This is a genomic window from Adhaeribacter sp., assembly GCF_057359045.1.
On sequence record NZ_JBMQUD010000044.1, the window covers coordinates 1 to 57671 of the forward strand.

Genomic DNA, 57671 nt, shown 5'->3' on the forward strand with positions numbered 1-57671 from the left:
AGTTTTCCTGTTTTTCCTTCCCCAAAAAATTGGCCTACAGTTACGGTACAACTTCCCTTGTACAACGAAATTCATGTGGCAGAAAGGTTAATCGATACCATCATGGCGCTGGATTACCCAGCCGGGAAATGGCAGGTTCAGGTTCTGGACGATTCGACCGACGAAACCACCCAACTGGTAGCTGACAAAATTGCTACTTACCAGGCCCAGGGCAAAAACGTAACCCACGTACGCCGCTCTAACCGCCACGGGTACAAAGCAGGCGCTTTACAATATGGTTTAGCTTCCGCCACCGGCGAATTTATTTGTATTTTCGATGCTGATTTTTTACCGAATCCCGACTTCTTAAAAAAGACCATACCGGCTTTTACAAGTTCTAACATTGGGGTAGTACAAACCCGCTGGGGCCACCTGAATCAAAATTATTCTTTACTTACCCAGCTCCAGGCCTTTGGCTTAAATGCGCATTTTACCGTAGAGCAAACCGGTCGGGCAACCGGAGAACATTTTATAAATTTTAACGGCACCGCGGGTATTTGGCGCAAAACCTGCATTCTGGATGCCGGAGGTTGGCAACCCGATACTTTAACCGAAGATTTAGATTTAAGTTACCGCGCCCAGCTCCGGCATTGGCAGTTCCGGTACTTAGAAAACGTAATTGCCCCGGCCGAATTACCAGCTACCATGCCGGCCATAAAATCGCAACAGTTTCGCTGGACCAAAGGTGCCGCCGAAACTGCCCGTAAAAACCTCGGCCAGGTTTTATTCTCTAACCAAAACTTTGGCACCAAAATAAACGGCTTTTTTCATTTGTTAAATAGTTCGGTTTTTGTTTGCGTATTTTTGGCAGCTTTGCTCAGTATTCCAATTTTAACTCTCCGGAGCACCGTAAGTTTACCGGGGTGGTTTACCTCCGGCGGATTATTTGTATGTAGTATTTTAATCCTTTTGCTTTTTTACCTGATCTCTTTCCGGCAGGCCGAGCCCGATACGCCTGGTTGGCAATTTCTGCCCAAGTTGTTTTTGTTTTTATCTTTTTCAATGGGATTATCGTTGCACAACAGCATTGCTGTACTAGAGGGCTACTTGGGCAAAAGCAGTCCGTTTATTCGCACCCCCAAGTTTAACCTCCGCTCGGGCAAAGATCAATGGCAAAAAAGTTTGTACCGGGTGCGTAAAGTACCGCCCCTTACCTGGTTCGAAGGGTTGCTGTGTTTATATTTTTTAGGGGGGATTTACCTGGGATTCCGGCTGCAAAGTTATGGCATGCTGCCTTTCCACAGTATGCTGGTGTTGGGCTTCGGCGGTATCTTTTACTACACGGTTAAACACAGCCGTTAATTTGCCATGCGTATAAAATCAAGACCGCTTTTTATTTTTTCTATTCTGGGTTCTGCGGTAGCTTACTTTTTTCTGGCTTACTTTTCCCCCCGCACGCACTTTGGCATGGTACTGGGACTTTACAGCGCGACTTTTGCCGCCTATTTGTACCTGGCAAAATATCCTTTAACCCTGCGAGCAGGTTTTACTATCGGCTTTTTTTTCCGGTTAATATTTCTGGTAGCCACGCCGGCCCTTTCCGACGATTATTTCCGTTTTATTTGGGACGGTACGCTCCTCACCCACGGCCAGAATCCTTACCAACACCTGCCCGTTTACTACCAACAAACCGACATTACGCATCTCTATCCGGCCCTAACGCCCGTTTTATTTGCGGGCTTAAATTCGCCGGAATATTTCTCATTGTACCCACCCATTTGTCAGGCTTGGTTTGGCCTAGCTAATTTATTTGGCGGAACCAATATATTGGCTAATCTGGTGCTTATGCGGCTTGTTCTTTTGTTGGCAGAAATTGGCTCCTTTATTATGTTAGTCCGGCTAGTAAAAATTTTGCAACTACCTACAAACAGAATCTGGTGGTACTTTTTAAACCCCTTAATTATTCTGGAAATTACCGGCAACTTACACCCCGAGGGTTTATTAATATTTTTTCTCTTAGCCAGTATATACTTTCTCCTGAAAAATAAAACAGTATTATCCGCCATTTTATTGGGTTTAGCCATTGGGGTTAAGCTCTGGCCGCTCATGTTTATGCCGGTACTACTCAAAAAATTAGGTTTTAAAAAATTTATCCTCTACGGGCCCTGCGTGCTGCTGGTCGTAACACTGCTCTTTATTCCTTTTTTATCGCCGGCTTTGGTTTTAAATATTCTGAATAGCTTAGATCTATATTTCCGGCAGTTCGAGTTTAATGCAAGTATTTATTACGTGGCCCGGTGGCTGGGCTACCTGAGCTGGAATTATAATCTGATAGATGTAATTGGCCCGCTGCTTTCTTTTGTTACCCTGGCCGGAATTCTTTACCTCGCTTTCCGGCCCATAAGCCTAAATCAGGAGCAATTTATTACCATTTTATTATTTTCTTTTTCGGTTTACCTGTTTCTGGCTACGGTAGTGCATCCCTGGTATTTATGCACCCTGGTGGCATTAACCACGCTTACGAACTGGCGGTACCCGATTGCCTGGAGTGCGACGATATACCTATCTTATGCAGCTTATGCCACCAAAACTTATTCCGAAAATTTACTCTTTGTTTTCCTGGAATATACCGTGGTTTTTGGGTTTCTGGCTTACGAATGGTACTGGCACCAACAACAAAAGAATATTTCCCCTTCTCTGCAATCTACCGGATTACCAGCTACTGGTGCGACTTAATCCATTACTGTTAATCTTTTATGTTGTTCAGGCTTAATAATAGCCGGCACTATTTACAAGTAATTATTCGGAGGCAGAGGTGCTGATTTCGAGTAAAGGCCGCATTAAAAATTCTTTAAAAGGTTTGGCCAGTTCCATGGCTTTTAAAACTTCTGGCAAGAGATTCTCCGATGTAATTACAGCGTCGGGCAAAGGGTAAGAAACCATCCAGCTTTTATGCCGCAGGTAAGGCATTGCCGGGTTTTCTTTTTCATAACCTTTGGGGTTGGTTTTTAAGGTCTCGCCGCCTATATCAGCAAAATATTTCTTAAAATCAGGTTCGTTTACCAGTTCCTGCAGTTCGGGGAGGTTATAGTCTATTTCCTGACGAACGGCTTTCAGAAACTCGGCGGGCGGCATCCACAAACCGCAGGCAATAAACGACTGGTTTTGCGGGCACAAATGCAAATAATAGCCGGGGTAAATAGATTTGCGTCCTCCTTCGGCCAGATATGCGCCAAAATGGTCTTTGTAGGGATTTTTATTTTTAGAAAACCGCACATCGCGGTAAATCCGGAAAATTAGATCTTTACCATTTTGTTTCTGTGCCAGCGGTTCAAAAGCTGCTGCTCCGGCCAGCAAAGCGTCCAGGAAGTTAATAAAATCGGTGCGGGCGGCATCATACCTTTCTTTGTTTTGGGCAAACCACTCCCGGTCGTTGTTTTGCTGTAATTCTCTGATAAACGTGAGGGTACTCTTATCTATATTTTGCTTCATGGGTTTAAATATTAAATACCAGACCAAAAAATTGGGCCGGCCATTCTTCTTTAAATAAATAATGCTGGAGAATATTGTATTGTAAACATTACAAGCCAAAGGCACTTAATGCTGCCAGTAAGCATTTCTTTTTACTTCCTGTAACTGCAGGGTTCGTCCGTCCCAGGTTTGCTGCGTTACCAGCGTATGCGGATAGTCTTTTGTAAACGTATACACGTTGGTTTTTTCAGGCGTTAATTGTACCCTTACCTGCCACAACTGGCCGGAGATGTTATTTTTAGCAGTTGTAACCATAAAATTAGCCTGATAAATAGCGGGGGTATCTGCTTTATTTGTTTGCAGCAATTCGGCAACCGGTAAAGTAAACGTGGTATTTTCTTTAAAACGCAAGCTTCTTAAGGTGTACGGCAGTTGATCTTCAAATAATATATTGCCCGCTAAGGTTGTTTTTCCTTCGCCCTGGTTATCCCAGTAAGAATTGTAAGCGTATTGAAAATTATGGCCGTTATGGGTTATGGTTTTAAATGTATTGCCACACCACTCTTGGGAGGAACTGGTAATTTTATGAACTTGCACCGGGTTTTCGCGCCGGAAAAACAAGGACGTAAGGTAATGGTACGGATAATTATCGGTGGGTATGCGGCAGAAGGCATTTACTTTCATTACCGGAAATAAATCCTTGCGGTTATAATCGTCGGTTTTTACGTTAAACTGTTTGTTAAAATCTTCTTTAACGGTAATTAAAGTGTACGCAAAAGATCGCTTTTTACCATATACTACCCTTTCGGCTTGATAAGTAGCCACCTCGGCCAAACCATCGTCCCAGAATTTATTTTCTGCCCAGTTTAAATTAAAATTTTCTTTTATTACCCGCGTAGCAGAACCGGCATCGGGCTGACTGGCACAACCGGCCACAACCGCAATGGCCACCACAACCGCCAACGATACATGCAATAAGTATTTCATAAGCTTACATCCCGAAATGTACGGAGCAACCGGAAAGCAAATTTAAAAATATTTTACAGCGATTTTTAATTATTAAGTCACTCCAGCACTTAAGCAAATAAACTGGGTAGTTAAATTTTACCCATTACCACCATTGCCTCCAGGGTAGGATTTACGCTGCCGCCCTGGGGTTCAAGGGTAATTGCAAAAGCCTGGGCATCTGCCACATTTTTCATTGGAACCAAGGGCTGGCCGCTTTGCGCAGAATCTATTAGGCCGGCATCCTGGGGTTTACCGTTCTCGATAGCCCATAACTGGTATTGCTTGCCCGCTGGGGCTGCCGGCAAATTATTAACGCTTATTAATAATTTCTGAGAGGGTTTATTCCAGTACACAGTGGCTTTGGCTTCCGGCGATTGGGCAACTCCAGCCAGCACTACCCGCAAAGTAGCACTTTCGGTTAGCAAATCGAGGGTTTGCTGGTTATGCATAAGCTGCTGCTTAACCTGTTGTATATTTTGCGCATATTGCTGTTGCGATGCCAAAGCTTGTGTGTATTGTTCTTCAGCGTTTTTCCAGTTGCGGTAAAAATAAAAGCTTAAAACATTGCTTAAAATTAACAAGGTTACGGCCGCCGCTACTAACAGGTTAAATCCTTCCTTCTTAACGGCTTGGTCGGGCGCTTTACTGATAGGAATAACCCGTCCGGCGGTGGTGTTATCGGTTAGTAAGTTATTATCGGTAACGAGCTTTGGTCCGGGTTTAACGTTGGCTTGGCTTACAGCATTTAAAACTTTTTCCCGCAAATGCGCTGGGGGCGTAACGGCATGTAATTGGGCATATCTATCAAGGGCGGCCAAAATAAGATCCAGTTCGGCTTGAACGGCCGGATACTGGCGCGCAGTCCTTTCTACTTCGGCCTTTTCTTCAGGCAAAAGCACTCCGGTAGCATACAGTTCCAAAACGCCCGACGATATGTATTCTTCTATATTCAATTAAACTTAACTTAACAATTTTACCAGCATTTTCATGGCGGCCCGGGTACGGGTTTTTACTGTACCCAAAGGCAAAGCCAATTCTTCGGCTACTTCACTTTGGGTATAGCCGTCAAAATACATCATATCAATTATTTTTTTCTGATCCGGCGTTAATTTTTCTACTATTTCCCGGACCCCAATATTATCCGGCTTTGTTTCGTAATTAGAAGTTAGTTGCTTAACCGGACTATTATCGATGGTATCTATTTTTGAACTTACGCGATATTCCTTCGACCGGATTTTATCGATAGCGGCATTGCGGGTAATATTTACCATCCAGGTAAATAAGCGGCCTCTTTCCGGATCGTATTGATGGAATGACGTCCAGATTTTAACAAAAGACTCCTGCAATACGTCTTCGGCCAGCACTTCTGATTTTATAATCCGCAATATAATACCGTAAAGCGCGGCCGAATACCGGTCGTATAAAATGGTCATGGCAGCTTCGTCGCGCTGTTGCAGGCGCTGCACCAATTCTTCTTCGGTAATGGATATGTTACTTGGTGGCGACAAATAAATATTAATTAACAGAAATAATTAAAACATTTAGGAGGCAGTTGGAACCTTTACCTGCTTAAACCCGAAAAAAAGTTTTTTGTTTATCTTAATAGCCGGTAACTGGATAGTTTTTTTTATAACCGGCTTTTGCAAATTATAAATATTAAAATACATGGCAATTCAATCGATAAACCCAGCCGATAATACAGTTCTAAAAACTTTTAATTATCATTCGCCGACGGAGCTTCAAAATATTTTACACCAGGCAGATACCGCTTTTACCAACTGGCGGCATACCAGCTTTGCCGAAAGGGCTCAACTGATGCAGAAATGTGCCGACGTGCTGGAGAAAAAGCAGCACCATTATGCCGAGCTGGTAACATTAGAAATGGGCAAACCTTTACAACAGGCGCTGGGGGAAGTAAAAAAATGCGCCAGCGTTTGCCGATATTATGCGCAACACGCAGAAAACTTTTTGCAAGACGAAATAATTAATTCTCCGGCCCAAAAAAGTTTTGTTTCTTATGAACCTCTGGGCGCCATTCTGGCGATTATGCCTTGGAATTTTCCGTATTGGCAAGTTTTCCGGTTTGCCGCCCCGGCCCTGATGGCCGGTAACGTGGGGATTTTAAAACATGCCTCTAATGTGCCCCAATGTGCTTTAGCCATAGAAGAAATATTCCGGGAAGCGGGTTTCCCGGTGGGGGTATTTACCACTGTGCTCATGCCAACCGACCAAACCGAAAATTTAATAAAAGACGACCGTATTAAAGCGGTAACCCTAACCGGTAGCGAAGGGGCCGGCTCTTCGGTAGCGCAGATTGCCGGCCGTGAAATTAAAAAAACGGTACTGGAACTGGGCGGCAGCGATCCTTTCCTGATTTTAGAAGATGCGGATATCCAAAAGGCTGTAGAAACCGCGGTAAATTCCCGACTGATTAATACCGGCCAAAGCTGTATTGCCGCCAAGCGGTTTATTGTAGCCAAACCCATTGCCGAAGACTTTATGCAACGCATGAAAGCCAGCCTGGAAAGTAAAAAGACCGGCAATCCGCTCACCGACGATTGTGATTACGGCCCCCTGGCCCGGCGCGATTTAGCCGAGAGTATTCAGAAACAAGTAGATGAATCGGTGGCAAAAGGCGCGCAAATTTATTTAGAAGGCGGCTGGCAGGATCAGAACTCGGCGTACTTCCACCCCATGATGCTGACGAACATAAAACCCGGCATGCCCGCTTACGAAGAAGAATTATTTGGCCCGGTAGCTTTAATATTTGTGGTTGAAGATGCCCAGGAAGCCGTTAGAATTGCCAATGACCACCGGTATGGTTTAGGGGCTACTATTTTTACCCGCGATATTAAAAAAGGCGAGCAATTGGCCCGGCAAATAGAATCAGGTAATGTTTTTATCAATGCGATGGTGCAATCATCTCCGGAAATCCCTTTTGGCGGTATTAAGAAATCGGGCTACGGCCGGGAATTATCTACGGTAGGCATCCGGGAATTTGTAAACCAAAAAAGCCTCTGGATTGGTTAAATTATTTGAAGGTCTAAATATTATCTAAAAAATTAAAAAAATGCCTTCTGTAAACGACATGTCCTGCTTACTTGCTTTGTAACCGTATAATTAAGCAGCCCAGATTTAAAATCGGGCTGCTTAATTTTTCTGGTTACGCATGCATCTCCAAAATATTTCCCAAACTGAAGTAAAATATCAGCTGATTGTTTTTAAGACTTCTCAATTATGGAAGCAGTTTATGTAATCTCATCATCAGTGGCTTCCGGTAACAAGATTTGAAGCGCAGGTATAATCTTTATTCCTGTTAGTTCCAAGGCTAATTCTTTGCGGCCAATACTTTATCGGGTGTTTCAACCTTAATTTATAATAATCAAGCTCCAATTGTAGCCCCAATTTCGTAAAATATACGGGTTGATGGCCTCCTTAAAAATTTGGCTTAATGGCTTGTACAGCGTATATTTAGAAATCCGGCGTACAGGTTCACTCCTTAGAAAACAACCTATTTAGCGCTTCTTAAAAAACACCATTATGCGGAGGGGCAGCAAATTTTTTCTTTCCCAAAGAAGGCTAGCCCCTACTATACGCTGTTTGGCCCAGTTTACCTTTATCTTGTGCTTTTGTTTTATCGGTTTAAAAGGGCAGGCGCAGCAATATTTTAATTTTAACCAAGACCGGGAAAAGCTGACGTTTAAATTTACGATGCACCGGAATCTTATTATTATTCCGGTTTACCTGAATGAGCAGGGGCCATATAATTTTGTATTAGATACGGGGGTTGGTAATGCAATATTAACGGATCCGGAGCTTTTAAATACCCTCCAACTAAAAAAAGAACGCGAAATTAAAGTTATGGGAGCGGGCAGCGACCAACTTGATTTAAAGGCTTATACCGTTTCTAATGTAAAGGTAGAGGTAAATGCCGTTACCGCGCCTAACCTTAGCCTAACCATTTTGTCGGAAGATGTTTTTAATTTATCGGCTTACGTGGGAATGCCTATTTATGGCATTTTGGGATACCAGTTTTTTAACAGTTTTGTGGTAAAAATAAATTTTACAGAACTAACCTTAACCCTGTACAAGCCCGAAAATTTTGTTTACCGCAAGCGCAACGGCGTCCGGATTCCGTTCGAGCTCGACGACCAGAAGCCGTACCTGTACGCCTTAACCACACTAAACGACTCAATTACCGTTAAAACCCGCTTAATTTTAGATACCGGTGCTGGTCATGCTATTTCGCTCGAACAAGGTTCACACCCGAATATTAAAGTACCGTCCCCCGCTTTACGTACGCAATTGGGTACTGGGCTTAGTGGCACCATCAGGGGATACCTGGGCCGGGTATCGGGTTTTCAGTTAAGCAAATACAAATTCAACAACGTTTTAACTTCTTTTCCGGACCACGATGATGTAGCTGCCAAAGTAACCAAAACCATAAGCCGCAACGGCAACTTAGGCAACGAAATTCTCAAGCGGTTTCATGTTACCGTCGATTATTCCCGGAGTAGCTTAAGTTTAAAACCCAACAATAGTTTTCGGGAACCCTTCGAGCACGATATGTGCGGCATAGAAATAATGGCCGTGGGCCAGGATTATAACCGGTATATAATAAGTAAAGTAGAACCTGGCTCGCCGGCGGCTGAGGCGGGCTTGCAGGTAGAAGACGAAATATTATTTATTAATACCGCCGCTGCGCACGCCCTTACTATCTCGCAGATAGATAAAATATTGCATTATAAAGATGGTTACCGGGTTATTATAATTATCCGGCGCAATAACGAACTGATGTACCGCTTTGTAACCTTAAAACGCCGGATTTAATTTATTTTACAACGACCGACAAAGCAAAGTAAAAGATTATTTAGGCAGCAGGTTTTTAATTTTATAGTAAACATCGGGCAAGGCGTAAATCTTAACCAGTTCTTCCCAGGTCCGGCCCTGCCCTTCGTGGGCATCAATGGTAACTTCGCTTTCCCGGATGTAAATCAGCATTTCTTCTAAAATGCCCCGGTTTACCAATATTTGTTCCTCATCGTTTAATTCAGGATCTTGCATGTGCGTTTACTAAAATGAGGTTTAAATTTTACCCTCTAATATTAAATTTTTCCTTTAAAATTTTACCGTAAACCGTTTTGGTTAGCTAAAATATTTGAATGATTATCTAACATAAAATATTGCTGCTCTTAGCCCCAAAAACTTAAGCTTCTTTGTATATTAATTATTGGCATCCGGCTCGGGTAATTCTTTTACCGGCATTATTACCAATTCATGAATGCGCCAATCTTTTTTAACTACTTCTTCGGTAGCATTGGCTATTAATTGGGCTAAATTATTTTCTTGGGTGGGAATTACAAACGCCTCGCCCATGTAAATATGGCCTTCTTCCCGAAACCGGACCTGTACCGCCTGTACCCAACTTTTTTGCGCCAAAAAATCTTTAATATCGGCTAATACCGGATCGGTTTCCTGATCATTTACCGTTTTAGGAATTTGGTTCATTAGGTCGAATACGGCTTGCCGCAAATTTTTATAACCATCGTGAATAATATCCAGCGAAATTAAGGCCGCAGCAACAGCATCGGCCCACCAAAATCCCATACCAATACCAATTATACCCAGAATGGCAGCCAAGGCTGTCATCCAATCGGCTTTGTTCATTTGGGCATCGGTATACAAATTTTTTTCGTGCAATTTTTCGGCTAAGGGTAATTTTAAGCGGCCCAAAATAACCGCCGGCAGCGAGCTGTACAGCAAGGCGGCAATCATGAGATAACCCAGCCAAAAGCTGTGGCCAAATAGTTCTATCATGCCAATCGTGGGCCTATCCTGCTTAATTAAAGTAAGGCTGGAGTCGATGATTAAAAATAAACCCACGCTAAACAAAGCCAAAGCACTACATAAATAAGCAATGCTCACCACCCGGTGGTATCCGTACGGAAATTCTTTATTCGGCTGTTTTAAGAACAAACGGGTTGTTATTAAAAACGAAACAGAGGGTGTCAGGCTTAATAAATCTTCGAACCAAGCTGTTTTCATGGCTTGCGAATTGCCCATAGTTAAATACATAACCACTACCGTAGACATTAAATAGGCGATGGTAATCCACTCCAGGCGTTTTGCTTTTTTAAAATCGGGCATTAATTCGGCCGGATATTCAAAATTGCTGATTGGTTTCATAAAGTTTTACCGCCGTTAAGTTTATGTTTTTGTTCGTTTAAGAACTTTTCCAGGCTCAATACAAACGCGTTTTCGCCTTTAATTACAGCTACTACGTGTTTGTCTTTACCGGTCTGCAGGTAAGGCCGTGTAAAAGAAATATGCTTACTCCAGGCGTTTTTACTTTTAAAACCGCCAATAACCAGGTGCAGTTCTCTTTTTTCCAGCTTTTCGAAAAGATCCTGTTCCGAATCGTTATTCCAAATAATTAGCGCATTTTGGGTTTGGGCATAAGCTTTTACTAAATTGACTTCCAGCCCGCTGGGTTCGGTAGCCCCTTTTATTACCCATGGCGGATTTTCAGTATAGCCTACCATTAATTTACCGTGATTTAATTGGGATAATGTTTTTTCCGGATCTTTCGGAAAATTGGAGCAGCTAAATAATAAACAGCAACTCGCAAGAATCCACCATTTTTTCATATATATACCAGGTTGTGAGGGTTAAGCCATAAGCCAATGCGCGTATACGAAAAATATTACTTCTTGAATATTATTTACCCACTTTTGTTCATTTAACCCATATTATGTAGCCGGCTTTGGCTTGCCTTTTAATTTTAAAGGAAGTAAAACCAGAAAATTGGTTAAGTTTTTGGTAAAATATACGCAGGCAATTGGGGTAATTCAATTTATTTAAGCTTCCGGTTTTTTTATGCGTATAACTTAAATAATTAAAAAATACTATGTATATTAAACTGCAGGAAAAAAGAAATAAACAAATACCAAAACAGTCTGTTGCCAGTTATATAAGTAAGCACCGGGTTTACTTAACTATTAAGTTTTCCCGGCTATAATTATAAGAGCTTAAACCCACTTTAAATTTGATTTAAGATATAAAGCGCACATGATTTTTATCACATTAAAATGAACAACAAATGGACAACCTGACTTACGAAGTGATTGAGAAAGAACAAATTCCTTTGCTAAAATTCAGTCATGATGATGTGTTGAGCGATGCTTTGGCCCGCAAAAAAAGATTGCACGATATTTCGCGGGCAACCGCGTTGGGCAATGGTTACCACGGCAAAGTAGAAATATTTTTTGAAACGGCCGATGGTGAACCCAAACGGGTAGCAACCACCATCTGGGACCACGACCAAAACTACCTTATCTTAAAATCCGGTGCCTCCATTCCGATTAATTCGGTTTATGGCATTGAGTTTTTTTAAGACGTAGGCACCTGAATTAATTAAGCCGTTAGTGCCAGCCGGTCCAGGGTTTTGCGAATAAGTTCATCAATCACCATTTCGTGGTTTTCGTGAAACTGGTAAGTAGCCCGGTTGGCCACAATGGCATTTAAAGAAATAACTTCGTGACCCAATAATCGGCCCAGGGCGTACAAACCAGCCGTTTCCATTTCAAAATTGGTGAGCATAAAGCCATCAATATTTTCGGCAACTACGGTAAATTTTTGCAGATCTTCGATTAAGTTTTCCTGTTTTAAGCCTAGCCGTAAAGAGCGGCCCTGCGGGGCATAAAATCCTGGGCAAGTAACTGTATGGCCCGGCACCATATCGTAGCCTAATTGTTCCCGTAAAATATCGGAACCCCGCACGCAGTATGGCTGGTAACCCAACCGTAAAGCTTCCTGTAAAGCACAGCTAATGGTGGTTTCGTAGCCGGTTTGCACCAAAGGGTAAAATTGCATGAGCGAATCTAAACCAATAGCGTACTCGGTAACCAAATGACTACCCAAAGGAATATTACCTTGGATCGTACCCGACGTACCAATGCGGATAATGTGCAACGGAATTTTCTCTTCGTTTATCGTGCGGTTAACCAAATCAATATTTACCAGGGCATCCAGTTCATTTAAAACAATATCTAAATTATCGGTGCCAATTCCGGTAGAAATAACCGTAATGCGTTTGCCTTTGTAGTAACCGGTGTGGGTAATAAATTCCCGGCGCTGCACCGATACTTCAAGTGCATTGAAATACTGACTTACTTTGGCTACGCGTTCGGGATCGCCGACAGTAATAATGGTATCGGAAATATGTTCCGGAAGTAAATTGAGGTGGTACACACTGCCATCGGCGTTTAATATCAATTCAGATTCCGGAATTCTCATAGCTTTGCGGGTTAGGGTTAAGTTACGTACGGTTTTAGTTTAAAAGAAGAGAGCATTTAAGTAATCCCTAAATGCTCTTTTGCTTTATTTTTTCTCTTTACGGTATAACCCTTTAAAAGGATTATACCCGTTGGTTTCTTTTTGGTAATACCCGGTTCCGTTATATGGCCTTTTATCCGGGTGGGTTTTGCAGGTATCGGAGCAAGCCCCTTCCATTTCTGCACCGCATTTTTCGCACATGGGTACGTGAATATTGCAGGTAGAATTGGCACAGTTTACCATGCGGTCGCTGGGCTCCTGGCAAACATAACAACGCGAAATTACCTTGGGGTTAACTCTGTTTACATCTACGGTCAGCCGGTTATCGAATACGTAGCATTTGCCTTCAAAATCTTCGCCGCCTTCTTCTAAACCGTATTTAATAATGCCGCCGTGCAACTGGTAAACATTCTTAAATCCTTTCTCGAGCAAAAAAGCACTGGCTTTCTCGCACTTTACCCCACCGGTACAATACGTTAAAATCTTTTTATCTTTCAGGTTCTCCAGCTCTTCAATTTTCTCCGGAAAGTCGCGGAAATTTTCGATATCGAGCGTGAGGGCATTTTTGAATTTACCTACCGTGTGTTCGTAATCCGAGCGCACATCCAGCAAAACCACGTCTTCCTGGTCTTTCATTTGTTTAAACTCCGCCGGCGATACGTGAATACCGGTTTTTTCCTGCGGATTTATATGCCGTAAGCTAGAATGTACAATCTCGGGTTTATACCGCACGTGCAGCTTGGTAAATACATGGACATCCGAAGGTTCTACCTTAAAGTCGATGTCTTTAAAACGCGGATCAGCTTTAACGGCTGTCATGTATTTTTCACAGTCTTCGCGCAAGCCCGAAACGGTGCCGTTCAAGCCTTCGGCTGCTACAATAATCCGGCCCAGCAAATTTAATTCCAGGCAAAGTAAATGGTGCTCTTCCCGGAAAGCTTCCGGATCGGCAATAGTGGCGTAATGATAATAAAGTAAAATGCTGTAGTCTTTCATAACGGGCTTAGTTTCAGGCTAAGTGTCTAATTTTCGGCAAAATTAATGGTTTTAAAGCATAATTAAAAACCAGGGTAAATTATCTTATGGGAAAGGCGTTTGGGCAAGCGGCTATTAGGCGATGTTGTTGTTTAATTTGGTTACCTATAAACATTTTTACTTGGTGGAAATCATAATAAGCCCGTTTTTGCCGTTTATACCATATAATTCCTGTGAAACAGGTTTATCAATAATATTCACCCCTAATACATCAGCTTTTCTCAATCTTTTAAGTACTTTTTGGCTTTTTAAACTTTCTATATGTTCTCTATTTATTATAAGAACTGGCTGTTTATCTTTACCTTGCTTGTTAGCCTCACTTTGTTTATATTCATTTTTAGCCTTAGCGAAGTTCTTGTGTATAGATTTACGCTTTTGGTTACCTGTTGTAGCTAATATAACAATGCTTCTTGGCGGCGTACAAATAAAGAGATTTTCATTGAAAATAGCTTTATCTACATAGTCAATCACTATAAGATCAGACTGTGAGTAGCTGGTTAACTTATTTTCAATTATATCTGCGTCTATCGGATGTCCGTTCAAAACATAAACTGTATTACTATCTATTCTGGGCGTTGAGAAGGTTTTTATGATCCAGCTATCAATATATTTCTTACTTAAGCTTTGGCCAAGCGAAGGTATAAACCCAATTACATTTAGTATAACAAAACAAATGAAAGCCTTCATAATTGTTATATATATAGCTGGATACTAGAATAGTATACTTTTTAAACTTTTTTAGCCGGATTACCAAAAACAGTTTGGTTAGCGGGTACATCGGCAATAACCACAGCCCCGGCTCCTACCCGCGCTTTTTTTCCAATTTTAACACCCGCTACTACTACCGCACCCGATCCAATAAAAGCATCTTCGTCTACGGTTACGCCCGCATTAATAATTGCACCGGTCCCTACCTGCACATTATCGCCCAGTATGGTATCGGCATCTATTACAGCCCGGGCCTGGATAATACAGTTATCGCCAATTTTGGCGTTGGCATTAATAATGGCTCCGGCATTAACCATAATGCCGTGCCCCAGCCAGGCGTGTTCCGATACCGAAGAAAATTGATGAATGGCATTTACCGGCACTACCTGGTACTCTTCTTTCAGGAGGTTAAGCATGCTTTTGCGGGCCGCGGCATCTTCAGAAGCCACAAATACTTCGCACTTTTTACCCAGTAATTTTAAAAACTCCGGGTCTTCGGTACTGCTCATAACGGCAATATTGTTTACTTCCTGCTGTTGCAAGGCTGGATTATCTTCCAGAAAACAATAAACCACTACACTATTACTCATAAAAATATCGAGGGCCGCTTTGCCTAATTGCTGGGCACCTACTATTATTACCGGGTTTTGCATATAATTTTTTCTAACGTTTTAGCTTTAATCAAGTACGAGGCCTTATTTTTTAATGCTTCGTACCAAATAGCTATGATTTAATAATAATAACATAAAAACTAAAAAAGGCATAAAAACCGTTTTGTACCGGCTCAAAGAACCAATATTGGGTGTAAATAAACCTATCAGGGCAGCTGTAATAACTATATACATCAGGGTAGCCCAAATCGCTATATCTACCGGTAGTTTAAATTTACGACTCAAATTTACGCCTGTTATAATTAAAAGCACCATCACCAGCAAATTCTCGGCGCCAGCCAAATAATAAAACAGGTTGTTTCCTTCGCCGGGATAAGGCCGTAAAATAGCTTGAATAACAGCCGAAGGGCCATGCCGCAGTAAACTTAGCCAGGTTGGTTCCAAATCCGGAAAGCTTAACATGGGTTTCCCCAACGATCTTTCGGATAAGGTATTGTAACTGCTCTTTAACTGGAAAAAGAAATTAGGGATATTGATTACCTCTTTTTCCTTTATTAATAATACGGCACTGGCTAAACAAACCAATCCTATAAAATATAGGCTGGCCCGGGTGGGGCTTAACCAGGTATAACGACGGGTAAATATTTTTACCCCGGCATATCCAAACAACAAAGCAAAAACCAATGCCGCAAAATAAAATTTTATTTTCCAGAGAATATAGCCGGATACCAGAACAGCTAATACCGGTAGCCACTCTTTACCCTTTTTATGATAAAGTAGCTGGAGTACGGCCGATACTAACCAGGCTAAACTACCTAAATAAATAGCTTCTTTGCCTACACCTGCCGACCAAAACACGACCGAAGGAAAAAACAAAAAGGCCACTAATGCCGGCATTTTAAAGGTATGATTTAAAGATACGAGGGTGCTGCTAAGCTGCCACAAACCCCAGAAACTAAATAACGACAGGTATAAACCATTGAGAAAATAATGCCCGTTGGTTAGTAAATTTAATGCACTTAGTACCATAACCATAAAATAAGAGTTAGAGTACCAGAAATATAGTATACTGGTGCGCAAGGTTTCGCTTTCGTACTTACGGGTAAAAAGTAGTCGCAGGTAACTACCGGGGCTCACGCGGGCATATTCGGTTACCAAATCGGCCTGGCTCTGAAACAACCGCGCATCTCCGCCGGCAAAATAGGTATCGTAATAAAGCCCCAGTAAAATCCCGCTTAGGAGTTTTAGTAACAGCGCCGGCCAAAAATATTGCTTTATTGGGTTTAGCTTTTGCTGCCGCCATAACCAATAACTTAAACCCGCTATAAAAATAAAATTAGCCAGGTAGTAAAACAAAGTCATGCAACAGCCGAGTTAGTTTTTAAAATATAATGCCCAATGCGGCAGGCCGCGCAACGCCTGGGCACACAATAGTGGTTAAATAACTGCAAAAGCGCCTGAGAATCCATTGCCGATTTAATTGGGAAAGATAATCCGGCAAAATTAGCGGTAATATTATTCTTTTCGGCCTTTAATTCTTCCAGCAATTGCAGGCCTTTGTCGCGGAGCGGTTGGCTATCGGCGTAGCGGGCATACGTAAACAGCAACGGCACTACCGTATTAATTAAAATTAAATCTAAGCTGGCTTGGCCCATATTTTTATTTGCCTGAGTTGCCGGGCGCCCGGGCATGTAATGTTTTTGCCAGTAAGGACTGAGCTCTCCCCGCAGAAATGTAATGTAAGCTTTGTAATCGGGCAACTGCAGAAGCGGCGAAAATAAATGACTCTTATTTTTTAAAAAAGCTGCCAATTGGGCTAAGCGTAAAGTAGGGAAATTGCCCGGCCGCAACCGTAAAAAATTCCAGTCGGCGGTGGTTAAAGGTTGGGCTAAAGCATATTTATGCCGTAAGTACGTATGTTCGCGGTCCAGGTCCTGCAAATAAACATCGTTGGCAGATGCAACATTTAAAAAACCTGCCTGTCCAAAAAGTAAAGCCTCTAGGGCCACAGGTTGCTCCCGGTGTTTTCTTAAAATCGAAAAAGGTAAAATCCGGCTGAGCTGCCCAAAAGGTTCTTTGTTAATTTTGAATCCGTAATTGGCCGCTAATGCCTGGTAAGTAACTTCTTCCCAATCGTATTTTAGGTGTTTAATTTGCGCCGTAAGCTCCTCGGTTTTAGTTTCCAGCCTTTCCAGGAGCACCTTATCTAACATTTGTAGCTTAGTTAAAGCGGGCACCTTGGGCGCAAAGGGTGCACAAGGAATTACAGTTGGTTGTTTTTCCAGAAGCAGGTATTTAGCTAATAAATCTGGGGCTACACGGTTTTTTAGTTCAATTACGGGTATGGCGCTGCCGTCGGTACGGGTGATAGGTTGGTCGTTTTCCCAAACTACGTGCAAAATAACCTGGTCGTAGCGGACATCTTGCTGGTGGCGGTGACGCAGCCAGTCCGAGGCTTTCACGTGTATTTCTACACTGCCGTTCCAGATTACCGCCCCTATTTTAAGCTGTGCCGCTAAAAAATCGGGTCCGGCATTGGCGTTTAAAAAACCGGTCTTAAATACCTGAATAATTTCCTGTTCGGCGGTTACTAAATCTGTTTTATCAAAATATTGTTGTTGCCAGATATAATACAGAAAATCTTCTTTCATGTAAAGTGCTCCAAGCCGGTTGTTCGCCCATACAGGTCGGGATTATAAACTTATACGGGCAAATACGTTTGGAGATAACCGGCCATTTCGGTTTGTAGTCGCTGGGCTTCGTGGCGGGCTTGGGTGGCAAAATCGGTTCCGGAGCCGGCGTAAATAATTTGCCGCGCCGAGTTTACCAGTAAGCCGCATTGTTTATTCATGCCCAACCGACTAATATCGGCCAGGCCACCGCCTTGTGCGCCTACGCCGGGCACCAGTAAAAAATGTTCGGGAGCCAATTCGCGTACCCGGCTTATTTGTTCGGTGCGGGTAGCCCCCACCACAAACATTAATTGTTCCGGCGTGGCCCAAGCCTGGCTTTTTTGTAATACCTGTTCGTATAAATATGCGTTATTTTCGCTGGCTAAGGTGGTAAACTGAAAATCCTGGCTGCCCGGATTAGAAGTTAAAGCGAGTAAAATTACCCATTTGCCGGGTTGTTGTAAAAAAGGCTGTACCGAATCGGCTCCCATGTAAGGCGCAACCGTAACCGAATCGAAATGTAAATAGTCGAAAAAGGTACGGGCGTACAACGCCGACGTGTTACCAATGTCGCCGCGTTTGGCATCGGCAATGGTAAAAATATTCTCCGGAATGTAGGTTAAGGTTTTTTCCAGGCTTTCCCAGCCGCGTGGCCCTAACGCTTCGTAAAACGCAATATTGGGTTTATAGGCTACGCAATAATCGGCGGTGGCATCTATAATCTGGCGGTTAAAGGCAAATACGGGATCTGGTTCTGACAATAAATGGCGCGGAATCTTTTGTATATCGGTATCCAAGCCCACGCATAAATAAGATTGTTTATCCTGAATATTCCGGAAAAGTTCTTCTCTGGTCATAGTTTGCCTTTAAATACAGGTGCAAAGCTACTTTATTTGTTTTATTTACCCACGGCATTTTCAGGCAAAGAAAGATTTTATTCCTATGGTTAAAGCCCGGTAAAACAAAAAAGCTCCGTTGTTCAGGCGGAGCTTTCTTTTAATATTTCAGAAAATCAAGTATTACTTCTTAGCTTTTTTAACCGGAGCAGGAGTAGCTGCCGCATGGTTGTGTTGCGCGTGCTCCGTTGCCGTAACAGCGGCAGCATTACTGGCTGGAGTGATTTCGGCAGCCGAAGTGGCATTACCGCGCGGCGTAACATCAGCAATAAAAGAAATAGGTGTATTGCCGGTTACGGAATTAGAAATTACGGTAATTACTTTGTGGTTTTGGCCAGGCTTGCCGGTGCTATTAAATTGGGCCGTAATAAAACCAGTTTGGCCAGGTGCTACCGGGGTTTTGGTCCAGTCGGGCGTGGTGCAGCCACAAGTTACCCGTACCTCCGATATTACCAGCGGCTGGTTACCCGTGTTTTTAAATTTAAAGGTGTGCGATACAATTTCGCCTTCTTTAATAGAGCCAAAATCGTGTTTGTTTTCTGTAAAAGAAATAATAGGTCCGTCGGTAACTACTTTTTGATTAGCGGCGGGTGCCGGAGCAGCCGTTTGGGCCGAAGCTGCGCCTAAACTTAAAGATAAACTTAAAGCAAGAAAGAAGAATTTTTTCATAATATTATCCGGGTTATTAGATAAAGGCAAAACAAATATAGTGCTATTTAGTTTCATAATGTATGAACCAAACGTAGATTAATCAACAATTAATTGCGGATTGAAATTTAACAAGTACAATTCTTCGGCCGAGCGGGTCACGGCCGTATAGAGCCAGCGGGCAAACTCGGTATTTACCATATCTTCTTTTAGGTAACCATGGTCTACAAATACAGCTTTCCATTGGCCACCCTGGGCTTTGTGGCAGGTTAAAGCATACGCAAACTTTACTTGCAGGGCATTTAAATACGCGTTTTTGCGCAATTGCTGCTGGCGTTCGCGCTTGGTACCTAAATCCGAATAATCTTTTAAAACTTCTTCATACAGTTTTTTACTTTTATCGGCGGGTAAAGCGGGCGCTTCGGTGTATAACGTATCGAGCAATATTTTTACTTCCATATCGGGTTCGTCGGGGTAATCCACAAACCGGATCATAATATCGGCAAACCTAAAATCGTACATATCTTCGTAGCGCACAATCTTGGTTACTTCCACAAAATCGCCGTTGGCCATAAAGCCAATCGTAGAATCTTTGGCTACCCAGTAATAATTATTCCGGACAATCATTAAATAATCGCCTACGCTTATTTCGTCTTCGTGAAAAAATATTTGCCGCCGGATGTGCTGGTTATACAGGTTGGCGTATTTATTGGATCGGCAAATAACGGTGGTATTCTCAATCCCAAATTTGTTGTACGCGTAGCGCAGGCCGTCTTCCAGTTTTTCGCCGGTCATGCGGTAAATATCTTTGTATGCGCGGGTGCGCAACTGCAGCGCGGGCTCTTTTTGGCTGAGTTGCTCGCGCAAGTTGGTGGCGTTCATTAATATTCCCGATTCCTGGGCCTGGCGCATTACCTGCCGCAGTTCCAGTTCCTGCACGTGGCACCGGAAATTATTGGTGAGGTAATTGGCTTCTAAAGACGGACTAATGGTTTGATTAACCGGTGGCAACTGGGCGGTATCGCCAATTAATATTAATTTATTGTTCTTCTTTTCGAAAACATATTGGATTAAATCCTGCAACAACCCGCTGTCGCCAAAAGCTTTTTCGTCTGATATCATCGACGATTCGTCGACAATAAAAACCGTATCGGCTAGTTTGTTGGGTTGGCGGTTAAATACCAGCCCATCGGAAAAAGCATTGGCCGATTGACGATAAATTTTTTTGTGAATGGTAGATGCCGGCAAGCGGGTATACGACGACATTACCTTGGCCGCCCGGCCAGTAGGTGCTAAAAGTACATACTTGTAGCCAAAGCCGTTTAGTATTTTTACCAGAGCCCTGACTACCGTAGTTTTTCCGGTACCGGCAAAACCTTTGAGCAAAAATATTTCGCGGTTGTTGTTCTTACTCGAAATAAAAGTATCTAATTTTTTAAACAGCGCCGCCTGGTCGGGTGTGGGCTGAAAAGGAAAATTTTGCAATAAAGCTTCTTCGGGTCGCATGGAGTGAATGGCACGTTTTAATTTAAACGTTGGCCAGCGTTTATTTAATTAGGTTGTAGCTATTATTTATTTTTTATTAACCGGATAGATGGTAACCATAGTGGCCGTAGCTTTGGCAATGCGCACCGGCTCCTCCGCTCCTATTTTACAATATATTTCGGCTTCACAAAAGTTCAATTGGCACCCTTGTTTTAAAACCCAGCCCGTGGCAAACAAGGTGTCGCCCAGGCCGGGGTTCAGGTAAGATATTTTTAATTCTGCGGTAACTACCTGGCAGCCCGGCGGCACCAGGCTTACGGCGGCAAAGCCCATTACAATATCCGCTAGCGTGGCGGTAAGGCCGCCGTGTACCAATCCCTGGTCTTGTTTGTGTTCGGGTTTTAAAGTTAGTTCGCCTTCTATCTTTCCTTCTGCTATATTTGTGATCTGGAACCCAATGAGCTTCATAAAAGATTGGTGCTCCAGTTTTGCCCGGATGGTATTCTTAAAATCTGGATTATGGGTCTTTATCATAAGGTAAAACTAAGCAGCTAAAACATTGGATACAAACCAAAACGATTTAAGCCTTTTACCGCCACCTTACTCGGGTAAATTACGGGTGAGGGTTTGCGGCATCCTTTTAAAAGATAAAAAAATATTGGTGGTAAAGCACCAGCAAATTGCCGGAACTTATAATTTGTATTCGCCGCCGGGGGGTGGCGTACAATACGGCGAAAAAGTAGTGGATTGCCTGGTGCGCGAATTTTACGAAGAAACCGGCTTACTTGTAAAACCCGGTCGCTTTTTGTTTATGCAGGAGTTTTTGCAAGCACCTTTACACGCCCTGGAATTATTTTTTGAGGTAGAGCAAACCGGAGGTATTTTAAAAACCGGTACCGACCCAGAATTAGCGCCCGATGCCCAAATTATCTCAGAAGTAAGTTTTAAAACTTTAGCTGAACTCCGGCGCGAAAAAGAAGAAGAATTACACCAGATTTTTAAAGATTTAATTGATCTGGATGATTTGTTTATGCCGCAGCACCGGTTTTTAAAATAAATTAAACCAGACGGTAATTAATACCTGCCCCTGCGTCGGCATGTGGTTTTAGGAGCTATAAGCCTTTTTAATCTAATTATTTTACCAGAATACCTAAAAACGGATAAATCAGATATTTTGCAAACGGAAAACTACCATTACCGCCTTAACCAAAAAATCACCGACGAGTCTTTCGACGAGCAGAAACAAGCAACGTACGGCCTTTACCTGAATTTTGGCAAACAACAGGTGCGGCTGGCCGTTTTAGATATTACCCGCAATATTTTTATTCATTTAGAAGATTACGAAGTAAGCCACATTTTTACGCCCATGCAGGCGGCACAGGTTTTCCAGGAGTTTTTTTCCAGTCATCCGTTTTTGTTTAAACCCGACTGGGGCCAGATTAAAGTAGCGGTAAAAAACCACAACTTTACTTTAATACCGGCCACCTTGTTCGAGCCCGAAGCGGCCGCCCATTACCTGCGCCTGAACTGCGATATAGATCCGGAGCACGAACATGTTTTTACGTACCACCACCCCAATTTAGAGGTTGTTAATACTTTTGCGGTAGATAAATATTTGCTCCGGGTTTGGGAAGAAATGGTACCGCAAAAAAACGTATTGTACCTGCACCAAACCAGCGTTTTGCTGGCTGGTTTAATGCACTACGGCGAAAGAACCGACCAAAGAAAATTGTATGCTTACGTAGAAAAGAAAACGCTATACCTGCTAATATTTAAAGAAAACAACCTGGAGTTTTGTAATTTATTCCAGTGCCATACCCCCGAAGATTTTTTGTATTACCTCATTTTTGTAATGCAGGAACATAAAATGAATCCGGAAACCGATCGGGTTACTATTTGGGGCGATATTTCGCACGATTCGGCTTTGTTTTCTTTAATGCGCAAATATATCCGGCACGTACAATTTGGCAACCGCTTGGGCGGCCCTACTTACAGTTATAAACTGCAGGATATTTTCGAACATCATTACCTGGATCTGTACAGTCTTTATTTTTGCGAATAGCCTGAAAATAGGGGTTAATTTTTCTGTGGCCGCTCCTTAAAAAGATTAGAATTCGTTAACCATACTTTTTACCCTAGCTTAACCCCGGCACACCTTCATTAAAAGAGCAACATAACAACTAATTACCAACCACTAATTACTTTAAATGAAACGCATTGCTATTTTCCCTGGCTCTTTTGATCCTTTTACCAACGGGCATTTTGATATTGTGAAGCGCAGCCTTACATTGTTTGATGAGTTTATCATTGCCATCGGAAACAATAGCACCAAAAAGCGTTATTTACCCGTGGAAGAAATGGTAGGGATAATTGCAGATATTTTTAAAGACGAACAAACGGTAAAGGTGCAGGCCTATAAAGGCTTAACCGCCGAGTTTGCCCGCAGCGTGGGCGCGCGTTACCTGGTAAGGGGCTTGCGCAACACCACCGACTTTGAATACGAAAATACCATTGCCCAGGCCAACCGCCACGTAAACCCCGATTTAGAAACGGTATTTCTGATAACCTCGCCGGCTTTGGCCGCTATCAGTTCTACCATTATCCGCGAAATTCATTCGTACGGCGGCAACGTAGATGCTTTTATACCTTTCCAGATTTCGCAGCACGTAAATAATACCGAATCACAAAAGCAATAGAAGCATAAGCCTGGGGCAAAATAGCTTCTACTTCTTCGGGCGTCATAAATTTAACTTCCTCAATAAATTCTTCGGCTTGGGGCTTCATCAGGGTATGGTCGGTACAATCCATAATGTACCAGCTGGTTCTCTTCAGGATTTTGTTGCCCTTGTAGGCGTAAGAATGCCAGGTTTTAGGCAGTTTATCTACCACTTGTACCTTAATATTGCATTCTTCTTCTACCTCGCGCAAAGCGCCATCCAGCGGCTTTTCTTTTTTATTAAGTTTGCCCTTTGGTAAATCCCACATGCCCAAACGGTAAATCATCAGGATTTTGCCATCTTTTACTACCAAGCCCCCGGCCGCTTTTACAATTTTAAACTGGTCTTTTAAGTGCAGAATCAGCTTCCCCTTTTTTTCGGTTATGAGGGTAAGGGAATTGAGTTTCTTCATCTTCTTCACCTCCATCAGCCGAACGATGCGGTCTACAATGGCATCGTTCACATTGCGAATCAAAACATCGCCCACCAAGGTTTTAGAGGTAAATGACTGTCCTTCATCCAGAATTAAATCGTAATGGTGCTTGTAAACTTTCTCACCAGCTTTCTTGATGATCAAAGGAATGTCATTAATAAAGACGTTCATCAGTTAAATCGCTTATAGAATTACAAATCAAAAAAAATAAATCGGAAACAAAAATGCCTCCGGATAAAAAACCCAAAAATATTATTACGTACCTTCGCCCCATGCAAAAGTCTACACCTGCGCTGCAGATCGCAGCCTATCTACTGGAAACCCAAGCTGTAAAACTCCGTCCCGAAGCCCCATTTACCTGGAGCTCAGGGTGGTTATCACCTATTTACTGCGACAACCGGGTTACACTTTCGTACCCCGAAATCAGAAGTTTTATCAAACAAGCGCTGTCCGAACAAATACGTACGCACTTTCCGGAGGTTGAGGCCATTGGAGGAGTGGCTACCGCCGGTATTTCCCAAGGAGCTTTGGTAGCCGACTTACTGAACCTACCCTACTTATACGTGCGCCCGGAACCAAAAAGTCATGGCATGGGTAATCAAATAGAAGGCCGGCTACTTCCCGGTCAAAAAGTGGTGTTGGTAGAAGATTTAATTTCTACGGGAGGCAGTTCGCTTAAAGCCGCCAAAGCCGTAAACGAGGCCGGTGGACAGGTAATTGGCATGGCCGCTATATTTAGCTATGGTTTTGAGGTTGCTACCCAGAATTTTAACGAAGCGGGCATTAAACTGGTTTGTTTAAGCAACTACCAGAATTTGCTGGGCATTGCCCTGGAGCAAGGTTATATTAAAACCGAAATGCTCGAAACCCTGAGTAACTGGCGGAAAGCGCCCGATAGCTGGAAAAAGTAATTTGGTTGTTCGTTATTGAAGTCTGATTTCCAAGGCTCGATTTGCGAGGTTCAAAACTCTATCGAGCCTAAATCCAACACGCATCCTCTAACTGCTTACTGTTCACTTTTCCTTTAAATGAAAATCGGGCTAATTTCTGACACCCATAGTTACTTAGATGACCGGATAATAGGGCATTTAGCTGATTGTAAGGAAATATGGCACGCCGGTGATTTTGGCTCTGTAGCGGTTTCAGAAGGTTTAGCGGCTTTGGCTCCTTTGCGGGGCGTGTACGGCAATATCGATGATTTGCAAATCCGGCAAATACACCCCAAGGTACAACGGTTTACCCTAAATGGGTTAGATGTACTCATGACCCACATTGGCGGCTATCCCGGCAAATACCACCCCGATATACGAGCCGAAATAAAAGCTAATCCGCCGGGCTTGTTTATCACGGGGCATTCGCACATATTAAAAATAATGCCCGATAAAAGCTTACCGCCTTTGCTGCACATTAATCCGGGGGCAGCGGGTAAGCACGGGTTTCATCACATCCGCACGCTCGTAAAATTCCAGATAATAGCCGGCAAAATTCAGCAGTTGCAGGTAGTAGAATTAGGTAAACGCACCGCGTAAAAAACAAAAAGTGCGACTGTAGCAGCCACACTTCTTCTATAACTTAGGTGTTAATCTTAATGTAATCAGCCCTTATTCAGCGGCTTTCTCTTCGTTGGCATCAGGGCTAACCCGGTCTTTAACCGCTTCTACTACATCTTCTACTTTTTCAACCACAGTTTGAGCGGCTTCTACAATAGCGCCAGTAACACTGCTTAAAATACCGCTTCCTGATTCTTTGGTAGTTTCGGATGCAGTAGCCGCAGGCTTACTTGTGCCGGCATTTTGGTTAAACTGAGCTTTCAGTTCTTCTGCATCAACATTCTTAATTACCGGAGTAGAAAGCAATTGCTTAATTATGCGTTGCTTGTTATTGGCTCTTGCTATATTTTTTCTGTGTTTTCTTTTTAATCTTGTAACGGCCATTGCTCAAAATTTAAATTGGAACGCAAAAGTAATATTTTATTTCCTATTCTCAAAGAAAATATTTGTTGTTGAGACTCTGTCCGCAATATTTACAATCAATTAGATTTCTTTTATGCTAAATCTAACGCTTTGTGGCTATAATTAACCTCATATTTTGTTTATAACTTTGCAAAGCTGATTAATATTTTACCCAAACCGAAATTAAAATGACCTTTATAGATTTGCGCAGCGACACCGTTACGCGCCCCACTCCTGCTATGCAGGCGTACATGTTTGATGCTGCTGTGGGAGATGATGTTTTTGGGGAAGACCCAACCGTAAATGCCCTCGAAGAAAAAACAGCGGCTATGTTTGGCTTAGAAGCCGGTTTGTTTTGCCCTTCGGGCACCATGACCAACCAAATTGCCATTAAAGCCCAAACCGAACCTTTAACCGAAATAATTTGCGATTATACTGCCCATATTTACCAGTACGAAGTTGGTGGTATTGCATTTAATTCGGCCGCATCGGTATACTTGCTGCAAGGCCCACGCGGAAAAATAACCGCCAATATGGTAGAAGCCGCTATTCGGCCCGACAATATTCATTACCCTATTACGAAATTGGTTAGTCTGGAAAATACCTCTAACAAAGGCGGCGGCTCTTATTATACACTAGCCGAAATTGCGCCTATTGCCGAGCTATGCCATAAAAACAACTTGGCTTTTCACCTGGATGGTGCCCGGATTTTTAATGCCTTGCTTGCCGCCAACGAAAAGCCACAGGATTATGGCCAATATTTTAATACCATTTCGGTGTGTTTATCTAAAGGTTTAGGTGCGCCGGTAGGTTCGGTGTTATTGGGCAGTAAAGAATTAATCCGGAAAGCCCGGCGCATCAGAAAAGCTTTTGGTGGTGGTATGCGGCAAGCTGGTTTTTTAGCCGCCGCCGGAATTTACGCCCTCGACCACCACGTAGCGCGTTTGGCGCAGGATCATGCCAATGCCCGATATTTAGGGCAAATTTTAACGGGTTGCAGTTTTGTACAAGAGGTAATGCCCGTAGATACCAATATTGTTATTTTTAGCCTGGTACCTACCGTATCTACCGAAGCTTTCCTGCAGAAACTAAAAGAAAATAATATTCTGGCCCTGGATTTTGGCCCACAGAAAATCCGGTTTGTAACCCACCTGGAATTTACCGCCCAAATGGTCGAAAAAACGGCGCAAATTTTAAAAGGACTAACGTTTTAGATGATTATTTTACCTCCGGTGTAAAGCTTTAAATTTTGCCCGGAGGTAAATATATATTCAAACAACTTGGTTTTAGATGGGCATTTATTTACCTGCTGTTGTAATAAGATGTTATTTTATTTAACACAGATTACCCAACAGCCTCCAGAAATTTTAATAAATACTTTATCTTAATATAAAATGGAAGATTTAACCGGTTCTGAAACCACGTGGCGCGAAGTATTAGGCCAGGATAAAATTATGGCCGGTTTAGTGCAGCAAGGAAATGCCATTGTACACGAGCCCCACGAAGATATTTACAGTAGCTTGCTGAGTTCCATTATAAGCCAGCAGCTATCAACCAAAGTTGCCCGGGTTATCCGGACGCGTTTTCTGGCGCTGTTTCCCGATAACTATGCCTGGCCGAAGTTGGTACTAGCTAAAACCGACGAAGAACTCCGGGCCGTTGGATTATCGTACCAGAAATTAAAATACATCCGGAATGTGGCAGAATTTGCGCAGGCCGGCCAGTTAAATTATGCAGTTATCAGCCAATTTAACGATGAAGCACTGATTAAACACCTGACCCAAATAAAAGGGGTAGGCCGCTGGACCGCCGAAATGATTTTAATGTTTACCTTAGCCCGCCCCGATGTTTTCCCGGTTGATGATCTGGGTATTCAGAACGCCATTAAGAAGCACTATGGGGTAAGCCAAACCGGCAAAGAATTGATGAAAGAAATAACTAAAATTGCCGAGGCCTGGCGTCCGTACCGTACCATTGCCTGCCGCTACCTATGGCAGTCGCTGGATAACGGTTAAAGCTGAATGGTTGTGGCTTGATAGAAAAAGCCGAAAATTAATCAATGTAAGTTCCGGCTCATTTAAGTAAGCAAAAAAATTTATTTAACTGATAAAACAGATTTACTTACTAACCCTAAACATTTATCAACTTAAAATTTATTACCTTCTTAACAGGTTTTAATCTAAACTTTTGGTTTTACCGGCAACTAAAGCAATGCAAAGGCCCATTACGGCAATTAGGGCAAAAGAAACCTGTAAACTAGTGGCTCCGGCTACTAAACCAATTACCGGCGGCCCCAATAAAAAACCCAGGAACCCAATAGACGATACAGCGGCTAAAGCCATGCCCGGCGACATAACCGAAGTTTTACCGGCGGCACTATAAACCAATGGCACCACCGACGATACCCCGGCACCCACGAGTAAAAAACCAATAATAGCCGTAATTAAATTGGGCAATAAAACAGCGATTAATAAACCCGAAGCGGTTAAAATGCCGCTTAACTGCAAAACGCGTCTTAAGCCAATCCGTCGGGTTAAGCCATCGGCTAAAAACCGGCTCAAAGCCATGGTTCCCATAAAAGCTGTATAACCTGCTCCTACCCAAGCTTTTTCGGCCATAACCACTTTCTTAAAATATACGCCGCTCCAATCAAACATGGTGCCTTCGCAAATCATGGCACAAAAAGCAATCAGGCCTAAGTTAATCAGGGCCTTGTCGGGTTTAACAAAAAGGGGTTGGTCTGCCTTTTGGCTATGATTGTCTTTTAAAAAATAGCGGGCGCTCACGGCGATAATAACCCAGGCAAACACCAGCACGGCCATAAAATGCTGTAAGGGTAATATGCCGGTGCCAATCATAAGGGTGCCTAACGCTGCCCCTAAAAAGCCCGCTAAACTCCACACCCCGTGAAACGAAGCCATAATAGATTTTTTATAGAGCGCCTCTACGCCTACCGCCTGCGTGTTGATAGAAATATTAACCAGGTTGCCGGCCAATCCAAATAAAAACAACCCAGCCACCAACTGGCTGGTTGTTCCGGCTAAACCTAAGGTAACTAAGACCAGACTGTACAACATTGCCGCAATAATAACTACCCCCCGGCTGCCGGCCCGCGTAATTAACCACCCGGATAAAGGCAAAGAAAGCATTAAACCAATCGGCAAGGTTAGCAACACCGCCCCTAAACCAGACTCTGATAAGCCCAGGTTTTGCTGAATGGAAGGAATGCGAGAGGCCCAACTGGCAAAGGTTAAACCTTGTACAAAAAATATAGAAGAAACGGCTAACCGGTAAACTTTTTTAGGAATTGCTCTAGCCGCACCAGGTAGGGTTAACAAAGGTTTTAAAGAAAGAGAATTATCTGCAGCCATGTTAAAATCGTATTTGTAACTATTCGGCAAAAATAATATTTTGTTACAAATATTCTTATTAACAGCTGTTATTATTAAATAAATTTTATGTTAACAATATTTTTATTCAAATATTACTTATACCACCTGAGCCAGAATACAACTTTTACTAATTGGTTTTAAGCTAATGAATAAAGATTTAACTTTATTATTTATTTCTAGAGCTAAGCCTGGTACGATAAGTTGTTATTTTAAAATTTAACGCACTTTGCTGCGTTTAATCAGGTAAGAGGTCAAAACTTTCTCGAAGGGCTCTTTAATATCAACCGGAATAAAATCGATTTTGTATTGGCCGCATTTAAGAGCCAACTCCTGCTTATAGGCATTCATGGCCTGGAAATATTGGGTACGTACCTGCGAGGGTTGTAACTTTATTTCTTCGCCGGTTTCAATATCCACAAAAACATAGGGCCGTTCGGCAAAATCAAAATTTTCTTCGGTCGTTTTATCGGTTACATGAAAAATAAGTACCTCGTGGTTGCGGTGTTTCAGGTGCTGCAGTGCCGAAAGCAAACTGGTTGTATCTTCCTGCCGGCTTAGCATGTCGCTAAAAATTATAACCAAAGATCGTTTCTGAATTTGCTGCGCTATCTGGTGAATAACTGCTGGCACATTGGTGTCCTGGCCCGAAGACGGTTTAGAAATTAACTGCTGCAGGTGCAGCATAAGCGTATGCACGTGCGAACTCGTAGACCGGACCGGGGTTTGCGCTTCTACTTTATCTGAAAAAGTTACCAAACCTACGGCATCGCGCTGGCGCTGCAGCATATTGGCTATAGCCGCTGCACACAAAGCGCTAAAGGTTATTTTACCATAATTATCAACCGGATAAAACATCGACGGCGAAATATCCAATAAAATATGGCAGCGCAGGTTGGTTTCCTCTTCGTACCTTTTTACAAACAACTTATCGGTACGAGCAAATACTTTCCAATCGATGTGCCGGGTACTTTCGCCGCTATTGTACAACCGGTGCTCCGAGAACTCCACCGAAAAACCATGGTACGGCGATTGGTGCAAACCCGTAATAAAACCTTCAACCAATTGCTTCGCCAAAAATTCCATGTTCTCAAATTTCCGTACGGCGGCTATATCAATAATGGTTTGTTTCATGGGTTAACAAAATTTAAATAATAGAACTTGTTGTGTATTAAATTAAAAGAGTTGTTCCGCTGCCATAAGTGGCTATTATCACCATCCGTAATTTAGTTTAGCGCAATATGCTTTTCTTTTCTGAGGAAAGCCCCCAACAAATACAACGGTACTTCCTTTATAAAACACGAAACAGGTTTGTAATTTAATTAATTTTAGCCTTATAGCTAATTAAAAATACCAGCATAAATAATTGGCAGAACAATTTTTTAAACAAATTAAAATATTATATTTGTCTTATATATGGTTTAGAAGTTTTGGAAGTAAACTACAGAACAAGGAGTTATTTACGTGCTAACGGAAAATTAATTACAAAAATTTTTATAAATCATCCAAAACCATTACTTTAGCCTTACACAAAACAAAGTAAACTAATAAAAAGTGGAAGAGAACAACGAAAAAGCTGAAATTTATTCGCAAAGAATAAGAGCTGGGAAAAGGACGTATTTCTTTGATGTAAAGTCTACACGATCAAATGATTACTACCTGACGATTACGGAAAGTAAACGAAAATTTAAAGACGAAACGTATTCTTACGAGAAGCACAAAATTTTCCTTTACAAAGAAGATTTCGCTAAATTTGTTGAAGCACTGCAAAGTACCATCGACCACGTAAAATCTGAGTTGTTAACCGAAGATGTGCTGGCCGAACTGGAAAAGCAAGCCCAGGAACCAGCTACTTTAGACGATGAATTGAAATGGGAATAGCCTGATCCGCTACTTTTCCTGATTTTTTGTAGGCTCATGGTTAACATGGGCTTTTTTTGTTTTTACCCCTCTTGTTCCCCCTTCTCTTACATAATAGTCTCTGCCGGTTGCTTTAAAACTCTGTGGGTTTACCCCCTTACTCCAGTCTAATTTACCGGTAGCGCGAATCCCAACAAAATTGTGCGTATATTTGCACCCAATTTTAGATAACACCTTAACCAGATATATTTTCATGGGACTTCGCTGCGGAATTGTAGGTTTACCCAACGTCGGCAAATCAACTTTGTTTAATGCTATATCCAGTGCTAAAGCCGAATCGGCTAATTACCCGTTTTGTACCATTGAGCCCAATGTGGGCGTGGTAACCGTACCCGACGAGCGGCTGCAAATTCTGGAAGAGCTGGTACACCCCGAGCGGGTACTGCCTACCATTATTGAATTTGTAGATATTGCCGGTTTGGTAAAAGGCGCTAGCAAAGGCGAAGGCTTAGGCAATAAATTTTTGGCCAATATCCGGGAAGTAGATGCCATTATCCATGTGGTACGCTGTTTTGATGACCCTAATATTGTGCACGTGGCTGGTGGCGTAGATCCGGTTTTCGACAAAGATGTAATCGATACGGAACTTCAGCTGAAAGATTTAGAATCGATTGATAAGAAAATAGCGAAAGTAGAACGCACCGCTAAATCGGGCGACGCCAAAGCCAAAAAAGAATTTGCGGCGCTGCAAAGCTTTAAACAACACCTGGAAAGCGGCAAAAACGCCCGCTCCTTGCAAGCTACCGAAGAAGACCTGGAAGCCGTAGCCGATTTGCAGTTACTTACTTTAAAACCGGTAATTTACGTAGCCAACGTAGACGAAGGCGCTATAAACACCGGTAATGAATTTGTAAAAGCTTTACAGGAACACGTTAAAGACGAAAATGCCCAGGTGGTGGTAATATCAGCAGCTATTGAAGCCCAGATTGCCGAGTTAACCGAACCCGAAGAAAAAGAAATGTTTCTGGCAGAATATGGCTTAACAGAATCGGGTTTGAATCAGTTAATTAAAGCTTCTTATTCTTTATTAAACCTGATTACTTACTTTACCGCCGGCGTAAAAGAAGTACGCGCCTGGACCATTCAGAAAGGTTGGAAAGCACCACAAGCGGCCGGCGTAATACACTCCGATTTTGAAAAAGGTTTTATCCGGGCCGAAGTAATTAAACTCCCCGATTATCAGGAATTTAAAACCGAAGCCAAAATTAAAGAAGCTGGTAAAATGGCCGTAGAAGGTAAAGAATACGTGGTGCAAGACGGCGACATTATGCACTTCCGGTTTAATGTGTAAGATTATAGAATAATAAATAAAAATTAGAGCGGGTTAAAACAGCCTGATTAGCTGTATTGCTAAAGATTAGCGACAGAAATCAGCTGGTTTAACCCGTTTTATTTATACCTAATTTTTTACCTGAATTTATGAATTGCGGCAAGTTGTACCCGTTTGCAGTACTGGATTGGTGGTTAGCAGCGCGGCAGTATTTGCCTTTTTAAACCGCAGGTAAAACATTAGTCCTAATAGAATTAAGGCTCCCAAAGTATAAACAGAGTTTGCTTCCAGAAGGTTAAACATCCGGCGGCCTACCAAATCATAATTATTACCGCCAATTAAAATACAGCCTACCGTTAGAAATATTTTTGCGGTTAAGGCTAAATATGGGCCGTGGTACAACAGGTAAATAATACAAGGTACCGCAAAGATAAAGGCATTCATGCTGGTAAAGGCAAAAAGCGGAATGAAGCAAATCAAAACAGCACCTTCGGCCACCAAGGCTTGCTTTAAGTACCGCCCTTTCTGTATAAAGAACAAAAAGGCTCCGCCAATCAGCCCCAGCACAATTAACTGATATATTTTACTTACAGCAGCATTTCCCAGCATATACCGGAGCGGCGTATACCGGCCCATAACCGAAAAAATAGTATGATTTCCTTCTTTGAGCAGGCTTTGCTTGGCGGCCATTTCAATGGCCAACTCCTGAAACCAACTTACATATAATTGTTTAAAGGCTACCAGACCGGGATAAAAAAATAAAGGAAATAAGCCCAGAATAACTACAAATAAACTGGTGTACAGCAGTGCCCGGAATTCTGTCTTTACTACCAGGTAAGGCAAAAAAATTAATCCAAATGGCTTCAGAAATAAACTTACGGCCAATAATAAACCGGCAATTTTGTAATTCTTTAAAAATAAATTTTGTAGGGTAAATACAAACAAGCCTACCAGTAACAAGTTTACCTGACCCAGATGCAACTCACGGTGAAAATGGGTAACTACTGTTAAAAAGGTTAACAGCAAAACTATATTTTTATGCCGGATTGGGTTTTGGTTGATGGGGGTGTGAGCCGTAAGGTTGTAAAAAGTATTCAAAAAAGCGCAAACCAAAAAGGTTAAAAAAAACCAGTAGAGGGTACTGGCACCTCCGTACGGCAGTAACAGCAACGGCACAAAATAAACGGCACTTGTGGGAGAGTACTTAAAAATATAATGGCCATCTGCTTTAATGCGGTACAGCTCCTGCCCATTTACCAGCCGGTAAGCAGTTTTATAATACACTTCTAAATCGTGCATGTAAAATCGCTCATTTATAACCTCCCCCAAAAGCATAATGAAGCTGGTAAACACCAGCAGGTATAACCAAATATTCTTTTTGTTAAACAACTGGTGCATGAGCTAACTGCGCTAAGAAATTATTTACCTGTATGGTTTAGGAAATAAATGGGCAATACTATTTTAAAGCGGGTAAATATAAAGTTAAAATTAAGCTACAATAACATCTTAATCTGATATGGTTCTGTTACAGTTTGATAATAGACCAATCTTTAAACCAAATATTCCTATCCAGAAAACCAGAAATAATTAACCTGGCTTTAAAATATTGCCCCTTTTTATTACCGACCGTTGAAATTAACCGGTTGGTAGCCGATTAACAAATCGGTGCGGGCACCCGGTGGGCGGTAATACACCAAAACTTCGTACTGGTTTTGGGTTAAGTTATAACTACCTTCAAAAAAAGCTTCGTTGGGGTAAGCAGCAGAACCGGTGCCGGTTTGCACTGCATAACTATAATTGTAATAACCTTGTTTAAGTAGTATGCGGCCGGTATAACGCTGGTTCTCGGCATCGTAAACCAGTTGGTTGGCTTTTGTTAAACGCCAATCTGAGAGTGCACCAAAAATATACACGTTGCCGGGGGCCGGTTGCGGCGCCTGCAAGTTAAAGGTTACCCAATAATAATCGCCGTTTAGGGGCCCATTGCCGTACTCCCGGTTACCAATTAAATATTTGCCATCAATATCTATCTGGGAACTAAACGCTTCTTGCGCCCGGCTTTTATCGCCTACCAACAATATTTCTTCGGGTATTACTTCACGGTTAGCGGTGGCAACATTTGCTCCTAAAGAACGCATGCTGCGGGTATCAAAAAAACGGTATTCGTTTAACCCGGCAAAATTATTTTCGAAATTAAAATACGTGAACTCCAGTTTGCGTTCGGTATCGCGCACAAAAACCGGACGCAGGTTAGTGCGGGCATTGTCCCAGCGGTGGTTCTGGCGCAAAACAACTTTTACTTCCTGTGCTGGGTTTACCAGCGGATACTGGTTATAAAATACTGTAAAATCTATCTGCTGATTAGTCAGGCGCTCTTTAACGCCGGTAGGTAAAGCCGGCCGCGCACCTACATTTACCCGTTGTTCGTATACGAGCAAGCGCCGCGATAAAACATTGGTGCCGTTTTGGGTGCTTACCACTAATAAATAATTACCACTTAATTTTACGGGTGGCACCGTAAACCGGTAATGGAAAAACTTTACCTTGGTGTTAAAGGCCGGCGAAATATCGGTAATATAAAACTCATTAAAATCCTGCATGTACTGCATGGGTGTTATGCGGGCTTCTGTCCAGTCGGCGTTGCAATAAATAAGTTTAACTACAAAGCGCTGTTGCGGCACATTTAATTGGTCAAACGTAAGCACAAGGCGTTGTTCCTGCGATAACGGTATAACCGGGGGCGTAAGCACTTCTTCGGGATGACCGCTCTGCACATAAAACTGTACGGTTTTTACATTAGGATCATAAACGTAATCCTCGTACCGCAATTGGGTTTCAGCGTAATATTCGGGCGTACCGGTATTATTGGCATCAGAAGTTTGCTGCGATATAGGTACACAGCCCGGTATCGCTATCAAAAAGAGTAGGCTTACCAGCCATTTACATATATCAGGTAATCGGGTTCCCAAAATATTAATTTCCTTTAAACAGATTTTATTTGCGCTTCCAATTGGTCAATCGATTCTACAACGGTTTCCCATTGCCCGTTTTTAGCATCTAAAGCCTTTTTGGCTGCTTCAAATTTTAAGGTAATGTCTTTCAGTGTAGCTACATTGCCATACACCTTGGGGTCGGCCAGTTCTTTTTCGTAGCCGGCCAGTTCTCCTTCTAAAGCCTGTACTTCCTGCTCTACTTGTTTCAGCTGCTGGTTCAGGCGTTTTAAATCGGTTTGCAGGTTGCCATTCTGGTTCTGGTTTACTTTAGGCTTTTCTTCTACCACCGTTTTGGGAGCAGGTTTTTCAAGCTTAACGCCGTTTTTACGGGCATCTTTTTCCCGTTGCTCCATAAAATATTCGTACTCATGGTAAGTGCCGGGATATTCTTTTAGCTGATAATCTTCGATGTACCAGATTTTATTTGCCACGTTTTCTACAAAATAGCGGTCGTGGGAGATTACCACAAAAGTACCTTCGTATTGCTCCAGCGCCTGAATAAGAATATTAACCGATTGCATATCCAGGTGGTTCGTAGGCTCATCTAACAATAAAAAGTTAGCTTCGGAAATTAACGTTTTGGCTAAAGCTACCCGCGATTTCTCGCCGCCGGACAAAACTTTTATTTTTTTAAATACCTGGTCGCCGGTAAACAAAAAAGAACCTAAAATGGTACGCAGTTCCATTTCGTTGCGCTTGCTGCCCGCTTCGGTAAGTTCCTGCAAAATCTCGTTCTCAACGTTCAGCGATTCTAACTGGTGTTGCGCGTAAAAAGCCATAATTACATTGTGGCCCAGCTGGCGTTTACCCTCTATGTGTTCGGTACCCGCAATAATGCGCATGAGGGTAGATTTACCTTTACCGTTGGCCCCGATTAAAGCAATTTTATCGCCTCTTTCAATATTTACGTTGGTGTCCCGGAATATAATTTTATCGCCGTAGCGTTTGCTAGTGTGCTCGAGGCGCAGAATATGGCGGCCAGGCTGAATAGTAAACTGAAATTTAAAATTTACCTTAGGAGCATCAGACGCAACATCTTCAATTCGGTCCATGCGCTCCAGGGCTTTCATGCGCGATTGCGCTTGTTTCGCTTTGGTGGCTTTGGCTTTAAACCGCTCAATAAACCGCTCAGTTTGCCTGATATGGGCCTGCTGGTTTTCGTAAGCGCCTTTTTGTATTTCGTTGCGGAGTTCTTTTTCTTCTAAGTAAAAGCTGTAATTACCGGCATACACGTTTAGTTTCTGCTGCGCCACTTCTACCGTCATGTTGGTGGTTTTATCCAGGAATTCACGGTCGTGCGATACAATTATTACCGCGCCTTCGTACCCTTCCAGGTAAGTTTCCAGCCATTTAATAGAGGGTAGGTCTAAGTGGTTGGTCGGCTCATCGAGCAATAATAAAGATGGTTTCTGCAATAATATTTTAGCCAGCATTACCCGCATGCGCCAGCCACCCGAAAAAGTTTTCAGGGGTCGTTGCAATTCTTCGGTCGTAAAGCCTAAACCTTCCAATATTTCTTCGGCTTTGGCCTGAATATTATAGCCGTCCAGGGCTTCAAATTGTTCCTGCAGTTTGGCCAGTTTATCTACCAATTCATCGCGGTAATCGGTTTCAAACTCTACCAGAACTTCTTCTATTTTCTTCTGCAGTTCCAGAGCTTCGGCAAAAGCCTGCATAGCCACCGATAAAATACTTTCGTGGGTATCGTACGATAATAAATCCTGGTTCAGGAAACCCAACGTTGTTTCGCGGCTCATCTGGATGGCACCACTATCGGGTTTGTACTCGCCTACCAGCACCCGCAATAAGGTAGATTTTCCGGTACCGTTCAGGCCAATCAGGCCAATTTTATCTTTAGGTTTTATGTGTAAATTGGCGTCTTCGTAAAGGGTACGACTGCCAAAATGAAAGCTCAGGTTATTAATAGAAATCATGGAAAATTCTGGTATTAAGCCGCAAAGGTAATTAATCCCAACGAATTATGCAGGTCTTTTAGTTCGTTTACCTAACATGGAGCATTTAATCCGGTAAGGTAAAAAATTATCTGAACACAACTATTTTGGGGACTTACGTAAATAGTTTCGGGGCTTACTCCGGCTCTGGCTAAGGTTTATTATGCTCGCAATCACCTCACTTTTAGATCCCACTCATTCAGAACTTGTTAACACCATTATTTACGATTTTGAAAGGGAATTTGGGGTAAAGCAAGTGCAGGCCACCCCCCTGCCCCATATTACTTACCTGATAACCGAAGCTTTAGATTCGGAGCTGCTAAAGCAATATTTAGAAAAAACCTGCTTTAACGGAAAAGAATTTTATATCTATACTACAGGTATTGGAATATTTCCGGGCGAGCACCCGGTGGTCTATATTCCGGTGTTACGTACGCCGGCCTTAAACCGGTTTCATGCCAAGTTATACCGCGACATTAGCAAACTAAGTATTGCTACCGGGCCTTTTTCTAAGCCCAAACGTTGGTTGCCGCACATTTCGCTGGCCCTCGGCGATACTACCCTGGATATGATGACACCGATGATCCGGTACCTGGCCCATTATAGTTTCGACTGGGAAATTAAAGTAGACAACCTTAGTATATTCCGGGAAAGTAAAACCGGCAAAAACTTTGTGCAGGAAGCTTCATATTCTATTTCAAGTAGTATAATAACTTAAAGGTTGTTTAAATTTAGAAGCAAAAGGCAAAAAAAGCGGCTACTGTAAAGCAGCCGCTTTTTTCAATTTGGCCTGCCCACACAGCTGCCTCCCAAATTTTATTTGCCTTAACTTTTAATTAAAGAGAAACCCAACTAAAAAGCTTATCATATTCTTGCTGGTTTTTAGATCGCGGTAATCGGAGAAGCCAGTACCGCTTTCTATCCTTATTTCAGCCGAAACTTTAGTTGTAGCTAACCCCACTCCCGCCAACAAAGCTTGTTCGTGCTTGCGGTAAGATTTTAAAGCAGACTGCTGTTTAACTGTAGTAACTCCATTCAATGTTCTTTGGGTTTCTAACTCATTTTCGGCATGTATAACCAGATTATTAGCTAAACCAACATTAACGAAAGGCTTAATTTTTTGCAAAGGGAATTGGTAACGCAGCATGTTACCTAAACCTACATAACCAAAACCTAACTTGTAATTAAAGTTGGTATAATAGTTTGCAGTTGTTACCTCTTGGTAGCTGCCCCGGAGAGAATAAGGTTTATACACTAATTCATTATAAATTGACCATTGCTGGCGATTGCGGGGAAACACAAAAGTATAAGTTAGCCCCACTGCATAACTGGTTGAAGATTTAAAATCTATTCCGGCTAAATCCTCAAAGAGGTCGGTACGATTTGATAATTTAATATTAGACTGGGTGGCGCCCGCTATTAGCCCAAACTTAGAACTAGACGGTTTCTTTTCTGTTACTTTATCTGTGGTAGTAGCGCCTTGGCAGTTATTATATTGCTGAATGATATTTATTAAACTCGCCGGCTTAAAATCAATCCGGTTAATTTTTGCTTTTACCTCGGGGCAACTGGCAAACAAATTATTTAGCTGACCTTTGTAAATTTCGGAAGTGGCTATACTTTTATTTCCGTTTGCTTCTACTAAATATTTGCGCAGAATAAGTTCCTGGGGTTGGGCTGCTTTCTCCTGAAAGTAAAAGTGCTCTTTGGCGTTTTCGTCTTTATAATAAAACAAGTTTACCGGACCGCTTACCAAAACGCGTAAAAACAAGGTATCGGTAATAACCACGGGTTTGCTGCCCACAGCCATATAGTTTAGCTGGGTAGGCGATTTATCGATATTTACAATGGCACTTACATACTGTTCACCGCCCGTAAACCCAAAGCTTTTAATGGTAATGGGAGTAAACGTTCGAAATTCTTTATCGGCTATATTGCTTTTTACCTGAATAATATTCGGGTTGGTATCCCAATCTTTGTTGTTAATATAAGTAACCACCGAGTCGTTTTGGTTAGTTACATAATAGCCTTTCATAAAATTGCTCTGAGCCGATACATGAAAGTTGATTAATAGGAATAAGGCAAAAAAAGATAATGGTTTAAACAAAATATTTATGATTTAAAAAATAAAATCCAAATATATTAATTATTGAATATATTTTATACTTTCTTTGTTCTTTACCCTTCTTTTTTATTCTATGGTTAAAATTACCTGATGTTAAAATATCGAATAATACTAACCAGCATTATAAAACTGCTGGCTTACTCTCTATAGAGTAGAAACTATATTCATGATTATTTTTAATTAGGCGTAAACAAAAAAAGACCCCTTTATTTAAAATAAAGAGGCCTTCTATATAAATTCAATATTTTGCTCTAAGCAAGAATCAGATTACATATCTAAAACTATTGCAAAAATCAGCGGCGCTACAATAGTGGCGTCCGATTCAATAATATACTTAGGCGTGTCTTTGCCTAATTTACCCCAGGTAATTTTTTCATTGGGTACCGCACCGGAGTAAGAACCGTAGCTGGTAGTAGAATCCGAAATCTGGGCAAAATATCCCCACAACGGCACGCCGGTACGTTGCAAATCCTGGTGCAGCATAGGTACCACGCAAATCGGAAAATCGCCGGCAATACCGCCGCCAATCTGGAAGAAACCTATTGTTGATTCTTCTTTTGCGGTTTGGGTATACCAATCGGCCAGCTCCATCATGTACTGGATACCGGTTTTCATGGTATGTACATTTTTAATATCGCCGCTAATTACGTGTCCGGCATAAATATTACCCAAGGTAGAGTCTTCCCAGCCCGGTACAAAAATAGGCAGGTTCTTTTTCGCTGCTTCCAGCATCCAGCTGTTTTTCGGGTCTATCTGGTAATATTGCTCCAACTCGCCGGATAATAAAATCTGGTAAAAGAACTCGTGCGGGAAGTAAGCTTTACCTTCCTGATCGGCTTTTTCCCAGAACTTAAGCACGGTGTTTTCCAGGCGCCGCATGGCTTCCATTTCCGGAATACAGGTATCGGTTACGCGGTTCATGTGGCGGTTTAGCAGGTCTTCTTCGTCCTGGGCCGTTAAATCGCGGTAATGCGGTATACGCTCGTAAAAATCGTGCGCTACCAGGTTAAAAATATCTTCTTCCAGGTTAGCCCCGGTACAGCTAATAGCGTGTATTTTATCCTGCCGGATCATTTCGGCCAATATTATACCCAACTCGGCCGTAGACATGGCGCCGGCCAACGTAACCAGCATTTTGTTGCCGTTAGCTAAATGGGTTTTATATCCTTCGGCTGCATCTATCAGGGCGGCAGCGTTAAAATGACGGTAGTGATGTTTTAAAAATTGTGTTACCTGCATTTCTGTTTTTAGCGGTTTTAAAATTAATTCAGAAATAATTTATTACTGATTTAAAAATTTGCTGGTAATTATTATCTAGAAAAATGGGCTTTAAAACCTTTGTTCTAATATTAAATACCAGCATTGTTTAAACTTAAAAATGGTATTTATAATTCAAAAAGAGCGTAATATCTTACCTACCCTGGTTTTTCTACAATTAAATTATGGTTTGTAAAAACGCAAATATCGGCGGCAATGTTTAAGCCTTCGCGCACCATTTCTTCGGCCGATAAATGGGGGGCGTGTTTTTTTAGGGCGGTGGCAGCGGCTTGCGCAAACATACTGCCGGAGCCAATCGCGGCTATTCCCATATCGGGCTCCAGCACATCGCCGGTACCGGAAATAATTAAGAGTTCATTTTTATTGGCAACAATCATCATGGCTTCCAGCTTATGCAGGTAGCGGTCCTTGCGCCAGTCTTTGGCTAATTCTATGGCGGCACGTTTCATGTTATTGCCGTAGGCATTTAGTTTTTCTTCAAAACGTTCCAGCAAGGTAAAGGCATCGGCGGTGGAGCCCGCAAACCCGGTTACAATTTTACCATCTTGTAATTTCCGGATTTTTTTTACGTTACTTTTGGCAATGGTATTACCCATACTGGCTTGTCCGTCGGCTCCCAGCGCTACTTCGCCGTTGTGGTAAACGCCCAATACCGTAGTTGATCTTACTTTTTCTAAAGCCATATATATTATGTTTAAAGGCCATTTTAGGCGGTGCCGCTTTACTGGGTAAAGGTTGTATTTCTAACCTTTTAAGGGCACGTAGCTTAATTTTGCCGAAATACTTAACTTATTTTAAACCTGCGTTAAAAATTATACCGTTAAATTTAGGCCGCTTTTATCGGTAGCCCGGTGGGTTTAAGATGGCAGCGGCTGTAAATAAAAACGCAAAGCTACCCGAAAAAAACAGTAATTTAAATTTATTTCCATTGCTTCGCTCCCGTAACACCATTTTCTGGTATTTTTTACCTTTTATTTTGCTTTTGGCTGGTTGCTGCCGCAACGCCGATTTACCTTTAGAGCTAACCTTGGCGAAAGCCTGGATACCTTATGCCAGCAGCCAGGAAATTAAATTCCTTGGTGAAAATAAGGATACTATTATTATTTCAGCGACCTTAAAAAACTATTACCAGCAAGCCACCGACCAGGCTTGCGGTACTTACCAGGTACAAACCCGCGAAGTAATTTTTACCTCCCCTACCGACGAAAGTTTCCGGCTGGTTATTTCTTTAAGTCACGAGATAGTATTAAACCTGAAAGCTTATAACTATCAAACAAAACAAACCGGCTTAGCGGCTAAATTCAATACCGTTTCAGAATTATACATTACCCACGCCTGGCGCGATACTTACACCAAAAGCAAGGCGTTAAACGGACAAACATACGCCCAAACTTTACAGGTTTTCGGCAACCCGATACCGGGCACTTTGGTGCTATCAGATGTATTGTATGCCCGCGACAAAGGACTGATTGGCTTTAAAACTTTTACCGGCGGGTGGTATTACTTGCTTTTGTAACTGATTATATATTAATCAAATTTGGACTTTTTAACCAATCTGATTATTAACTTTAGTAATGAAATATATTTATTTCATTTAACAAGCTGTATGTATGCCAAACCCGCGGCATAGCAGGTTTTGATATACATTGTGTTAGCCTGCAGTGGTGGCAATCAATTTCATCTTTCATGTTTTTCTTGTCACAAAAAATATTGCTTGCGACACCTGAAGTTCCTTGTTATTTATATCTTATGGGCAACATGTCCATCTTTAGTAATACCAATAATGAAAGTATAACGACAGTTGCTATGGCAGAGATTAGGTTTACGATTTTTTGTGCCTTAATATTACTTTTAAATATTGCTTCAATCGCTTTCAATAGGATTAGCCCAAGTATTCCACCCGAAGTGTTTGCAATAATATCAGCGACATCAAAAGCGCCAATCTTTAAAATAAACTGTAGTACTTCTAACAGTAAACTAATACAGAAATAAAAGAAAAGCTTTTTTCCAAAGGTCCAACTCGTAAACAAAACCCCTGTATATATACCAAGCGGCACAAAAATCACGACATTCATAATAAATTCGCCATTAAATATTAAAGGTTCACTAAACGGATTTAAGTTTACGCTCCTATCATTCATATAGGAAAATTGCACACCTAACTTTAATATAATAATCCAACATAAGGCAATCAAATAAATTATAAACAATGTACTTGTTACCTTGTTTGCTTTACTATTATCGTTTCTGTTGCTCCTCAATATTTTTGCAATTTATATTTATATAAATAATTGCTGCTCTATGTTTTTTACTACTGCGTAATAATTTAAACGCTGCATTATCGCTGTAATAAATTGTTCAACGGTTCGCAGCTTGGTGCAATGGTGGATTTTTATAAACAAATATTTAACTTTAACACAAAAGTTTAATAGAATTACTATTGTTCCATAGCAGCACTTCTGCTGCCATATTGCCAAACCAATGTTAACTACAGTTTTATTATCAATTTGTCAATTCGTCTTTTATTCTGCTGTTGCAATAAAGACGGATATAAATTCATCAATATATTCACTATTATAATTATCAAACCAAAAAGCCATTCAGTTTTGTAAAATTTCACCAAAGCAAAAAATGTTACAAAAGCAAACCCTATTAAATGGTCAATCTCAGAACTTGTCATTTCTTTACGCAGTTTAAGCAAGTCAGACTTTTCAATTTTATTTCTGAGTTTAAGTTTTTGATTGAAGTATTTAAATGGCGTATTTTTAACAATCCATTTAACAATGTTAACCCCCATCCCTGCGTTCAACTTTTCACTCTTTACAAAATTTAAGTTAGATAATCGATTGTTGTAAACTTCTGTTTTTTTCAAAATTGCATTGATAGTCATTCCAACAATAAAAGAAATGAATGTTATGGCTATACTGAATGACAAATATTTATAAGTCATTTTTTAATATTCTGTTTAGTTTTGATTATTATTTAGCGGTTAGTTTTGCCTGTTTTGTCAAAATTGCCGCTAACGGACTCGTGCATGAGGCGTGCAAGGCCGTCGGCCGTGGCATGGCTTATGCAAAATGTTGTGTGTTGTTCTTTTTTATAATTCTGATATAGGTGTCTGTTTAATAGTTCTATGGGTTAGGGAAAATGAAGTTAAGTCGTCTATAAGTATTTCATCTATTTTGTAATCTGTAATTATTTTCTCTTTTATTCTTGAATAGTCAAAACAGTCAATAACTTCTCCATTTTCGATGTTGAAAATGAATAAGGTTCCTCCAGCATGACCATTTTGATTGCCTTGTGGTGTGAATCCGTGTATACATCCTAGGTTGGATTCAGTGGTTAATATTTGGTAAGTCCATATTCTATCATCTGGCTTATATTTAGAAAAGTTTATGGTCCAGACTGGATTCTCAAAAGAGTTATGCTCAAAACAATGCAATGAGTTTGCCTTGTCGCTTACTAATAAATGTGTCTGCAAGTTATTGAACTTAACCCAAGTAGTCCTTCCTGTTTTTTCAAGTTTTAATTCATTTAGTTTGTGTTCGCCAAAATCAAAGGTGAGTAGAGATTTTTTATTAGTTGGAATGTAAATAATATTACTCGCTAAATGTAAATCAGCATTATAGAGGTTTTTGTCAATTTTGTCTTTTCTAAAAAGAACTTCTCCATTATTTATATTGATAGAACATAAGCCGCTATAATATTCTAGTAAAAAATAATTAGATGTTTGGTCAAATAAACCTCTATAAGCTAAAATATTTCAGTAGAAAAAAGCTGTCTATTGCTCGAAATATCGAAAGCCGTAAGAACTGTCTTATTTGCATTTCTTATTGTCAACCATTCTTTGGATTTCAGGAGAATTATATTCCCATTTGGTGAAAAGTCCAATAGTTGGAAGTCATTAAACCCAAGCTTTTCAATCAAATTTAGATTAGAATCAGTAAGGATTAAACCATCCTTGTCGTCTTCTACTATGGTTTTATTGGTTTTGTGTCGGGAAACAACGCGTCTATTTTCTATTCTCATCTTTGGGATGGTCTGTAATTCAGAATTGCACACAACGGTCTTGCCTATGCGGGGGCGAAGCTGCCGTATAGGTGTGGTTAGCAGTAGTTATTTTGAGATTTGTGCACTTTAAATTCTTGATTTATTCTATAGATTATTATATTGAAACTTACATAAAATCCAGAATCACAATCCCTTTCTATAACCTCATGTGTTTTACCTTGATTCAAATCAAATATTATTAAATCTTCTCTCCTTACAATACATAAGAGTGAATCTGTCAAATAATGGGTATAAAGGTCACCTTCTCCCCAATAACCGAAGTCAGTTCTAAATATTCTTATTGGTTTTTTAGGGTTTTCAATTGAATATTCACAAATTGAAAAGTACTCCTTTGTAACTTTATCTCTATCCTTACCTTTTCCTAATTTACCTCCTGTGTAAAGTAGCAAAGTAAATTTGTCGCTGCTAAATAGTTTTATAATTACTGCTAACTACTGGATATATGGAATTTATTCCATATATCCATCCAAAATCAACCGATAACCGGAACTGGATTAATGAATATACTATATATAAATATTTTCCGAATTCTTAAAAGTAAAATTCTCTCTAAGAGCCTGTTTAAATTTGAGCTAAACCATTTAATTGCCGTCCTGCTGATAAGAGATATGCGTTTGCTTAATTACTTTATTAAAAGAACTTAAAATAAATTTTATATAAATTCTAAAGTTTAAACTTGCTCTAAACAGTATCAGGTAGCGCTAATAAAAAAGGCCTTTCTTTTCGGAAAGGCCTTTTTAGTTTTTATACTAAAATCCGGATGGGATCTTCGAGTAACTTTTTAAAAGTTTGCAGGAACGCGGAGCCTACGGCGCCGTCTACTACCCGGTGGTCGCACGATAAAGTAACTTTCATGATATTGCCAATCTGAATCTGGCCGTTCTTAACCACTGGGGTTTGCTTTATGCCGCCCACGGCCATAATACAGGCATCGGGTGGGTTAATAATGGCCGTAAATTCATCGATACCAAACATACCTAAGTTAGAAATGGTAAAGGTGTTGCCTTGCATTTCTGCAGGTTGTAGTTTTTTCGATTTGGCTTTACCGCCCAGTTCTTTTACTTCGCCGGCAATTTGCGATAAAGTTTTCTGGTCGGCGTTGCGCACCACTGGTACCAGCAAACCTTCTTCTACGGCTACGGCCACCCCAATATTAATTTGGTTGTTGTACCGGATTTTATCGCCTAACCAGGAAGAATTAACGGCCGGGTGTTGTTTTAAAGCCGCCGCGGCCGCTTTAATTACCAAATCGTTAAAAGAAATTTTAACCGGACTTACCTCATTTAAACTAACGCGGGCGTCCATGGCCTTATCCATGTCAATTTCCATGGTCAGGTAAAAATGCGGCGCGGTAAACAAGCTTTCGGATAACCGTTTGGCAATAACTTTACGCATTTGCGATACCGGTACTTCTGAATATGGCTCGCCGGTTGGAGCAGGTGTAGCCGCCGGAGCCGGCGCAGCACTTGGTGCTGGTTTGGCCGAAGGAACAAAAGTTTCCACGTCTTTTACAACAATGCGGCCGTTATCGCCGGAGCCTTTTACCTGGGCCAAATCAATGCCTTTTTCTTCGGCAATTTTTTTCGCTAACGGCGAGGCCAGAATTCGTCCGCCATTATTTGCATCGGCGGGTGTGGCCGGTTGGCCATTGTTACCAGAGGCCGGTACCTGCACATCTTTTGTCTCGGCTGGCGCGGCTTGTTCCCGGATTTGGGTATCGGTTTTAGAGTTTTCTACGCGCGAATCTGCTATTTCTGCTTCCTGGCGATCAGCCGGTTTATCACTGCCGCCGCCATTGCCGTTTAATAACTGCTGGTAATCGGCACCTTCTTCGCCAATAATGGCCAGTACGCCGTCTACCGCTACTGCATTGCCCGCTTCTACACCAATATACAGCAAGGTACCGTCTTCGTACGATTCCAGTTCCATGGTGGCTTTATCGGTTTCCACTTCGGCCAGAATATCGCCCGATTTAACTTTTTCGCCTACTTTTTTCTGCCACGACGCAATAGTTCCTTCGGTCATGGTGTCGCTCATTTTCGGCATCCGGATAACCGAGGCGTTTACTTTAGCCGCGGGGGCTTGAGTGGCTTGCGGGGCCGGAGCTTGGGCCGGTGCTTCCTGGCTCATGGTTTCGGCGGGTTTTTCTTCTTTGGCCGGTGCGGGGGCCGGCGCACCACCGCCTTGTACCTGGCTCAGCAAACCCGATATATCTTCGTCTTTTTTACCGATAATGGCTAATACACCATCTATGGGTACAGATTCTTTTTCTTTGGGGCCGATATATAATAAAGTACCATCTTCATAAGATTCCAGCTCCATGGTGGCTTTGTCGGTTTCCACTTCAGCTAAGATATCGCCGGATTTAACGGTATCCCCTACTTTTTTAAGCCAAGATGCAATAACACCCTCTGTCATGGTGTCACTCATTTTGGGCATTTTTATGATTTCAGCCATAAATATATTTTTTGAGGCTCAAAAATGATTTAAAATATTTAAATATCAAAAAGATGTTAAGAATAAACCGTAGCCAATTGTAACCGGAATAAAATATACTCCGGCGTATAACTTATTTAACCAATTCTGCTTTGGCCCTGGGTTTAAGACTACTAGCTAAGGCTTCTGTAAATATTGCCCGGAAATCCCAGTCTTTTATGTATTTTATTCCTAACGAATAAATTTTGTTAATGATACAACCCTCCCCGGCGTAAACTAAATTAGACCAAGTGCTTTTAACTATTTATTCTTTATTTAAATTAAAAGAATGAATCGTGCATAAAGTTTAGTTTGCTACTCGCCTAAATGGGCAATATCCATGTTTTTGTGCACCGAGAACATGGTACCCGTATGGTGCAGCACGTACAGGCATAAGTTATGGTGTTCAAAAATATCCATACAATGCAACGGATAATTAAGCATTACGCAAAGTAATATTCGCATGGCCCGGCCGTGCATGCAAATTAAAACGGTTTCTTCTTCGGGCCGGGAAAGCAGCAAATTTAAAAATACCTGTTGCCGGGCCGCCACATCTTCCGGGCTTTCGCCGTTTTCTATCCGCAAACTGCATGCGCCCTCCTGCCACTGTTTTAAAACATCAAAATAATACGCATCGGTTTCCGGCGAAACAAAGGTGCCTTCGCGGTTGCCCCAGCAAATTTCGTTTAGTTCGGGATGTTTTTCGTGCGGGATACCTTTATCTATGAACCCTTGCACCGATTGAATACTGCGCTGTAAAGCCGAGGTATAAACCCTATCGAAAGGTACCTCTTTATACGCTTCGTAAAATCGCTCAGCCTGCCACTGCCCGGTTGCGTTTAGCGAAGAATCTACCCCACTGCCCTGAATAATGCCTTTTAAGTTGTAATCGGTTTGGCCGTGCCGCAGGAGGTATATTTTTTTTACACTCAAAATCTCTCTAATTTTGTTTCCGGCGACGAAGATAATAAATTGTTGTGGGTATGCGATAGCAGCCGGTAAGCTTTAGTCTGAATCATGGAAAATATTTTCTTTTAAGCAACTATAAACCAAATTGTTCGCCAGTTTATTTAATTAATTAATATAATTTTAAATCAGATTTTATTATTGCCGTTCCGGCTGTCCAATACTGTTTACTAAAATCAAACTGCCGCACCGCACCAAGTTAAGCTAACGCTCCACAAATTATACTTACACAAATTATGGCTTTTAACCCACCCACCCTCATAGAAATAAATAAGTGGTGTAAAAATACGTTGGCCGAAACGTTAGGCATGGAAATTACCGAAGTTGGTCCGGATTTTATTAGCGGTAAAATGCCCGTAGACGCACGCACCCATCAGCCTATGGGTATTTTACACGGTGGTGCATCGGTGGCGCTGGCCGAAACCCTGGGTAGCATTGGTGCCGTTTTGCAGATAAACCAGGAAAAACAAACCTGCGTGGGCTTAGAAATTAACGCCAACCATTTAAAGGCTGTGCGCAACGGCTATGTGCATGGCACCGCAACGGCTATTCATATTGGTCGTAAAACCCAGGTTTGGGAAATAAAAATTAAAAACGATGCGGGTAGCCTGGTTTGTATTAGCCGAATAACGGTAGCAGTGCTGGACCGGGCCAACGCTTAAATATTGCTTCTATGCGCCAGGCTTCTATTAAGCCGAGTAACCGAAAAAAATGACTCTAAATATTAAACTTGTTTCGTGTTTATACCCAAAATCTGGTTTGTAGCCAGGGCATATTTTTAGGCTATTTCCCTAACACGATACAAGTTCTTATTCGTTAACCTTAACTGTAAAATACTTTTAATTGACTTTAGCCGGAGATTACAATACCAACCTAAAAGCTTTATTTGCTACGGCCATCCGCTTTAATTTACCGGTGGCCGTTTGGCGTTTACCAGACTCGCTGGAAATAAAATTATGCGTATCGCTCCGGAGTGTGCAAACGTTGGCCACCGTTCCCCAACTAGAAGGTGGTTTATCGGGTTTTGCGTTTTATCCGTTTTCAGTTTCGGCCACCAACCCGGCGGCTTTAATTCGTGCCGATATTACTTACAGTAGTTTGTCGGCTAAACTAAAATTTAATTTCAAACTGCAGGAAAACCCGGAGTACGTAGCGTTGGTACAGCGCTTACAGGAATATTTTTATAAAGTAAAAGATTCTTTGCGTACTACTAACTGGCACGTAAGCCGCCACCCGGTACCGGCCCAAACAAACAAAGTAAATTTTGAGGATTTGGTAGCAAAAGGCATCTCAGAAATTAAAGCCGGCCAGTTTGAAAAAGTAGTATTATCGCGGACCAAGGCCTATCCCCTCGATTTAGATTTTGATGTACTGCAAGCCTTTTGCCAGTTGCAGCATTCTTATAAAAACGCGTTTGTTTCACTGGTATCGGTACCCGAGGTAGGCACCTGGATGGGCGCTTCGCCGGAAATATTGGTACAAATAGACCAGGCAAAAATATTCCGGACGGTTGCTTTGGCCGGTACGCAAAAATTATCGTCCGAAATAAACCCGGCAAAAGCCATGTGGCAGCAAAAAGAAATTGAAGAGCAGTCGATGGTGGAGCGTTATATCTTAAACTGCTTTAAAAGCATTCGTTTGCGCGAGTATAATGAGATTGGCCCCCGCACCGTGGTAGCCGGCAAACTAATGCACCTGCGCACCGACTTTACCGTTAACATGCAGCAAGTACCTTATCCGCAGCTAGGTACCCAAATGCTAAAACTGCTGCACCCGACTTCGGCGGTTTGCGGCATGCCCAAAGCGCCCGCTACAACTTTTATACTAAACCACGAAGGGTACAACCGCGCTTATTACAGTGGTTTTCTGGGTCCGGTACAAATAGACGGCGAATCGCACATTTTTGTGAACCTTAGGTGCATGCAATTGTTCGAAGATACGGCGCTGTTGTATGCCGGGGCCGGCATTACCGCCGAATCGGAACCGGAAAAAGAGTGGTTCGAAACCAAAATGAAAATGGAAACCGTACGGGGGGTAATCCGGAAAGCTAAATAAATGAATTTACAGGCCGTTTTTAATATTGCTGAAATTTGCGCCCAACTGGGGGTACAACAGGTAGTGCTTTCGCCGGGCTCGCGGTGTGCGCCATTAACGCTGGCTTTTGCCCGGCACCCGCGCCTCCAGGTCCGGACGGTTACCGACGAACGCGCCGCTGCTTTTATTGGCCTGGGCATTGCGCTGGCTACCGAGCGGCCGGTGGTACTGGTTTGCACCTCGGGCACGGCCGCCCTTAATTACGCCCCGGCCGTAGCCGAAGCTTTTTACCAGCAAATTCCTTTATTGGTAATAACCGCCGATCGCCCGCCAGAATGGATAGACCAATTAGACGGGCAAACTATTCGGCAGGAAAATATTTATGGCCACCACTGCAAACGCAGCTATTCTTTTCCGGTAGATACCCAACACCCCGATGCCGACTGGTACAGCCAAAGAATAATATCGGAAGCGCTCTCCGAAACGCAGGCGTATCCGGCCGGGCCGGTGCACTTAAATGTACCCTTACGCGAACCTTTTTACCCGCAACCCGGTCAGGAAATAACGGCTAGTGCCAGCTTAAAAGTAATTTTTGAATTAAAAAACGATTATCAGCTCAGTTTAAGCAGTTTAAACCTGCTGCAGCATATTTTAACCGCTTCTCCCCCTAAATTAAATAAAATATTAGTGGTGGCGGGTCAGCAGCCCGCCGATAGTGAATTGCAGGAAGCCTTAAACAATTTTGCGCAGGTAACCGGAGCGGTAATTATAGCGGATGTCATCTCGAATTTGCACCAGTTACCCAAGGCTATCCGGTTACAAGATGTGCACCTGGCCGGTAAAAATACCCGCGACGGTGCCTTACTACAACCTGATTTGCTCATAACTTTTGGCTTATCTAATATTTCAAAAAATTTAAAATTATTTCTCCGCGCTTTTCCGCCCCAGGCCCATTGGCATATTCAGCCGGCCGGCGTGGTGGCCGATCCTTTTCAATCGGTAAGCCAAATTATCCGGGCACAGCCGGTGCATTTTTTTGCCCAACTGGCCGCTACCGAAAATATTATACCCGATGTAAGTTATAAAACCGTTTGGCAAAACCGGGAAAAAGCCGCGCAGGAATATTTAACTAATTTTGTAACCCTCGGCAACTTTAATGAATTTACCGCTTATGCGCATATTCTGCCAAATTTGCCGCCGAACAGTAATTTGCACCTAGCCAATAGCATGTCGGTGCGGTACGCCAATATTTTGGGGTTAGCGCCTACACAAGCCATACAGGTATTTGCCAACCGGGGCACCAGCGGTATAGATGGTAGCACCAGTACTGCCGTTGGGGTGGCCATAAGTAGTGATAAGCCCAATATTTTAATTACCGGTGATTTGGCATTTTTTTACGACCGCAATGGTTTGTGGCATAATTATTTACCCGACAACCTCCGGATAATAATCCTGAATAACCACGCGGGCGGCATTTTCCGGTTAATAGATGGTCCGCGACAACAGCCCGAATTAGTTGAATTCTTTGAGACCCACCAGGAACTCAATGCGGCCCAAACCGCCAAAGATTTTAAAATGGCTTATTACGCCTGCCACAATGCCCTGGATTTAACCGATAAGCTGCCTAAATTCTTAAAAAAAGGGCCGGCCATCTTAGAAATATTTACTTCCAGCCCCACCAATGCCGCGTTTTTTAATGATTTTAAAATAAATAATCCATTTGGCACCAAATTAAGTTAAAATAAACCGGGTTTTATGGTCCAATATTTTATTTGAATCGTATAATAAAATATTGATAATTAAAACTTTACGGTTATGGCACTTACGCATCGCATGGAGCATTGGGCGGATACCCATCACCCGGCCTGGCTCGACCTAATCCGCGTAGGCTTAGGCTTATTTCTGTTCTACAAAGGGGTTGTGTTTATCAGTGATATAAGTGTGCTCGAAAACTTACTCATCAATATCAACCTCAACTGGTCTTCTTTTATTTTTGCGCACTACATTGCTTTTGCCCATTTGGTGGGTGGTTTGTTAATTGCGCTGGGCCTGGTTACCCGGGCAGCCATTTTGTTTCAGTTACCCATTTTATTAGGTGCAGTATTGTTTGTGCACCCGGAAGCCGGTACCAATACCCTCAACACTACCTGGTGGATTTCGGGCGTAACGTTGTTGCTTTTAATCGTTTTTTTAATTTATGGTTCCGGCCAGTGGTCTATCGACCATTATATGCGCACCCACCGGGAAAGTTAGTCTTGCCCGCCTGTGAACTACCTGCCGATTAATACAACTACTTTACTTAACCCCTGGTAAAAAACATGGTACTCACTCAAAAAATTGAACAATGGACCAGCACCCGATATTCGGTCTGGCTCGATATTCTGCGTTTTTTCTTAGGCTTTTTCCTGTTTAGCAAGGGCATTGCTTTTTTGCAGGATATCTGGGCATTACAGAAAATATTGCAGAACATCAACATCGATTATAATTCGCTGCAGATGGCGTATATAATTGCTTTTGTGCATTTAATAGGTGGTTTTTTAATTGCCATTGGCTTATTTACCCGTTTGGCCATTATTTTTCAGTTACCTATTTTATTGGGTGCAGTAATATTTAACTGGCCCGGTTTTAATTCGGAAGCCATAAACCAGATGATACCGGGCGGTGTTTTATTTGTTTGGCCCGGCTCCGATACAACCTCGGTTTCGGCAGAATGGTGGACGTCTTTGGTGGTGCTGCTATTTTTAATCTTATTTTTTGTATTAAACTCCGGGCGCTGGTCCGTAGATCATTATTTACGCGCCTACGAAGAAGAATAAAATGTCCGTCATGAAATTTAAATAATCAATTTCACCTTAAATAATTTTAATTTATTTTCTAAAACACGCGGCTAAGCTGCGTGTTTTTTTATGCCCCAGGTTTAAGCCTGATTTTTATTTTTAAGCAAGATGCTCTACCTTCGGAACCCATAAATAAATTTTTTAGCGTATAAAGGCCATGACTACAAAATATAACTGGGAAACCATAAAAGAGTACAAAGAAATACTATTTCAGCAGTATAACGGCATTGCCCGCATTAGCATAAACCGCCCGCATAAACACAATGCTTTTACCCCGCTTACCGTACAAGAAATGAGTGAGGCCATGGAATTGGCCCGGCAAAACCCCGACGTAGGAGTAATTATATTAACTGGCGAAGGCGGAAAAGCTTTTTGCAGCGGCGGCGACCAGAGTGTACGAGGGCACGGCGGCTACATTGGCGAAGATACCGTACCGCGCTTAAACGTATTAGATTTACAAATGCAAATCCGGCGTATTCCAAAACCGGTAGTGGCCATGGTAGCCGGTTGGGCTATTGGCGGCGGCCACGTGCTCCATGTAGTGTGCGATTTAACCATTGCTGCCGATAATGCCCGTTTTGGCCAAACCGGACCAGTAGTTGGCTCGTTCGATGGCGGATTTGGCGCTTCTTACCTGGCCCGCATTGTGGGACAGAAAAAGGCCCGGGAAATCTGGTATTTGTGCGACCAGTACGATGCCCAGGAAGCTTTACAAATGGGCCTCGTTAACAAGGTAGTACCCTTAGAGCAACTGGAAGAAACTACCGTAGCCTGGTGCGAAAAAATGCTGGCGAAAAGCCCGATGGCCTTGCGCATGCTTAAATCGGCGTTTAATGCCGAACTGGACGGGCAAGCGGGTATCCAGGAATTGGCCGGCAACGCTACCCTCCTCTATTACCTCTCTGACGAGGCCAAAGAAGGTAAAAATGCTTTTCTGGAAAAACGGAAGCCCGACTTTTCTAAATATCCCAAATTCCCTTGATTTTATAGTGATTAGTTGTTAGTAATTAGTTTTTAGTTTCTGAAGGATGCAGGGTAAATACAAATTAATTGAACAGAGATTTAAGCGATATCAAACCTTATATCTGACAATTTGTATTTAAGTTTATAAATAAAGCATAACCGGAACCTAAAAACTAACTACTAACAACTAAAAACAAACATGGATCACCTGGAACTGAACGGAAAGAAATTCTACTACGACGAAATTGCCGCATACTCGTTCCGGAACAGCATACCAATAAATGGGTACGAAGCTAAAGTATTAGAATTTTGCCGCAATTGGTTAAATGGTCAGTTAGAATTTGTGGTGCACACTTCTGGTTCTACGGGTACGCCCAAAGACATTACCGTAAGCCGCGAACAATTAGAAGCCAGTGCGCGCCGCACCGTTGCTTATTTAGAGCTGCAAAAAGCCGATCGGGTATTGGTTTGCCTGAATGTAGAAACCATTGCCGGTATGATGATGGTAGTACGGGGCCTGGTGGCCGATTTGCACCTGACCATTATTGAACCCATTGCCAACCCGCTGGCTTTTTCTAAACCAGAACAGCCTTTTAATTTTATTTCGTTGGTGCCTTACCAGCTAGAAACAATTATATCCGAAACGCCGGCTAAAAAATTAGTATTGGATTTTGCCAAAGCCATACTGGTGGGCGGGGCTCCCCTATCTTCAGAACTAGAAAAAGAAATATTATCTTTAAAAGCCCCGGTGTACCAAACGTACGGCATGACCGAAACGGTGTCGCACATTGCCTTGCGCCGCTTAAATGGCCCGGCGCCGGAACCATTTTATACCACTTTGCCCAATATTGAATTGGGCCAGGACGAGCGCGGCTGCTTAACCATTGAAGGCGATATTACAAAACACAAAAAGATTATTACTAATGATTTGGTAACCCTGCACACACCTACAACCTTTAGCTGGCTGGGCCGCGCCGACAACACCATTAATTCGGGCGGTTACAAAATACAACTGGAGAAAATAGAAGTGCACCTGGCGCAGGCGTTGCTTACCTTAGGTTTAAGTTGCCGTTCGTTTGTAAGTACCCTCCCCGATGCCAAACTGGGCAGCAAACTGGTAGCAGTACTGGAAACACCCCAAATTGCACCCAACACGCAAACGCAACTCAAAAAAGAACTAAATAAATATTTAACCAAGTACGAAATACCCAAAGCGTTTTTAGCTACACCGCAATTTTTAAGTACTGCTTCCGGTAAAATTAACAAGTTAGATACGCTTAAAAATATTTAAACCGCTATATTTTCGTTCTTTCATTACTAACAGAAAATATTTAAACACCCACATGCTAAATAAAACCAAATATTTACCGGCTATGGCCCTGGCTACGCTGCTCATGGGTAGCTGCTCCCAACAAAATTCGTCGGAAAATGCGAATAATAATTCTGAGCAATCGGGCGCTGTAAATACAACTGCCGCCACCGACACTTTTAAATATGTTACCGACCAGTTTGCCGACCTGCGGGTTTTGCGCTACCAGGTACCAGGCTTTGCCGAACTAACGGCTAAACAAAAAGAGTTGCTGTATTATTTGTACGAAGCGGCGCTTTCAGGCCGGGATATTATTTACGACCAGAACTTTAAACATAATTTGCGCATCCGCCGCACCCTCGATGCCATTGCAGCCAATTACACCGGCGATCGCAACCACCCTGATTTTGGCAAATTCTTGACTTACGCCAAACGGGTTTGGTTTTCGAATGGCATCCATCACCATTATTCCAATAATAAATTTTTACCGGAGTTTAGTCAGGCCTATTTTGCCACTTTGGTAAAAAATTCGCCCAACGCTAAATTCCCACTCGAACCTGGCGAAACACCCGATAAATTAATAGCTACTTTAACGCCGCTTATATTTGATCCGGCGATTGCTGCCAAAAAAGTTAACCTGGCCGAAGGAGAAGACTTAATTAAAACCTCGGCTACTAATTTTTACGAAGGCCTAACCCAAAAAGAAGTTGAAGCTTATTTAGAAAAACAAATAAATAAAGCCGATACCAGACCCATTTCTTACGGCCTTAATTCTAAACTGGTAAAAGAAAACGGCCAGATTGTAGAGAAAGTCTGGAAGGTAGGCGGCATGTACTCGTCGGCTATCAGCAAAATAGTTTACTGGCTCGAAAAAGCTTCGGCCGTAGCCGAAAACCCTAAACAAAAACTGGCGCTGGATAAACTTATTCAATATTACAAAACCGGCGACCTGAAAATATTTGATGAATATAGCATTGCCTGGGTAAACGACACCGATTCCCGCATAGATGTGGTAAATGGGTTTATTGAAGTTTACGGCGACCCGCTGGGCTACCGGGCCTCTTACGAATCGGTGGTATCAATAAAAGATTTACAAGCTACCAAACGTATTAAAGCAATCGGCGACCAGGCGCAATGGTTTGAAGATAATTCGCCGATCCAGCCGGAACATAAAAAGAAAAATGTAACGGGTATTTCGGCCAAAGTAATAACGGTAGTAGTAGAAGGCGGCGATGCGGCACCGAACACGCCCATTGGCATTAACCTGCCTAATGCCAACTGGATCCGGAAAGAACATGGCTCTAAATCGGTTAATTTGGGTAATATTGTAAACGCCTATAACCAGGCAGCCGCCACCAGCTCGGCTTTAGATGAATTTGCTTTTTCTCAGGAAGAAGCAAAACGGGCACGGGAACATGGTTCTTTGGCGGGCAACCTGCACACCGATATGCACGAGGTAATTGGCCACGCGTCCGGGCAAATTAATGCGGGGGTGGGCACGCCCAAGCAGACCCTTAAAAGTTATGCCTCAGCCATAGAAGAAGGCCGCGCCGACCTGGTAGCTTTATATTTCATGCTTGATCCCAAACTGGTGGAGTTGGGAGTAATGCCCTCTCTGGAAGTAGGCAAAGCCGAGTACGATAGTTATATTCGGGGTGGCCTGCTTACCCAATTATCGCGGGTTGCCCCCGGCGAAAACATAGAAGAAGCGCACATGCGTAACCGCCAAATGATCGCTAAATGGGCGCTGGAAAAAGGCAAAGCCAATAACGTAATAGAACAGGTAACCCGCGACGGCAAAACTTATTTCCGGGTAAACGATTACCAGAAGCTGCGCGATTTATTTGGCCAATTGCTACGCGAAACCCAACGCATTACCTCAGAAGGAGATTATGAAGGGGCCCGCCAGCTTATTGAAAACTACGGGGTTAAAGTAGATCAGAAACTCCACCAGGAAGTGCTGGACCGTTATGCTAAATTAAATATTGCCCCTTATTCGGGCTTTATTCAACCTAAACTTACTCCGGTAATGCAAGACGGCAAAATGGTAGATGTTAAAATTTCTTACCCAACCAACTTTGTGCAGCAAATGCTGGAGTACAGTAAAAACTATAGTTTCCTGCCTAACTATAACTAAAGC

At 42.2% G+C, this 57671-nt stretch carries 57 protein-coding genes; 24 read left to right on the forward strand and 33 right to left on the reverse strand.

The window, feature by feature from the left end; genetic code table 11:
- On the forward strand, positions 1 to 1341 hold a 1341-nt coding region (locus tag ACO1R6_RS07915), incomplete at its 5' end, for a cellulose synthase family protein (protein ID WP_486263698.1).
- Positions 1342 to 1347: 6 nt separating this feature from the next.
- Entirely contained in the window at positions 1348 to 2715 is a 1368-nt protein-coding gene (locus tag ACO1R6_RS07920) for an MptA/MptB family glycosyltransferase (RefSeq protein WP_486263700.1), read from the forward strand.
- Between the two features lie 63 nt (positions 2716 to 2778).
- On the opposite strand, the gene ACO1R6_RS07925 is transcribed toward ACO1R6_RS07920, so the two are convergent.
- From ACO1R6_RS07925 to ACO1R6_RS07940, 4 genes are all read right to left on the reverse strand, one after another.
- Entirely contained in the window at positions 2779 to 3471 is a 693-nt protein-coding gene (locus tag ACO1R6_RS07925; RefSeq protein ID WP_486263702.1) for a DUF2461 domain-containing protein, read from the reverse strand.
- A gap of 105 nt (positions 3472 to 3576) precedes the next feature.
- Positions 3577 to 4437 (reverse strand): hypothetical protein, encoded by an 861-nt coding sequence (locus ACO1R6_RS07930; protein ID WP_486263703.1) that lies wholly within the window; start codon positions 4435 to 4437, stop codon positions 3577 to 3579.
- Positions 4438 to 4547: 110 nt separating this feature from the next.
- Positions 4548 to 5411 carry an anti-sigma factor gene (locus tag ACO1R6_RS07935; RefSeq protein WP_486263705.1) on the reverse strand — a complete coding sequence of 288 codons (864 nt, stop codon included), beginning with the start codon at positions 5409 to 5411 and terminating at the stop codon, positions 4548 to 4550.
- Between the two features lie 6 nt (positions 5412 to 5417).
- The gene (locus ACO1R6_RS07940; RefSeq protein WP_486263706.1) at positions 5418 to 5966 is read right to left on the reverse strand and encodes a sigma-70 family RNA polymerase sigma factor; all 549 of its coding nucleotides are present in this window, start codon (positions 5964 to 5966) and stop codon (positions 5418 to 5420) included.
- A 157-nt stretch (positions 5967 to 6123) separates the two neighbouring features.
- Between ACO1R6_RS07940 and ACO1R6_RS07945 the strand changes: the two genes are divergently transcribed.
- Both ACO1R6_RS07945 and ACO1R6_RS07950 read left to right on the forward strand, forming a co-directional pair.
- Positions 6124 to 7488 (forward strand): NAD-dependent succinate-semialdehyde dehydrogenase, encoded by a 1365-nt coding sequence (locus tag ACO1R6_RS07945; RefSeq protein WP_486263708.1) that lies wholly within the window; start codon positions 6124 to 6126, stop codon positions 7486 to 7488.
- 681 nt (positions 7489 to 8169) lie between these two features.
- On the forward strand, positions 8170 to 9288 hold the full coding sequence (locus ACO1R6_RS07950; RefSeq protein WP_486263710.1) for an aspartyl protease family protein: 1119 nt from the start codon (positions 8170 to 8172) through the stop codon (positions 9286 to 9288).
- 36 nt (positions 9289 to 9324) lie between these two features.
- Here ACO1R6_RS07950 and ACO1R6_RS07955 read toward each other — a convergent pair whose 3' ends face one another.
- The 3 genes from ACO1R6_RS07955 to ACO1R6_RS07965 all read right to left on the reverse strand — a co-directional run bounded on the left by ACO1R6_RS07955 (position 9325) and on the right by ACO1R6_RS07965 (position 11000).
- Positions 9325 to 9522: a hypothetical protein gene (locus ACO1R6_RS07955; RefSeq protein ID WP_486263711.1), complete on the reverse strand. Its 198-nt coding sequence runs from the start codon at positions 9520 to 9522 to the stop codon at positions 9325 to 9327.
- A 159-nt stretch (positions 9523 to 9681) separates the two neighbouring features.
- Positions 9682 to 10644: a cation diffusion facilitator family transporter gene (locus tag ACO1R6_RS07960; RefSeq protein ID WP_486263713.1), complete on the reverse strand. Its 963-nt coding sequence runs from the start codon at positions 10642 to 10644 to the stop codon at positions 9682 to 9684.
- Positions 10641 to 11000 (reverse strand): transporter substrate-binding domain-containing protein, encoded by a 360-nt coding sequence (locus ACO1R6_RS07965; RefSeq protein ID WP_486263715.1) that lies wholly within the window; start codon positions 10998 to 11000, stop codon positions 10641 to 10643. Before ACO1R6_RS07965 ends, ACO1R6_RS07960 begins: the two co-directional genes overlap by 4 nt.
- Before the next feature lie 557 nt (positions 11001 to 11557).
- Between ACO1R6_RS07965 and ACO1R6_RS07970 the strand changes: the two genes are divergently transcribed.
- A complete protein-coding gene (locus ACO1R6_RS07970; RefSeq protein WP_486263716.1) occupies positions 11558 to 11851 on the forward strand; it encodes a hypothetical protein in 294 nt (97 codons plus the stop codon).
- Between the two features lie 20 nt (positions 11852 to 11871).
- Here ACO1R6_RS07970 and ACO1R6_RS07975 read toward each other — a convergent pair whose 3' ends face one another.
- From ACO1R6_RS07975 to ACO1R6_RS08020, 10 genes are all read right to left on the reverse strand, one after another.
- Positions 11872 to 12753 (reverse strand): nucleoside phosphorylase, encoded by an 882-nt coding sequence (locus tag ACO1R6_RS07975; protein WP_486263718.1) that lies wholly within the window; start codon positions 12751 to 12753, stop codon positions 11872 to 11874.
- An 84-nt stretch (positions 12754 to 12837) separates the two neighbouring features.
- Positions 12838 to 13788 (reverse strand): oxygen-dependent tRNA uridine(34) hydroxylase TrhO, encoded by a 951-nt coding sequence (gene trhO, locus ACO1R6_RS07980; RefSeq protein WP_486263719.1) that lies wholly within the window; start codon positions 13786 to 13788, stop codon positions 12838 to 12840.
- A 156-nt stretch (positions 13789 to 13944) separates the two neighbouring features.
- The gene (locus ACO1R6_RS07985) at positions 13945 to 14514 is read right to left on the reverse strand and encodes a hypothetical protein (RefSeq protein WP_486263721.1); all 570 of its coding nucleotides are present in this window, start codon (positions 14512 to 14514) and stop codon (positions 13945 to 13947) included.
- A gap of 41 nt (positions 14515 to 14555) precedes the next feature.
- Positions 14556 to 15188, reverse strand: coding sequence for an acetyltransferase (locus tag ACO1R6_RS07990; protein ID WP_486263722.1), 633 nt, complete (start codon positions 15186 to 15188; stop codon positions 14556 to 14558).
- 42 nt (positions 15189 to 15230) lie between these two features.
- Positions 15231 to 16508: a hypothetical protein gene (locus tag ACO1R6_RS07995; protein WP_486263724.1), complete on the reverse strand. Its 1278-nt coding sequence runs from the start codon at positions 16506 to 16508 to the stop codon at positions 15231 to 15233.
- Positions 16505 to 17797: a DUF2851 family protein gene (locus ACO1R6_RS08000; protein WP_486263725.1), complete on the reverse strand. Its 1293-nt coding sequence runs from the start codon at positions 17795 to 17797 to the stop codon at positions 16505 to 16507. The genes ACO1R6_RS07995 and ACO1R6_RS08000 overlap by 4 nt, the downstream gene beginning before the upstream one ends.
- Positions 17798 to 17847: 50 nt before the next feature.
- Complete coding sequence (gene pyrF / locus ACO1R6_RS08005) at positions 17848 to 18675, reverse strand: orotidine-5'-phosphate decarboxylase (RefSeq protein ID WP_486263726.1); 828 nt, start codon at positions 18673 to 18675, stop codon at positions 17848 to 17850.
- Positions 18676 to 18837: 162 nt separating this feature from the next.
- On the reverse strand, positions 18838 to 19383 hold the full coding sequence (locus ACO1R6_RS08010) for a DUF1573 domain-containing protein (RefSeq protein WP_486263728.1): 546 nt from the start codon (positions 19381 to 19383) through the stop codon (positions 18838 to 18840).
- A 78-nt stretch (positions 19384 to 19461) separates the two neighbouring features.
- Complete coding sequence (locus ACO1R6_RS08015; RefSeq protein ID WP_486263730.1) at positions 19462 to 20868, reverse strand: ATP-dependent DNA helicase; 1407 nt, start codon at positions 20866 to 20868, stop codon at positions 19462 to 19464.
- A 66-nt stretch (positions 20869 to 20934) separates the two neighbouring features.
- A complete protein-coding gene (locus tag ACO1R6_RS08020; protein ID WP_486263732.1) occupies positions 20935 to 21381 on the reverse strand; it encodes a PaaI family thioesterase in 447 nt (148 codons plus the stop codon).
- Positions 21382 to 21406: 25 nt separating this feature from the next.
- Here ACO1R6_RS08020 and ACO1R6_RS08025 point away from each other — a divergent pair, with 25 nt between their 5' ends.
- From ACO1R6_RS08025 to coaD, 3 genes are all read left to right on the forward strand, one after another.
- Complete coding sequence (locus tag ACO1R6_RS08025; RefSeq protein ID WP_486263734.1) at positions 21407 to 21904, forward strand: NUDIX domain-containing protein; 498 nt, start codon at positions 21407 to 21409, stop codon at positions 21902 to 21904.
- A gap of 117 nt (positions 21905 to 22021) precedes the next feature.
- On the forward strand, positions 22022 to 22909 hold the full coding sequence (locus ACO1R6_RS08030; RefSeq protein ID WP_486263735.1) for a DUF3822 family protein: 888 nt from the start codon (positions 22022 to 22024) through the stop codon (positions 22907 to 22909).
- 145 nt (positions 22910 to 23054) lie between these two features.
- On the forward strand, positions 23055 to 23543 hold the full coding sequence (gene coaD / locus ACO1R6_RS08035) for a pantetheine-phosphate adenylyltransferase (protein WP_486263736.1): 489 nt from the start codon (positions 23055 to 23057) through the stop codon (positions 23541 to 23543).
- Here coaD and ACO1R6_RS08040 read toward each other — a convergent pair.
- Positions 23488 to 24168 (reverse strand): NUDIX hydrolase, encoded by a 681-nt coding sequence (locus tag ACO1R6_RS08040; protein WP_486263738.1) that lies wholly within the window; start codon positions 24166 to 24168, stop codon positions 23488 to 23490. The genes coaD and ACO1R6_RS08040 overlap by 56 nt on opposite strands.
- Before the next feature lie 101 nt (positions 24169 to 24269).
- On the opposite strand from ACO1R6_RS08040, the gene pyrE reads away from it, so the two are divergent.
- Entirely contained in the window at positions 24270 to 24908 is a 639-nt protein-coding gene (gene pyrE, locus ACO1R6_RS08045; RefSeq protein WP_486263811.1) for an orotate phosphoribosyltransferase, read from the forward strand.
- Between the two features lie 117 nt (positions 24909 to 25025).
- Positions 25026 to 25526 carry a metallophosphoesterase family protein gene (locus ACO1R6_RS08050; RefSeq protein WP_486263739.1) on the forward strand — a complete coding sequence of 167 codons (501 nt, stop codon included), beginning with the start codon at positions 25026 to 25028 and terminating at the stop codon, positions 25524 to 25526.
- Positions 25527 to 25598: 72 nt separating this feature from the next.
- On the opposite strand, the gene ACO1R6_RS08055 is transcribed toward ACO1R6_RS08050, so the two are convergent.
- Entirely contained in the window at positions 25599 to 25853 is a 255-nt protein-coding gene (locus ACO1R6_RS08055; protein ID WP_486263741.1) for a hypothetical protein, read from the reverse strand.
- A gap of 284 nt (positions 25854 to 26137) precedes the next feature.
- On the opposite strand from ACO1R6_RS08055, the gene ACO1R6_RS08060 reads away from it, so the two are divergent.
- On the forward strand, positions 26138 to 27163 hold the full coding sequence (locus tag ACO1R6_RS08060; RefSeq protein ID WP_486263742.1) for a threonine aldolase family protein: 1026 nt from the start codon (positions 26138 to 26140) through the stop codon (positions 27161 to 27163).
- Between the two features lie 180 nt (positions 27164 to 27343).
- Positions 27344 to 27964 (forward strand): DNA-3-methyladenine glycosylase family protein, encoded by a 621-nt coding sequence (locus ACO1R6_RS08065; RefSeq protein WP_486263743.1) that lies wholly within the window; start codon positions 27344 to 27346, stop codon positions 27962 to 27964.
- A 159-nt stretch (positions 27965 to 28123) separates the two neighbouring features.
- Here the strand turns inward: ACO1R6_RS08065 and ACO1R6_RS08070 are convergent, their stop codons facing one another.
- Positions 28124 to 29320 carry an MFS transporter gene (locus ACO1R6_RS08070; protein WP_486263745.1) on the reverse strand — a complete coding sequence of 399 codons (1197 nt, stop codon included), beginning with the start codon at positions 29318 to 29320 and terminating at the stop codon, positions 28124 to 28126.
- Positions 29321 to 29557: 237 nt separating this feature from the next.
- Complete coding sequence (locus tag ACO1R6_RS08075) at positions 29558 to 30472, reverse strand: DUF58 domain-containing protein (RefSeq protein WP_486263747.1); 915 nt, start codon at positions 30470 to 30472, stop codon at positions 29558 to 29560.
- A gap of 420 nt (positions 30473 to 30892) precedes the next feature.
- On the opposite strand from ACO1R6_RS08075, the gene ACO1R6_RS08080 reads away from it, so the two are divergent.
- Both ACO1R6_RS08080 and ychF read left to right on the forward strand, forming a co-directional pair.
- Entirely contained in the window at positions 30893 to 31219 is a 327-nt protein-coding gene (locus ACO1R6_RS08080; RefSeq protein WP_486263749.1) for a DUF3276 family protein, read from the forward strand.
- Between the two features lie 232 nt (positions 31220 to 31451).
- Positions 31452 to 32549 carry a redox-regulated ATPase YchF gene (gene ychF / locus ACO1R6_RS08085; RefSeq protein WP_486263751.1) on the forward strand — a complete coding sequence of 366 codons (1098 nt, stop codon included), beginning with the start codon at positions 31452 to 31454 and terminating at the stop codon, positions 32547 to 32549.
- Between the two features lie 126 nt (positions 32550 to 32675).
- Here ychF and ACO1R6_RS08090 read toward each other — a convergent pair whose 3' ends face one another.
- The 3 genes from ACO1R6_RS08090 to abc-f all read right to left on the reverse strand — a co-directional run bounded on the left by ACO1R6_RS08090 (position 32676) and on the right by abc-f (position 37455).
- Positions 32676 to 33926, reverse strand: a complete 1251-nt coding sequence (locus ACO1R6_RS08090; RefSeq protein WP_486263753.1) for a glycosyltransferase family 87 protein — start codon at positions 33924 to 33926, stop codon at positions 32676 to 32678.
- Positions 33927 to 34147: 221 nt separating this feature from the next.
- Entirely contained in the window at positions 34148 to 35446 is a 1299-nt protein-coding gene (locus ACO1R6_RS08095) for a type IX secretion system plug protein (RefSeq protein ID WP_486263755.1), read from the reverse strand.
- 65 nt (positions 35447 to 35511) lie between these two features.
- Positions 35512 to 37455, reverse strand: a complete 1944-nt coding sequence (gene abc-f, locus ACO1R6_RS08100; RefSeq protein ID WP_486263756.1) for a ribosomal protection-like ABC-F family protein — start codon at positions 37453 to 37455, stop codon at positions 35512 to 35514.
- 181 nt (positions 37456 to 37636) lie between these two features.
- On the opposite strand from abc-f, the gene ACO1R6_RS08105 reads away from it, so the two are divergent.
- Complete coding sequence (locus tag ACO1R6_RS08105; RefSeq protein WP_486263757.1) at positions 37637 to 38191, forward strand: 2'-5' RNA ligase family protein; 555 nt, start codon at positions 37637 to 37639, stop codon at positions 38189 to 38191.
- A 114-nt stretch (positions 38192 to 38305) separates the two neighbouring features.
- On the opposite strand, the gene ACO1R6_RS08110 is transcribed toward ACO1R6_RS08105, so the two are convergent.
- The 3 genes from ACO1R6_RS08110 to hslV form a co-directional block, all read right to left on the reverse strand.
- Positions 38306 to 39580, reverse strand: coding sequence for a hypothetical protein (locus ACO1R6_RS08110; RefSeq protein WP_486263758.1), 1275 nt, complete (start codon positions 39578 to 39580; stop codon positions 38306 to 38308).
- A gap of 285 nt (positions 39581 to 39865) precedes the next feature.
- Entirely contained in the window at positions 39866 to 40837 is a 972-nt protein-coding gene (locus tag ACO1R6_RS08115) for a deoxyhypusine synthase family protein (protein ID WP_486263759.1), read from the reverse strand.
- Between the two features lie 176 nt (positions 40838 to 41013).
- Positions 41014 to 41559 carry an ATP-dependent protease subunit HslV gene (gene hslV, locus ACO1R6_RS08120; RefSeq protein ID WP_486263760.1) on the reverse strand — a complete coding sequence of 182 codons (546 nt, stop codon included), beginning with the start codon at positions 41557 to 41559 and terminating at the stop codon, positions 41014 to 41016.
- Positions 41560 to 41804: 245 nt separating this feature from the next.
- Here hslV and ACO1R6_RS08125 point away from each other — a divergent pair, with 245 nt between their 5' ends.
- Positions 41805 to 42392 (forward strand): hypothetical protein, encoded by a 588-nt coding sequence (locus ACO1R6_RS08125; RefSeq protein ID WP_486263761.1) that lies wholly within the window; start codon positions 41805 to 41807, stop codon positions 42390 to 42392.
- A 220-nt stretch (positions 42393 to 42612) separates the two neighbouring features.
- Here the strand turns inward: ACO1R6_RS08125 and ACO1R6_RS08130 are convergent, their stop codons facing one another.
- From ACO1R6_RS08130 to ACO1R6_RS08155, 6 genes are all read right to left on the reverse strand, one after another.
- Entirely contained in the window at positions 42613 to 43137 is a 525-nt protein-coding gene (locus ACO1R6_RS08130; RefSeq protein WP_486263762.1) for a VanZ family protein, read from the reverse strand.
- A gap of 227 nt (positions 43138 to 43364) precedes the next feature.
- Positions 43365 to 43826: a glycosyl-4,4'-diaponeurosporenoate acyltransferase CrtO family protein gene (locus ACO1R6_RS08135; protein ID WP_486263763.1), complete on the reverse strand. Its 462-nt coding sequence runs from the start codon at positions 43824 to 43826 to the stop codon at positions 43365 to 43367.
- Between the two features lie 147 nt (positions 43827 to 43973).
- Positions 43974 to 44357: a hypothetical protein gene (locus ACO1R6_RS08140; protein ID WP_486263764.1), complete on the reverse strand. Its 384-nt coding sequence runs from the start codon at positions 44355 to 44357 to the stop codon at positions 43974 to 43976.
- A 625-nt stretch (positions 44358 to 44982) separates the two neighbouring features.
- Positions 44983 to 45336: a hypothetical protein gene (locus ACO1R6_RS08145; RefSeq protein ID WP_486263766.1), complete on the reverse strand. Its 354-nt coding sequence runs from the start codon at positions 45334 to 45336 to the stop codon at positions 44983 to 44985.
- Between the two features lie 355 nt (positions 45337 to 45691).
- Positions 45692 to 47404, reverse strand: a complete 1713-nt coding sequence (locus ACO1R6_RS08150) for a pyruvate dehydrogenase complex dihydrolipoamide acetyltransferase (protein WP_486263768.1) — start codon at positions 47402 to 47404, stop codon at positions 45692 to 45694.
- Positions 47405 to 47737: 333 nt separating this feature from the next.
- Positions 47738 to 48355 (reverse strand): histidine phosphatase family protein, encoded by a 618-nt coding sequence (locus ACO1R6_RS08155; protein WP_486263770.1) that lies wholly within the window; start codon positions 48353 to 48355, stop codon positions 47738 to 47740.
- 269 nt (positions 48356 to 48624) lie between these two features.
- On the opposite strand from ACO1R6_RS08155, the gene ACO1R6_RS08160 reads away from it, so the two are divergent.
- From ACO1R6_RS08160 to ACO1R6_RS08195, 8 genes are all read left to right on the forward strand, one after another.
- On the forward strand, positions 48625 to 49050 hold the full coding sequence (locus tag ACO1R6_RS08160) for a hotdog fold thioesterase (protein ID WP_486263772.1): 426 nt from the start codon (positions 48625 to 48627) through the stop codon (positions 49048 to 49050).
- Between the two features lie 181 nt (positions 49051 to 49231).
- On the forward strand, positions 49232 to 50443 hold the full coding sequence (locus ACO1R6_RS08165) for a chorismate-binding protein (protein ID WP_486263774.1): 1212 nt from the start codon (positions 49232 to 49234) through the stop codon (positions 50441 to 50443).
- On the forward strand, positions 50444 to 52162 hold the full coding sequence (gene menD, locus ACO1R6_RS08170) for a 2-succinyl-5-enolpyruvyl-6-hydroxy-3-cyclohexene-1-carboxylic-acid synthase (RefSeq protein ID WP_486263776.1): 1719 nt from the start codon (positions 50444 to 50446) through the stop codon (positions 52160 to 52162).
- Positions 52163 to 52237: 75 nt separating this feature from the next.
- Positions 52238 to 52675, forward strand: a complete 438-nt coding sequence (locus ACO1R6_RS08175) for a DoxX family protein (protein ID WP_486263778.1) — start codon at positions 52238 to 52240, stop codon at positions 52673 to 52675.
- A gap of 65 nt (positions 52676 to 52740) precedes the next feature.
- On the forward strand, positions 52741 to 53238 hold the full coding sequence (locus ACO1R6_RS08180; RefSeq protein WP_486263780.1) for a DoxX family protein: 498 nt from the start codon (positions 52741 to 52743) through the stop codon (positions 53236 to 53238).
- Between the two features lie 178 nt (positions 53239 to 53416).
- A complete protein-coding gene (gene menB, locus ACO1R6_RS08185) occupies positions 53417 to 54241 on the forward strand; it encodes a 1,4-dihydroxy-2-naphthoyl-CoA synthase (protein ID WP_486263782.1) in 825 nt (274 codons plus the stop codon).
- A 180-nt stretch (positions 54242 to 54421) separates the two neighbouring features.
- Entirely contained in the window at positions 54422 to 55513 is a 1092-nt protein-coding gene (locus ACO1R6_RS08190) for an AMP-binding protein (RefSeq protein ID WP_486263784.1), read from the forward strand.
- Between the two features lie 52 nt (positions 55514 to 55565).
- The gene (locus tag ACO1R6_RS08195) at positions 55566 to 57668 is read left to right on the forward strand and encodes a dipeptidyl-peptidase 3 family protein (RefSeq protein WP_486263786.1); all 2103 of its coding nucleotides are present in this window, start codon (positions 55566 to 55568) and stop codon (positions 57666 to 57668) included.
- The last annotated feature ends 3 nt before the right edge of the window (positions 57669 to 57671 follow it).

Excerpts from the sequence above, each read along its gene's own strand:
- ACO1R6_RS07990 (WP_486263722.1), bottom strand. The coding sequence starts at position 15,188 with ATGCAAAACCCGGTAATAATAGTAGGTGCCCAGCAATTAGGCAAAGCG.
- ACO1R6_RS08040 (WP_486263738.1), bottom strand. The coding sequence starts at position 24,168 with ATGAACGTCTTTATTAATGACATTCCTTTGATCATCAAGAAAGCTGGT.
- ACO1R6_RS08190 (WP_486263784.1), top strand. The coding sequence starts at position 54,422 with ATGGATCACCTGGAACTGAACGGAAAGAAATTCTACTACGACGAAATT.
- ACO1R6_RS08000 (WP_486263725.1), bottom strand. The coding sequence starts at position 17,797 with ATGAAAGAAGATTTTCTGTATTATATCTGGCAACAACAATATTTTGAT.
- ACO1R6_RS08160 (WP_486263772.1), top strand. The coding sequence starts at position 48,625 with ATGGCTTTTAACCCACCCACCCTCATAGAAATAAATAAGTGGTGTAAA.
- ACO1R6_RS07955 (WP_486263711.1), bottom strand. The coding sequence starts at position 9,522 with ATGCAAGATCCTGAATTAAACGATGAGGAACAAATATTGGTAAACCGG.
- ACO1R6_RS08105 (WP_486263757.1), top strand. The coding sequence starts at position 37,637 with ATGCTCGCAATCACCTCACTTTTAGATCCCACTCATTCAGAACTTGTT.
- ACO1R6_RS07965 (WP_486263715.1), bottom strand. The coding sequence starts at position 11,000 with ATGGTAGGCTATACTGAAAATCCGCCATGGGTAATAAAAGGGGCTACC.
- ACO1R6_RS08075 (WP_486263747.1), bottom strand. The coding sequence starts at position 30,472 with ATGAAACAAACCATTATTGATATAGCCGCCGTACGGAAATTTGAGAAC.
- ACO1R6_RS08065 (WP_486263743.1), top strand. The coding sequence starts at position 27,344 with ATGGAAGATTTAACCGGTTCTGAAACCACGTGGCGCGAAGTATTAGGC.
- ACO1R6_RS07945 (WP_486263708.1), top strand. The coding sequence starts at position 6,124 with ATGGCAATTCAATCGATAAACCCAGCCGATAATACAGTTCTAAAAACT.
- ACO1R6_RS08015 (WP_486263730.1), bottom strand. The coding sequence starts at position 20,868 with ATGCGACCCGAAGAAGCTTTATTGCAAAATTTTCCTTTTCAGCCCACA.
- ACO1R6_RS07920 (WP_486263700.1), top strand. The coding sequence starts at position 1,348 with ATGCGTATAAAATCAAGACCGCTTTTTATTTTTTCTATTCTGGGTTCT.
- ACO1R6_RS08115 (WP_486263759.1), bottom strand. The coding sequence starts at position 40,837 with ATGCAGGTAACACAATTTTTAAAACATCACTACCGTCATTTTAACGCT.
- hslV (WP_486263760.1), bottom strand. The coding sequence starts at position 41,559 with ATGGCTTTAGAAAAAGTAAGATCAACTACGGTATTGGGCGTTTACCAC.
- ACO1R6_RS07975 (WP_486263718.1), bottom strand. The coding sequence starts at position 12,753 with ATGAGAATTCCGGAATCTGAATTGATATTAAACGCCGATGGCAGTGTG.
- coaD (WP_486263736.1), top strand. The coding sequence starts at position 23,055 with ATGAAACGCATTGCTATTTTCCCTGGCTCTTTTGATCCTTTTACCAAC.
- ychF (WP_486263751.1), top strand. The coding sequence starts at position 31,452 with ATGGGACTTCGCTGCGGAATTGTAGGTTTACCCAACGTCGGCAAATCA.
- ACO1R6_RS08150 (WP_486263768.1), bottom strand. The coding sequence starts at position 47,404 with ATGGCTGAAATCATAAAAATGCCCAAAATGAGTGACACCATGACAGAG.
- pyrE (WP_486263811.1), top strand. The coding sequence starts at position 24,270 with ATGCAAAAGTCTACACCTGCGCTGCAGATCGCAGCCTATCTACTGGAA.
- ACO1R6_RS07995 (WP_486263724.1), bottom strand. The coding sequence starts at position 16,508 with ATGACTTTGTTTTACTACCTGGCTAATTTTATTTTTATAGCGGGTTTA.
- ACO1R6_RS08180 (WP_486263780.1), top strand. The coding sequence starts at position 52,741 with ATGGTACTCACTCAAAAAATTGAACAATGGACCAGCACCCGATATTCG.
- ACO1R6_RS07960 (WP_486263713.1), bottom strand. The coding sequence starts at position 10,644 with ATGAAACCAATCAGCAATTTTGAATATCCGGCCGAATTAATGCCCGAT.
- abc-f (WP_486263756.1), bottom strand. The coding sequence starts at position 37,455 with ATGATTTCTATTAATAACCTGAGCTTTCATTTTGGCAGTCGTACCCTT.
- trhO (WP_486263719.1), bottom strand. The coding sequence starts at position 13,788 with ATGAAAGACTACAGCATTTTACTTTATTATCATTACGCCACTATTGCC.
- ACO1R6_RS07950 (WP_486263710.1), top strand. The coding sequence starts at position 8,170 with ATGCACCGGAATCTTATTATTATTCCGGTTTACCTGAATGAGCAGGGG.
- ACO1R6_RS08070 (WP_486263745.1), bottom strand. The coding sequence starts at position 29,320 with ATGGCTGCAGATAATTCTCTTTCTTTAAAACCTTTGTTAACCCTACCT.
- ACO1R6_RS08010 (WP_486263728.1), bottom strand. The coding sequence starts at position 19,383 with ATGAAAAAATTCTTCTTTCTTGCTTTAAGTTTATCTTTAAGTTTAGGC.
- ACO1R6_RS08060 (WP_486263742.1), top strand. The coding sequence starts at position 26,138 with ATGACCTTTATAGATTTGCGCAGCGACACCGTTACGCGCCCCACTCCT.
- ACO1R6_RS07930 (WP_486263703.1), bottom strand. The coding sequence starts at position 4,437 with ATGAAATACTTATTGCATGTATCGTTGGCGGTTGTGGTGGCCATTGCG.
- ACO1R6_RS08135 (WP_486263763.1), bottom strand. The coding sequence starts at position 43,826 with ATGACTTATAAATATTTGTCATTCAGTATAGCCATAACATTCATTTCT.
- ACO1R6_RS08175 (WP_486263778.1), top strand. The coding sequence starts at position 52,238 with ATGGCACTTACGCATCGCATGGAGCATTGGGCGGATACCCATCACCCG.
- ACO1R6_RS08090 (WP_486263753.1), bottom strand. The coding sequence starts at position 33,926 with ATGCACCAGTTGTTTAACAAAAAGAATATTTGGTTATACCTGCTGGTG.
- ACO1R6_RS07925 (WP_486263702.1), bottom strand. The coding sequence starts at position 3,471 with ATGAAGCAAAATATAGATAAGAGTACCCTCACGTTTATCAGAGAATTA.
- ACO1R6_RS08020 (WP_486263732.1), bottom strand. The coding sequence starts at position 21,381 with ATGATAAAGACCCATAATCCAGATTTTAAGAATACCATCCGGGCAAAA.
- ACO1R6_RS08050 (WP_486263739.1), top strand. The coding sequence starts at position 25,026 with ATGAAAATCGGGCTAATTTCTGACACCCATAGTTACTTAGATGACCGG.
- pyrF (WP_486263726.1), bottom strand. The coding sequence starts at position 18,675 with ATGACCAGAGAAGAACTTTTCCGGAATATTCAGGATAAACAATCTTAT.
- ACO1R6_RS07985 (WP_486263721.1), bottom strand. The coding sequence starts at position 14,514 with ATGAAGGCTTTCATTTGTTTTGTTATACTAAATGTAATTGGGTTTATA.
- ACO1R6_RS08195 (WP_486263786.1), top strand. The coding sequence starts at position 55,566 with ATGCTAAATAAAACCAAATATTTACCGGCTATGGCCCTGGCTACGCTG.
- menB (WP_486263782.1), top strand. The coding sequence starts at position 53,417 with ATGACTACAAAATATAACTGGGAAACCATAAAAGAGTACAAAGAAATA.
- menD (WP_486263776.1), top strand. The coding sequence starts at position 50,444 with ATGAATTTACAGGCCGTTTTTAATATTGCTGAAATTTGCGCCCAACTG.
- ACO1R6_RS07970 (WP_486263716.1), top strand. The coding sequence starts at position 11,558 with ATGGACAACCTGACTTACGAAGTGATTGAGAAAGAACAAATTCCTTTG.